Source organism: Micromonospora sp. A202 (genome assembly GCF_006715105.1).
GTDB lineage: Bacteria > Actinomycetota > Actinomycetes > Mycobacteriales > Micromonosporaceae > Micromonospora > Micromonospora zamorensis.
Genome location: NZ_VFMP01000001.1, coordinates 6,648,729 through 6,705,531 on the forward strand (window position 1 = coordinate 6,648,729; position 56,803 = coordinate 6,705,531).

Sequence of the window (56,803 nt, forward strand, 5' to 3'; positions counted from 1 at the left end):
GAACTTGGCGACCGCAGCCCCGGAGGGGGTGAACCGCAACTCGGGGTCATCGGTCAGATTGCCGATGACCGTGATGGTGGTGTCTCCTGCCATGACCATCTCCTCGCGCACTCAGCGTCTCGTCGTACAGGCTCGCAGAGCCGTACGACAGAGTCGCGGAGGCTGATCCGGACGAACCGGGGTTGGATGCTCTAGCGCATTTCCGGTCGGATGACCTTGGTGCGCAGCACGGACTCGTTGAGCCGGAGCTGACGGTCCAGCTCGGCCACCGCAGCAGGCGTGGCCTGCAGGTCGATGACGGCGTAGATGCCTTCGGCCTTTTTGTTGATCTCGTACGCGAGGCGCCGGCGGCCCCACACGTCGGTCTTCTCAACCGAGCCACCCGCGGTCCGAATCACGTTCAGGTACGTGTCGAGCGACGGTGCGACGGTGCGCTCCTCGAGGCTGGAGTCGAGGATGACCATTAGTTCGTAGTGACGCAAGACGTGCTCACCTCCTGTGGGCTAAGCGGCCACGGTCCTTCCGTGGCAGGAGGTCTTGTGTCGCTGCCCGCACGTGCCGAGGGAACCCGACCGGACGCGGACAACCTGACCAGGATACCCGGTCCGAACGATCATGCCCGGGGTGGTCGGGTCAGCGCCCGGACAGGATGACGGGGGCCCCCATTCGACCGTCATCCGGCCGATGGTGGACCCCCGTCTACGAGGCCGCGGGGCGTCTGGTCCGCATTCCTTGGGTGGGACCTGGGGAGGAACGACCACACCGATGAGGTTGGACCGAAGACGCCCCGCGGAGCTTTATCGTGTTGTTACCTGACGATACAACGGCACTCGTACCTTGTCGGAGGAAAAAGCACAAATTGCCGAAATTCTTGATCGGTGGGCGATCGCTGTGCGAGGGGTCCCCTCCGCCACGCCGGGCCGCACGGCGGAGGTGACCTCGCTGTCGGCCGTCGACCTCCGGTCGCCATCTGCGGGCTTGCGTCGCTGGCGGCACCGGGTGCTGGTCGCCGGTTCAATTCCATCAACGATCGTCGGTCCGTCCGGTGACGCGACCGCACGCGACACCGCCCCGGCCGTCACCCCGCCCGTCGGGGTCGCGACGTAGGCTCGCTCGCATGCGTATCGGAGCCCACGTCGATTCGACCGACCCGCTGGCGGAGGCGGCCGCCCGGTCCGCCGACACCGTGCAGTTCTTCCTCGCCGACCCACAGGGATGGAAGGCACCCAAGCCCCGGGAGGACGCCGAGCAGCTGCGCACGGCCGAGGTTGACCTGTACGTGCACGCGCCGTACGTCATCAACGTGGCCACCCTCAACAACCGCATCCGGATTCCCAGCCGAAAGCTGCTGCTCGGGCACGCCAACGCGGCCACCGCCATCGGCGCCAAGGGTCTGATCGTCCATGGTGGACACGTCAGCGCCGGAGACGATCTGGCCGTCGGCTTCGACAACTGGCGCAAGACCTTCGCGTACGCGGCCGACTCCGGGAGCTTCGGCGTGCCGGTCCTGATCGAGAACACGGCCGGCGGCGACAACGCGTGCGCCCGGCGACTCGACGCGCTCGCCCGACTCTGGGACGCCATCGGCGACTACGAGGTCGGCTTCTGCCTGGACACCTGCCACGCGTACGCGGGCGGCGAGGATCTGCTCGGCCTCGTCGACCGGGTCAAGGCGATCACCGGAAGGATCGACCTGGTGCACGCCAACAACTCCAAGGGCGCGTTCAACTCGGGTCAGGACCGCCACGACAACCTGGGCGGGGGCACGATCGACCCGGAGCTGGTCGTCGCGGTGATCCGGGCCGCCGGGGCCCCGGTGGTCGTCGAGACACCGGGCGGCGTGGAGGGCCAGACAGCGGACATCGGTTTCCTCCGTCAGCAGCTCGGGACGGCGAGCCCGGCAGCATGACGACCGGACAGCCCGGGACCGGGAAGGCCCGGCCCACCCCCACCGGCACGGACGCCGAGACCCGATCCGCCTCCGCCTCGGGCACCCCGGCACAGCCGGATCGCACCTCCGACGCCGTCTCCGGCAAGACTTCCGCGCCGACCGCCGAAACCACTGCGCCGATCGCGGGGGCCGTCGCCGACCGGCCACGGTCGAGCGACGGCGGCACGACCGGAGCCACCACGAGCGGCGACCCGCAGCCCTCGAAGGGTGGCGGCGCCAAGGAGGAACCTGCTGGGGACGCCGCCACCGGTGAGGGCGACGGCCGGAAGGGCAGCGCGGCCACGGGCGGCACCGAGGGTGGCAGCGAAACCAGCGACAGCACCGCCAAGGCCGACAGCGCGACCAACGCGGGCAAAGACGGCGCCCCGGCCAAGGACGGCACGGACGGCGGCTCGGAAGACGTCCCGGTCAAGGGCACAGGATCGGGCAAGCGCAGGTGGTGGAGCAGGGGCAGGCGAGCGGGCAGGACCGACGGTCAGGCAAAACCCGACGGTGACACCAAGACCGATGAGGCCAAGCCGGACAACCCCGATCGTTGGGAGGCGTTCGCCTCCGCTCCGGAGCCGCGGCCCTCCATCGTCACCCGGGCGGGCGGAGCCGTCGGCCGGTTCCTGATCCACGAGTGGACCCTGGCCACCCTCGGCGCGTTGGCACTGGCTGTGCTGATGACGTGGCCGACGTTGCGCTATCCCCGCTACACACTCCCGCAGGACTACTGGGACCCGAGCCTGCAGGCCTGGCAGATGGCCTGGTCCGGGCACATCCTGCTGGCTGAACCGGCGCGCCTGTGGCAGTCCAACACGTTCTTCCCCGAGCTGTGGAGCTTCGCGTTCTCCGACACCCTGCTCGGGTACGCCCCCGCCGGGATGCTCGGCAGCGGCCCCGAGGACGCGGTGCTGCGCTACAACATCATGTTCGTGCTGGCGCACGCGCTTGCCACGCTCGGGGCGTACGCGCTGGCCCGGCAGCTCGGGGCTGGCCGAATCGGCGCCGCCGTCGCCGGCGTCAGTTACACGTACGCGCCGTGGCTGCTGGCCCAGGCCGGGCACCTGCACGTGCTCTCCAACGGCGGGATCCCGTTGGCGCTGGCGATGTTGGCGCGCGGGCACGGCTGGTCACTGCGGCACGGTTACCGGCCCGAGCGCCGACACGACGGATGGGTCTACGCCGGTTGGCTGGTGGCGGCCTGGCAGCTCAGCCTCGGATTCGGTATCGGGTTGCCGTTCGCGTACTTCCTGGCCTGCGCGGTGATCGTCACCGCCGTCCTCTACTACGCGCGGCGGCTGCGCACCGGCCAGGCCGTGCCCTTCGGTCGCCGGTTGTTCCTCGCGGACCTGCTCGGCGGGTTGTTCTTCGCCGGTGTGGGTCTGCTGATGGCGTTCCCGTTCTTCAAGGTGACCGAGCTGCACCCGTACGCCGAGCGAACCATCGACGACATCAGCATCTTCTCGCCGCCGGCGTCGGGTTTCGTGACGGCACCGGCCGAGTCGCGGATCTGGGGTGGGTTGCACGAGGGGGCACGCGCAGCGCTGCCGTGGCACCCGGAGATGACCCTGCTGCCCGGGTTCGTGCTCTACGCGCTGGCCGCGGGTGGGCTGTTCTTCTCGGTCTGGCGGCTGCGGCACCGACTGCTGCTGCTCGCCGGAGTGCTGGTGACGATGGCCTTCGCGATGGGCACCCGCTTCTTCGACGGCACCTTCACCTACGTGCCGCTCTTCGAGCACCTGCCGGGCTGGAACGGACTGCGTACCCCCGGTCGGTTGATGTTGTGGACCACGTTGCTGCTGGGTCTGCTCGCGGCGGGCGCGGTCACCGCGCTCACCGACCGGGTCCGTGAGTTGACCGCGCAGCGGATCCCGTCGTGGCCGGGGCCGTGGCTGCGGACGGCCACCCTGCTGCCGCTGCTGCTCGTCGCCGTCGAGGGCCTGAACACCACGCCGCATCCGGTGGTGCCGACCCAACCGGCAGCGATGCGCTCCACCGAGGGGCCGCTGCTGGTGCTGCCGAGCAACCAGAGCCTGGACCAGCACGTGATGCTGTGGTCGACGAGCGGTTTCCCCGACGTGGTCAATGGCGGCAGCGGCTTCACTCCGCGCCAGCTCGATGACGTCCGTCGGGTAAGCCAGTCGTTCCCCGACCAGACCAGCGTCGACTACCTGCGCACGCTCGGCGTCCGCTCCGTGGTGTTGCTGCGCGGGCAGGTGGTGGGCACTCCGTGGGAGATCACCATCGACGCGCCGGTGGAATCGCTGGGCATCAGCCGGCAGGACGTGGGCGACGCGGTCGTTTATCGGCTCTGAGACGTGGCTGATCTCTAAGGCGGATTTGCGGGGAGCCCACCCGGCTCCGGGCGGTCAGGCTTGATCCCTGCGCCGGGCGGGCTCCCCGCAAATCCTGACGTGGTCAGGCTGCGGTCAAGCTTGGGTCAGGTGGTGGTGGTGACGGGTTCGCGAGAGGGTTCGCTGTCGGCGGGCCGGCGCCAGCGGTCTACCCAGGGGGCATCTCGTGCGCCGTCGAGCACGCCACCGTCCGGGTCGTCCGGATAGGTCGCCCGGACCGCGTCTCGCTCGGGATGCAGGATCTCCTTGACGACCAGCACGCAGAGCACCACCACGGTGGTCAGCCGGAACGTCGAGGCCAGCACGAACACCCCCTCCGGGAAGACCGGACGGCTGGTCGCCGCCCCAAGCAGCTCTCCGTAGAAGGCGACGAAGTAGCAGACCTCGGCGATCTGCCAGGCCAGGAAGGCACCCCACTTGGGTCGGGCCAGCACCACCAGCGGCAGCAGCCACAGCACGAACTGCTGAGACCAGACCTTGCTGAAGATGAGGAACGCGGCGACCACCAGGAAGGCGACCTGCGCCAGCCGCGGGCGACGCGGTGCCCGCAGCGTCAGCGCGGCCACACCGAGACAGGCCAACCCGAACAGCGCGTACGAGATGGTGTTGAGGGTGGGGATGTTGGCGTTCAGCCACTCGAACGGCCCGAGTTGGGCGGGGTCGTTGCCGACCTTGCCGTCCAGGTAGCGGCCGATGTACCAGAGCGTGCCCCAGTCGATGGGCCGGGTGGTGTTCAGCTCGAAGAACCGGTCCCAGTTCTCCGGGTATGCCCGGGCGGCCGGCAGGTTCACCAGCACCAACGCGGCGATCGCCGTGCCGGTGGCGATGAGCGCGGCGCGGATCCGGTCGGCCCGCAGCGCCAGGACGAGGAGCGGCCCGAGCAGGAACAGCGGCCACAGCTTCGCCGCACCGGCGAGCCCGAGCAGCACACCGGCGACAGCTGGTCGTTTCCGAGCCCAGGCCAGCAGACCGAAGGCGGCCAGCCCGATGGCGAGCAGGTCCCAGTTGACGGTGGCCGTGAGCAGCAGCGCCGGGGCCAGCGCGAACAACGCGGCGTCCCAGGGTCGTCGGCGGCGCAGGGCCAGGATCACCGCCACGGTGGCCACCGCGAGGGCGCCCAGCACCAACGCGTTGAGGTTGTAGAACCACTGGGCCTGGTTGATGCTCGGGTCGCCCTCGCCGATGGCGTGCACCGGCAGGCCCAGCGCCCCCATGAAGTAGCCGGTCAGCACCGGGTACTCGACCGGGTGATCACGGTAGGGCACCTTGCCCTCGTTGAGCCCCTCGGCGTAGTAGAGGGCGAGGACGTCGGTGTAGCAGAACCGGGTGTACTGGACGTTGTTCTGCCAGGCGCCGTCCTGGCAGGGGGACTTCTGCACCCAGTGCAGCGCGAGCGTGAGACACGCCAGCGCCAGCACGATCCGGACCGCGGTCCAGAAGCGACGTTCCTGGCCTGCCGGCCGGTCCAGTGCGGTCGCGTGGTCGCCCAGCGGGCCGCCGATCGCGCTGGACATGCCGCGGACGAACCCGTCGGAGCGGGACGGGTGGTCGGTGGTACCGGCGTCGTCGATGCCGGGCGTCGACTGGGTGCTCATGAAGAGGCATCCTGCCGTACGACGGGGGTGTCCGTCCCGTCCCGGCGCGGAGATCCGGGTATGAAAACGCCGCCGCCGGCCGGGACAGGTCGTCCGGCCGGCGGCGGCGTCATGAAGCGGTGCGGGTCAGTTTCGCTCGGGTGGTAGGCCGGGCAGTAGTCCGCCACCGCCGCCACCGGGGTTGCCGCCCGGGTTGCCTCCGGGGTTGCCGCCCGGGTTACCCCCGGGGTTGCCGCCCGGGGTGCCGCCGACACGCGGGCAGAACGGGTCGGTCAGCGGATCACAGGTCGGGCCGCCCGGCAGACCCGGGATGGTCGGCAGCGCCACCGGCTCCTTGCCGTTGCCCTTGGTGACGTCACCCTCGCCGGTGACGCTGGGCAGGGGGATCTCCTCCAGGCCCTTGAGTGCGGTGTTCATGAACTTCTCCCAGATCGGGCCGGGGAGCGTCGAACCACCAATGTCCTTGCCGCTGGCGAGCCGGATCTCCGGCTTCCTCGGGTCCCGGCTGCCCACCCACACCGCTGTGGCGTTCTGCGGGGTGTAGCCGACCGTCCAGGCGTGCGAGTTGTCGTCCTTGTCGTACTCCCAGGTGCCGGTCTTGGCGGCAGCCTGGCGGCCGTTTTCCAGCGAGATGTTGTTGGGGCGCGGGATCTGCTTCAGAACAGCGGTCACCTCGTCGGCGACCTTCTTGGGAATCCGCTGCTCCGGCTTGATCCGCTCGCTGCCGACGACCTTCCACTTGCCGCTGTCCTTGTCCTGCTGCTCCACCTTCAGGACGAAGTGGGCCTTGATGTACTTGCCGTCGTTGGCGAAGGTTGCCAGGGCGTTGGCGTGGTCGAACACGGTGATCGGGTACTTGCCGAAACCGGTGTAGTTGTCGAACGGGTTCGGCCCCTTCTTCGACAGGTCGAAGGCCTGCGGCGGGTCGACGCCCCACATGGTGGTCACGCCGGCCTTGCGGGCCATGTCGACGACCTTGGCGGCGCCGAGCTCCTTGGTGACCCAGTAGAAGGGCACGTTGTACGACTGGATCGTCGACTCTTCGAGGGTGCAGTATTTGCCGCACTTGAGGTTGGTACGGCCGGCGTTGCCGATCGCGACATCGGAGCCCTCGGGCTTGTACGGCGTGGGGTCCCAGTGCGACTTGACCGAGATGCCGGCCTCGATCGCGGCGGCCAGGGTGTAGACCTTCATCGACGAGCCCGGCTGGTGTCCACCGGTCAGGTCACCGTTCTTGTCGGTGTTCTTGCCGGCGTAGTCGAAGTCGGCGCCGCTGTCACCGCCGTAGTAGGCGAGCACGCGACCCTTCGACGGGTCGATCGACACCACCGCCGCCATCAGGTTCTTGGGCTGGTCGTTGAGCTCGGAACCCTTCTTGGACTGCATGGCGGTGTTCTCGGCGGCGGTCTGCAGCTTCGGGTCGATGGTGGTGGTGATCCGGTAGCCGCCGTCGCGCAGCGCGTCCACGCAGCTCGTCTTGCCCTCCGCGCCGTTGTCGGAGCAGAGGCCCATCGCGTCCATCTCCTGGCGGACGTAGTTGATGACGTTGCCTTTCGGGCTGTCGACACCGAACCCGTTCCCGCCCTTCTTCGGCGCCGGCACCTTGGGGTACTCGGTGGGCGAAGCGGGCTGCCCGGGGGCGTCCAGCCAGCCCTCCTTCTTCATGCCGGCGATCACGTAGTCCCACCGTGACCTGGCGTCGGTCGCGTTGACCGCGGGGTCGAACCCCTGGTGGGTCTCGCTCGGCACCGGCTGCTTGATGACCGCCGCGAGCACCGCACCCTCGCCCACGGTCAGGTCCTTCGCCGCCTTGTTGAAGTACGTCTGCGCCGCGGCCTCGATGCCGTAGGCACCGCGTCCGAAGTAGATCACGTTGAGGTAGTGCTGCATGATCTCCGGCTTGTCGTACTGCTCGCTCAGCTTGGAGGCGAGGATGGCCTCCTTCACCTTCCGGCCGTACGAGTCGTCCTGGAGGTTCTCGAACGCGTTGCGCGCGTACTGCTGGGTGATGGTCGAGGCGCCCTGCTTGTCACCGCCGGAGACGTTGTTCCACGCGGCTCGGACGATGCCCTTGTAGTCGACGCCGGAGTGCCGGTAGAAGTTGCGGTCCTCGGCTGCCGCCACCGCGTGCTGCACGTGCAACGGGATCTGGTTGATGGTGACGAAGCTGCGGTTCTCGCTGCCCAGCTTGGCCAACTGGGTCCTGCCGTCCTTGGCGTACACAGTGGTGGACAGCGGCAGCGGCAACTCGTTGGGCATGACGACGTTGGTCGAGTAGTAGGTGAACCCGACCACGCCGGCACCGGCGAGCATGATGAAGACCGCGACACCGGCGATCAACAGGTTCATCCGCTTGCGCTTCTTCGCCCGTCGGGCGGCGCCCGGGTCGCCCGCACCACGGCCGCCCCGGCCCGGACCGTTCGGTCCACCGGGACCGCCCGGCCCACCGGAGACCGGCGAGACGCTCGCCCGGGCGACGGCGGCACGGCCACCCACCGACGCGGAGCCGACACTGGCCCGGCCCGCCGGGGCGGCACCGACGGCGGCGGCGCCGACCACGGCTCGGCCTGCCGGTGCGCCCGGCGCCGGAGACACGGGCACCGAGGCCCGGCCCGCACCGGCGCGTCCGGCGGCCACACCCGGTGCCGGCGACACCGGCACCGACGCCCGCCCTGCGCGGCCGGGGGTTGCCGAGCCCACCGAGGCGGAACCGGCCGCAGCAGCGCCGCGCGGCGGCACCGAGGCCGATCCGCCCACCGTGGCCCGCCCACCGGCGGCCCGTGGGGTCACCGAAGCGCGGCCCGGGGTCGCCGTGCCAGCCACCGGGGCCGACCAGCCATTCCCGCGGGAGTCACCGCCGGGGCGGCGGTATGCGTCGTCCGCGACCGGCCCGGGGTCGCCCTCGGGGCCCGAGTGCTGGGCCCGTCCACGCGCAGAACTGGGATCGCCGTACGAGTTCATTCCTCACACCCTGCCGGTCGCGGTGGGGCGCGACTGCGCCGCCACCGGGTTGCCGTGAGTTGCTTCACCCGGGAGACCGGCACGGGGGTGCCGTTTCACCGGGGGACTTGCCGTATTAATAGGGCTAATCGGACCAACGAGCGGTTGACCGTCCCGGGTTTCGTCTACGGCCCCGGGGCCGGTCCAACCAGCTGTGATCACCGTTGCGCCTCTCGCCTCCGCCGACCCGCACCTTCGGCGGCCGCCACGTCCTGCTCGCCGGTGCCGTCGCTGTCGCCGGCCAGACCGTCCCGGCCGAGCAGGTACTGCTCGACCAGATGGTTCCAGTCACAACCGAGGCACACCTCCACCACGAAGACCTGGAACTCACGCAGCGTCATCGCCAGGACAGGCAACTCGGTCAGTGTCCGGGCCTGCCCGGCGGACTGCTTGAGCTCGTCACCGTAAATGTAGTGGACGAGAGTCAAGTTCTCGCTGCGACAGATCGGGCAGCGTCGGTCGGTCGGCTCACCGTGGAACCGGGCGGCGTTCTTCAGGTACGGCGATGCGTCGCACACGTCGTACGTGCCGACCCGGCCGGCCAGGAGCTCACGCAGCACTGCTCGCTTCTGAAGCGAGTAGTCGACGACCTGGCGCTGCGTACGCATGCGAAGAAGGGTACGCGGTCCGGCCCGAGCAGGCGACCACGCTCACAATCCGTGACGGCACCGTCTCGGAGCGGGGGTTTGCCCTGGCACGCGCGACCCGCTAACGTGCGATGTATCGGTCCGATACATCGCGGCGGTTACCGCTCCACGCCGGAGGGTAAAGAGAGGGTGGCCAGTGCTTGAGTTCGCCATCCTCGGCCTCCTGCAGGAGTCTCCGATGCACGGCTATGAGCTGCGCAAGGAGCTGACCGCCAAACTCGGCGCGATCCGGGCGGCGATCAGCTACGGCTCGCTCTATCCCACGCTACGCAGGCTGCAGGCGGCGGGATGGATCACCGAAGCTGATGAGACGCCCGCCACTGCCGAGGAGGTCCCCGCGCTGACCAGCCGACGAGGTCGGGTGGTCTACAAAATCACCGCGGAGGGCAAGGAACGCTTCGCCCAGCTGATCGCACAGGCCGGGCCCGAGACGTACGACGACACGGGCTTCGGGGTGCACTTCGCGTTCTTCGCCCGGACCGACCAGGCGACCCGCCTGCGCATTCTGGAGGGTCGCCGCCGCAAGATCGAGGAGCGTCGCGAAGGGCTTCGCGACGTGCTGGGCCGGGCGGCCGAGCGCCTCGACGCTTACACGCTGGAACTGCAGCGCCACGGCCTTGATGCCTGTGAGCGCGAGGTCCGCTGGCTGGAGGAGCTCATCGCCAACGAGCGCTCCGGCCGAGCCCCGACGGTCCCGAACATCGGGACAGCCGGCGGCCGACGAGAAGACAACAGCCCGCCTCCGCCTGGAGAGACCAGGAATGAGCGGCCGTGACAGAAAAGAAGGAGGCAGACGCTATGGGCTCCGTCCGCGTCGCCATCGTCGGTGTGGGTAACTGCGCCTCGTCCCTGGTTCAGGGCGTCGAGTACTACCGGAACGCCAACCCGAACGACCGCGTCCCGGGTCTCATGCACGTCGCCTTCGGCGACTACCACGTCAACTCCGTGGAGTTCGTCGCGGCGTTCGACGTGGACGCCAAGAAGGTGGGCATGGACCTCGCGGAGGCGATCGTCGCCAGCGAGAACAACACCATCAAGCTCTGCGACGTGCCGCCGACCGGCGTCAGCGTGCAGCGCGGTCCGACCTTCGACGGTCTGGGCGAGTACTACCGCGAGATCGTCGAGGAGTCCGACGCCACCCCCGTCGACGTGGCGCAGGCGCTGCGTGACGCGCAGGTCGACGTCGTCGTCTGCTACCTCCCGGTCGGCTCCGAGCAGGCCGCCAAGTTCTACGCCCAGGCCGCGATCGACGCCGGCTGCGCGTTCGTCAACGCCCTGCCGGTCTTCATCGCCTCCGACCCGGAGTGGGCCCAGAAGTTCACCGACGCTGGCCTGCCGATCGTCGGTGACGACATCAAGAGCCAGGTCGGCGCCACCATCGTGCACCGCGCACTCGCGAAGCTCTTCGAGGACCGCGGCGTCGAGCTGCTGCGCACGTACCAGCTCAACTTCGGCGGCAACATGGACTTCATGAACATGCTGGAGCGCAAGCGGCTGGTCTCGAAGAAGATCTCGAAGACCCAGTCGGTCACCTCGCAGATCCCGCACGAGATGAGCAAGAGCGACGTGCACATCGGCCCGTCGGACCACGTGCCGTGGCTGGACGACCGCAAGTGGGCGTACATCCGCCTGGAGGGTCGCTCGTTCGGTGACACCCCGCTCAACGCCGAGCTCAAGCTCGAGGTGTGGGACTCTCCGAACTCGGCCGGCGTCATCATCGACGCCGTCCGGGCCGCGAAGATCGCGCTGGACCGGAAGATCGGCGGCCCGATCCTGTCGGCCTCGTCGTACTTCATGAAGTCCCCGCCGGTGCAGTACGCCGACCACGACGCCCACCAGGCCGTCGAGGAGTTCATCGCCGGCGAGGTCGCGCGCTGACCCGCTGAAACAGCAAGCACCGGCGAGGGCCGGGTCCGAAACGGACCCGGCCCTCGCCGCGTTCAGCTCGACATCTCCAGGTACGGCGACAGCCGCAGCGCCAGCTCGTCAACCGAGTCGACCTCGCCGCTGACCAGCGCGTCGGTCAACGCCATCCGCTCCTTCGCGGGCATGTCGAGAACGAAGCCGGCCCGGGCCAGGAACACCCGCATCGCCGCCCAGCCAAGTCCGGCGTTCCAGACGTCGAGTGGTCGCCACATCATCAGGCCATGCAGGAGCGCTGCCGACTTGTCGAGCACGGTCGGATAGACGGCCCGCCCCACCAGTCGCGCGTGCGGGCGTGCTGCCGCTGCGACCAGGATTCCCGCATCACGCACCCGACTCTCCGGCCCGGTCCACTCTGCGAGGAGAGTCAGGAGATCCTCCGCGTCCGGCCAAGCCTGAGTCACCGCTCGCCCAGCATCTCGAAGAACGTGGCATCCTCCGCGAAGACCTTCCGAGCTGCCTGGCGGGTCCAGTCATCGCGATCATGGCGATCCAGGTAGGCCTGAATCGCCACCTCCACGGTCTTGTGCATCGACCGCTGCTCAGCCTCGGCAAGCTCCTTGAGGCGCTGTTCGACTTCGGGCTTGAGGGTCAGGGTGAAGGCCATACCGAAGTTGTATAACTCTGGTTGACCGGCGTCAACCTCCCGACCATGCGTGTTGTAGGGCGACACCGGCCTCCAGCTCCAGCAGCTTGACCTTGCGAGGCAGGCCCCCGCCAAAACCGACCAGCTTGCCGCCCGCGCCGACGATCCGGTGACACGGCACGATCACCGGGACCGGGTTGCGGTTGCAGGCCACTCCCACCGCCCGTGCCGCTCCGGGATCGCCGACCAGACGCGCCACATCGCCGTACGTCAGCGTCTCCCCGTACGGGATGCGTGTCATCTCCCGCCACACGGCCCGTTCGAAGTCGGAGCCGCGCGGCATCGACACCGGCACGGTGAACGCGGTCAGCTCGCCGGCGAAGTACGCCCGCAGCTCGGCGACGGCCTGCCCGGCCAGCGCGTGGTCAGGATCGTCCGCCGCCGCCTCGACCCGCCCGAAATGGGCGCCGCAGACGCTCGTGCCGTCGGTGGCGACGGAGAACTCGCCGATCGGTGAGTCGAGCACGGTCCAGCGCATCCACCCATTCTCCCTGTCTCGGACTTCCTGGCCCGCCCGGCTACCAGCGGCGGGCCGAACGCCACTCCTCGGCAGCCCGGATCGCCTCCGCCGCAGCGGCCCGTTCGGCGCGGGTCCGATCGCGGTCCCGGAAGCCCAGGTAGAGCTTGCGACCGGCGAAGAAGGGGAGAAGCAGCGCCGCGTAGAAGACCGTGATGTGTCCGCCGCCGTCGGTGCTCAGCAGGAAGTAGGCGTAGTAGCCAGCAAACACGGCCCCGATACCGGCCAGCACCCGGTCGACCCGCGAGGTGGTGGCGAAGGAGGTTGCCGCGACGCCCAACAGGATGGCGGCGGTCAGCACCAGACCGAAGACGTAGATGATGATCACCACGAGCATGGGCGGTCCTCTCGTTCTGACGTGACCGGAACGATCGGCCGGCGGCAGAAGATAGCTCACCAAGATCCGTCAGCACTGCCCCTTTTTGGTCGGCACCGACGACCCACATCGGTAGATCATCTTGTGTCCCGCAGGGCTGTCAGAGCTTGCGCGGCATCGATACCGTGCAGGTCGTGGCAATGGGGACGCTCATCTTTCTGATCATCGGCGGGGCGGGCATCGGTGTGCTCGCGCTCGCCCTGCTCGGCACCGAGCTGTTCCAGTTCGGGCACGCAGACGTCGACGGGCCGATCTCGGTCGAGACGGTCGCCGGCTTCGCCGGCGCGTTCGGCTTCGGCGCGGCCATCGTCAACGAACTGCTCGGTGCGCGTACCCCTGGCATGGTCGTCGGCGCGGCGGTCGGCGGCGTGCTCGCGGCCGTGCCCACCGCCTGGTTGGCGTCCCGACTCAGCCGGGCGGCGCGGAACATGCGCACCGACCCCACCCCCACCCGCGACGATCTGGTCGGTGCGCTCGGCCTGGTCGTCACCCCGGTGCCGGTTGACGGCTACGGCGAGGTACGGATTCGTCTCGCCGGTCAACCGGTCAAGCTCAGCGCCCGTGCGGACCAGCCGATACCGGTCGGCGCCCAGGTCTTCGTGGTGCAGGCGCTCAGCGAGACCAGCGTGCAGGTCGAAACCTACTGACTTCCCCTCGTAGACAGGACTCCTTTATATGGCCCTGCTAATCGCCATCGGTGGCGCGGTCCTCCTCGTGCTCATCCTGGTGCTCTTCGTGCTCTCCCGGATCAAGGTGGCCGGACCGAACGAGGCGTTCATCGTCACCGGCCGCAAGGGTCGCACCACCCAGACCGCCGACGGCGGGCGCTCGACCGACAACTCCGGGCAGAAGGTCGTGCTCGGTGCCTCGGTCTTCGTGCTGCCGGTGGTGCAGAAGCTCCAGTCGCTCGACCTGTCCAGCCGACGGATCGACGTCGGCATCCGGGGGGCGGTGAGCAAGCAGGGCATCCGCGCCGACCTGCACGGCGTGGCGATCGTCAAGGTCGGCGGCACCGAGGACGCGATCCGGGCCGCTGCCCAGCGGTTCCTGCACCAACAGGACGAGATCGACAACTTCACCCGGGAGGTGCTCGCCGGGGCGCTGCGCTCGATCGTCGGCCGGCTCACCGTCGAGGAGGTCATCCGGGACCGGGCGGCGTTCGCCAGCGCGGTGGCCGAGGAGGCCGAGCACTCGATGACCAACCAGGGTCTCGTGCTGGACACCTTCCAACTTCAGGACATCCTCGCCGAAGGGTCCTACCTGCAGGACCTGGGCCGGCCCGAGGCCGCCCGGGTGCTCAAGGACGCGGCTATCGCCGAGGCACGGGCCCGGCAGCAGGCCGAGCAGGAGCGGCTGCTCGCCGAAGAGGCCATCGCGGAGGCGAACCGGAACCTGTCTCTCAAGCAGGCCGGCATCCAGGCCGAGATCGACGCGGCGAAGGCGAAGTCCGCCGCCGCCGGGCCGCTGGCCCAGGCCGAACGGGACCAGGCGATCCTCTCCGAGCAGCAGAAGGTCGCCGAGCGCAACGCCGAACTCAAGCAGCGCCAACTGGACACCGAGGTGCGCAAGCCCGCCGACGCGGCCCGGTACAAGGTGGAGCAGGAGGCCGAGGCCTCCCGCGCCGCGGCGGTGCTGCACGCGGACGCACAGCGGCAGTCGGTCATCGCGGCCGCGCAGGCCTCCGCCGAACAGGCGCGGCTCACCGGTGAGGGCGAGCGGGCCCGGCGTGCCGCGCTCGCCGAGGCGAACGCGATCGAGGGCGCCAAGGAAGGTGAGGCCGAGCAGCGTCGGCGCTCCGCCATCGCCGAGGCCGTGGAGCGGGAGGGTCAGGCCGAGGCCGCGGCCATCCTGGCCAAGGGTGAGGCCGAGGCGGACGCGATGGCGCGCAAGGCCGAGGCGTTCGCCGCCTACGGCGAGGCGGCGGTGCTGGACCTGCTGGTCAAGGTGCTGCCGCAGGTGGTCGAGGCGGCGAGCGCGCCGATCGGGGCGATCGACAAGATGACCGTCATATCCACCGACGGCGCGTCGTCGCTGACGAAGTCGGTGGCCGGCAACGTGGCCCAGGGGCTTCAGCTCGGCAGCGACCTGACCGGGATCGACCTGGCCGGTCTGCTGTCCCGGCTCGGCTCAGCGTCCACGGCCGGCAACGGCACCCCCGCCGGCAAGAGCGCCCCGGCCGTGGACGGGACCGCCGTCGAGACCCGCTGACGACGTACGCAGACGGGCGCCGCTCCCGGTTCGGGGGCGGCGCCCGTCAGTTCCACTCGGGTTCGGTGCGAGGGCTACTCGACGAGGCCCTCGGCGCGGGCCCAGCGCAGCAGCTCGACCTCCGCGGCGTCACGGTCCAGAGGGCCGTGCTCAAGGCGCTGTTCCTTGAGGTGCTTCCAGGCCCGCCCGACCACCGGCCCCGGCGGTACGCCGAGCAACTCCATGATCGCGTTGCCGTCCAGGTCGGGACGGACCCGGGCCAGGTCCTCCTCGGCCGCGATCCGGGCGATCCGATCCTCCAGCGCGTCGTAGTCGGCGGCGAGCTGGGCCGCCTTGCGACGGTTGCGGGTCGTGCAGTCCGAGCGGGTCAGCTTGTGCAGCCGGGGCAGCAGGTCACCGGCGTCGGCGACATACCGGCGCACCGCCGAGTCCGTCCACTCGCCCCGCCCGTACCCGTAGAAGCGCAGGTGCAGCGCGACCAGCGCGGTCACCTTGGCGATGACCTCCTTCGGGTAGCGCATCGCCTTCATCCGGGCCTTGGTCAGCCGTGCGCCGACCACCTCGTGATGGTGGAAGCTGACCCGACCGTCGGGGGCCGCAGCCTTCGTCGCCGGCTTGCCCACGTCATGCATGAGGGCGGCCATCCGCAGGATGAAGTCGCAGCCCTCCTCCTCGTAGGAGACCGCGTTCTCGACGACCGTCAGGGTGTGCTCGTAGACGTCCTTGTGCTGCGCGTGCTCGTCGATCTCCAGCTTCAACCCGGTCAGCTCCGGCAGGAACCGTTCGGCCAGCCCGGTGTCGACCAGCAGCCGCAGCCCGGTGATCGGGTCGGCACCGCAGAGCAGCTTCGTGAACTCGTCGCGGATCCGCTCGGCGGTGATCCGGTCCAGGTCGGCGGACATCTCGCTCATCGCCCGGTGCACGTCCGGGTGCACGGCGAAACGCAACTGGGCGGCGAACCGGGCGGCCCGCAGCATCCGCAACGGGTCGTCGCCGAACGACTCCCCGGGGGTGCTCGGGGTACGGATCATCCTGGCCGAGATGTCGTCCAACCCGCCGTGCGGGTCGGTGAACCGGTGCTCCGGCAGGCTGACCGCCATCGCGTTGATGGTGAAGTCGCGCCGCTTCAGGTCCTCGTCGAGGCTGGTGCCGTAGACCACCACCGGGTTGCGGCTGACCTGGTCGTACGACTCCGCGCGGAACGTGGTGATCTCCAGCCGCAGGCCGTCGCGCTGGGCGCCGATGGTGCCGAACTCCCGACCGGTCTCCCAGATCGACTCGGCCCAGCCCTTGAGGACCCGCAGCGTCTCGTCGGGGTGCGCATCGGTGCAGAAGTCGAGGTCGTCCCCGAGTCGGCCGAGCAGGGCATCCCGCACCGAACCGCCCACCAGGTGCAACTCGTGACCGGCGCGGACGAAGCGGCGGCCCAACTCGTCGGCGACCGGGGAAACCCGGAGCAGTTCGGCGACGGCGTTGCGCTGCGCGGCGGTGAGTTCGCGGCGGTCGGCGGCGTGAGGAGCGGAAGCTTCGGACATGGGATCGCCAGCTTATCGGGCCAGGGTGTGATCCGATCCGCCGGGCGCGGGTAACGGGTGGGGGTTGACTATGGTCTGTGGCGTGCGGGTCGGTGTCCGGCTCGACGTACCCCTGGGAGGCTGGAGATGAGCGGCGGGCTCTACCGCAGCGCCAACGCCACGCCGGACGGCGGGCCCGGGGCCGGCGGACGTCCCGGCGACGGCGCCACCTTCATCTCCGCCGAGCCCCTGAACCAGCCGGCCCTGGAGTCGACCGCGCCACCGCAGGAGCAGGTGGGCGAGGCGAGCGCGGCGACGAACAGCGCGGTGATGGCCGTCGGCAGCCTGGTCAGCCGCGGCACCGGCTTCCTCCGCACCCTGGTCCTCACCGCTGCACTCGGTTCGGCGGTCGGCAACGCCTACACCACCGCGCAGATCCTGCCCGGGATGGTCTATGAGTTCCTGCTCGGAGGCATCCTCACCAGCGTGCTGATCCCAGTGCTGGTACGCCGGCGGAAGTTCGACGGCGACGGTGGCCAGGCGTACACCCAGCGGCTGTTGACCCTCGCGCTGCTCACCCTCGGCGCGGCCGCGGTGCTGGCGGTGATCCTCGCACCGGTACTCACCTGGCTGTACGCCAGCGACGAGTCGAGCACGGATTATCAAAAGCTGGTAACCGCCCTGGCCCGGCTCATGCTGCCGATGATCTTCTTCACCGGCCTCAGCGCATTGATCAGCGCGGTGCTCAACACCAGGGGGCACTTCGCCGCTCCGATGTGGGCACCGATCCTGAACAACATCGTGGTGATCGCCACCGCCGGCCTCTACATCGCGATCTACGGAACGAAGATCCTCGACCCGGGGCAATTCACCACCGGGCAGATCCTGCTGATCGGCGGCGGCACCCTGCTCGGCGTCGCGGTGCAGGCCTGCGGCCTGCTGCCCGCGCTGCGCAAGGTGGGCTTCCGCTGGCGGCTGCGGTTCGACTTCCGCGCGCTGGGTCTCGGTGAGCTCGGCCGCCTTGGCGCCTGGATGTTCTGCTACGTGGCGGTCAGCCAACTTGGTCTGATCGTGGTCTTCAACCTTCTCAGCCGGGTCGGGAAGAACGCTGCCGGCGCTCTGATCTACAACAACGTTTTCCTACTGCTGATGATGGCGCACGGCATCATCGCCGTCTCGATCATCACGGCGCTGATGCCCCGGATGAGCGCGGCTGCCGCCGACGGCCGGTACGCGGACCTGGCCGCCGACCTGTCCCGGGGCACCCGCACCGTCTCGGCGGTGCTCGCACCCATCGCGGTCTGCTACGCGGTGCTGGCCACGCCGATCGCCTTCACCCTCTTCCGGTACGGAGCGTTCAGCGACGAGGACGCCCGGTCGACGGCTCCGGTGCTGTTCTTCGCCGCCGTAGCCCTGGTGCCGTTCGCGGTCAGTCAGCTCTTCACCTTCGCCTTCTACGCCCTGCCAGACACCCGTACTCCGGCGTTGGTCAACATCCCGGTGGTGGCTCTGCGGGCCGGGGTCCAGATCGTGCTCTTCGCCGCCTTCTCGGCAAGCTTCGCGGCCTCCGGCATGATGATTGGCAACGCGGTCTCCTACCTCGCGGCCGCCGTAGCCTCGGCCTGGCTGCTCCGCCCACGGGTCGGCAGAATCGGCCTTGGTGGGATCATGCGCACCCTGGGACGGATCAGCGTCGCCGCACTCGGATCGGCACTGGTCGGTCTGCTGGTGGTCAAGCTGCTGCCCGGTGACGACACACCGAGCCGACTGGAAGCAATCGTGCAGCTCGTGATCGGTGGCGCGGTGATCGGCGGGACCTACCTGGGTCTGGCCATGCTGCTGCGGATCAGTGAGATCACCGAGGTGGTCGGCATGGTCCGCCGCCGCCTGGGTCGCTGACCGTCAGAACCCGATCACAAAAAGTTTCTGCACGCACGGACCGTGATCGCGGATCACCAGGCTGGGGATGCACCTGTGGATAACTCCGCGATTCGCCGGTCAACCACCGCATCGGCCTGTGGATAACCAACCGTACGGCTGAGCGTGCCGGGCCAATCGGTGGGAACATGCCAGTTGTAGGGAGGGGTCACGCCAGCCCAGCCCCGGCGTCGGTCACTTGCGGTGAAGCCGTAGATTAGCTAGTACATGTGCCAGCAACGTGGCTGACATCGGTCGTAACCGGACGAGCTCTTCGACTGCCGGGAACCCGCCGGGTACGGCGGGAAGATGACATGTCGAGGAGACGGGCAACCCAGGTAAGGTCGCTCTCGACGGGTACGGCAGGGGCCGACGCTGCGCGTCGACACCGGTCGGCCGGTTCCTTCAACGGCAGAGCGGGAAGCCACATGCCCAGCAGTGCGGGTCCATCGATCGACACGATCACCGAGGGAGGACGGGTGACCCAGGTCGGCGAGGGTCAGGAGGCGGACGAAAGCGCTCCTCCGGTCATGACCTTCGGTGCTCCCACGGCCGGTGAAGTCCTCGCCGAGCGGTACGAGCTGGTTGAGCACATCAACAACGACAGCGCGGGTCGGCTGGTCTGGCGCGGGGTCGACGTCATCCTGCGTCGTCCCGTCGCGGTGGTGCTGCGCTACCCGGGCGGCGACTCCGCCACCGAGATGCTTCAGGCGGCCGTCGCGGCCAGCCGGGTCATCCACCCCAACCTGGTCGGCGTCTACGACGCGATCGACGAGGCCGACCGCGCGTACGTGGTGCGCGAGTGGGTCGACGGGCAGTCCCTGCGGGACCTGGCGGCCGACGGTCCACTGGACCCGGCCCGGGCCACCGCGATCGGCAACGCCGTCGCGAGCGCTCTCGCCGCAGTGCACGCCACCGGCATGGTGCACGGCAACGTCCACCCTGGCACCGTCATGATCAGTGACGAGGGCCGCGTGGTCCTGGCGGACGCCCGCACCGATGGCGACGACAGCCAGGAGAACGACATCCGGGCGGTCGGCGGTGTCCTCTACTTTGCCCTGACCGGTTACTGGCCGCACGCCGAGGCACCGCTGCGCGGCGCCACCGCCGGCCACGGCCGGGCCGCCATCCCGGACGCCGTTCGCGACGCCGGGGGCGCCATCGCGGCACCTCGCCAGGTCCGGGCGGGTGTTCCCGCGTACCTGGACGACCTGACCATGGATCTGCTCGACGCCGAGATCGCGCCGCCGTCGTCCGATGTGCTCGCCGCCGAGCTGGCCCGACTGGACGTGCCGGCCGAGGAGGAGCACTACCTCGACAACAGTGGGCCGCTGCGGTTCGCCGCCGACACCGAGGAAGAGCCGTCGCCGCTGGCCGCCGCCGGTGGTCGCAAGGTCGCCGTGGGCATCGCCGGCCTGCTGGCGGTCGCCCTGGTCGGTCTGCTGATCGGGATCAGCACGCTGGGCGACGGCGACAAGGACCCGCAGGCCAACCAGCCTCCCGCTCCCACCTCCAGCGCCCCGGCCGGCGATGCCACCCCGGCCGCCACCGCGGTCCGCAAGCTGGCCGTCAAGGGCGTCCGGATCATCGATCCGGACAGCCAGAAGCGCGACGAGCTGGGCGGCGCCGACAAAATCATCGACGGCGACGCGGACAAGGGCTGGGGCACCGACACGTACACGGCGGCCAAGTTCGGCAACCAGAAGTCCGGCATGGGGGTCTGGCTCGACCTCGGCGAGCCGCACAGCGTCAAGTCGGTGCAGGCGGTGCTCTCCGCGACCGGCGCGTCCGCCGAGCTCCTCACCGGCACCACCTCGCCGCCGTCGTCCTCCAACGGCGACAAGCAGATGGTCCAGGCCTACAAGACCCCGGGCACCACCATCGGGCAGCCGTTCGAGGACCACGACGGCACCACCATGACGTTCAACGGGTTCGACGTCGACCAGAAATACCAGTACCTGCTGTTCTGGATCACCGAGTTGCCGGCCAGCGAGCGGGGCTTCCAGGTCGACGTCCAGGAGATCACGGTCCAGGGATCGTGAGCCCGGCACCTCCTCCGTGGCACTGCTTCCACCGGACGTGGTGATGGACGGGCACGCCACAGCTACCGATCTGGAGCTGTTGCGTGCCCATGTCGATGGCGACCGGCACGCTTTCGCCGAGTTGTTCCGCCGGCACCGCGACCGGCTCTGGGCGGTCGCCCTGCGGACCCTCGGCGACCGCGAGGAGGCAGCCGACGCACTCCAGGACGCCCTGCTATCGGCGCACCGGGCGGCGTCCCGGTTCCGCGGTGACTCCGCCGTCACCACCTGGCTGCACCGCATCGTGGTGAACGCCTGTCTGGACCGGATCCGTCGCCGGCAGGCACACCCGACAGTGCCGCTGCCGGACGGCAACCGTGCCGAGGACGGCTCGGGCACCGGCGGGATTGAGCCGGCCGCCGTGGCACAGGACCACGACACCGTGCTGGTCGTCCGCGAGGCGCTCGCCGCGCTACCCCTCGAACAACGCGCCGCGCTGGTGCTGGTCGACGTGCAGGGCTACCCGGTCGCCGAGGTCGCCCGCATCCTCGGCGTCGCCGAGGGGACGGTGAAGAGCCGGTGTGCCCGGGGCCGGGCCCGTCTGGCGGTGCTGCTCGGGTATCTCCGCCCTGCCGTGGCCGCAACGCCCTCGACACGATCGGACCCGGCCGGGATGGTCGGTGACGTGCCGGGCGTCACGCCGGGGAACCCAGGCCCGGCCGAGGGCGTCGGATCGGGGTCGAGCCGATACCGGCGGGACGCCAACCAGGAGGACACGTGACGACCGAGGGGTTCCGGGAGGTCGACGACGACCTCCTCGCTGACTACCTCGGCGGGGCGTTGGACGGCACCCCGCAGCAGGAGGAGGTCGCCCAGCTGGTGTCCGCGGACCCGGCCTGGGCCGAGGCGTACGCACTGCTGGCTCCCGCGTTGACGGAGGTCAGTGCGAGCCTGACCCGCTTGGCTGAGCCGTCACCGGAGATGCCGCAGGCGATCGTCGACCGCCTCTCCGCCGCGCTGGCCGCCGCGGAGCCGACGTCGGACGATTCCTCCGCCGAGCAGACCGCGCCCGGGGTCGACCCGGCCGCCGACACCGGGTCGCCGCTGGTCGTACCGGTGCAGGGCGGGGCCGGTCGCCGGCCCACCACCCCCGCCTCGTCCAGGTCGGGACGGCGGGCATCCACCGGCCCTGGTCGCCGCTGGCGTGAATGGGCCCGCCGTGGCGCACCGGTGGCCGCCGCCACGGTCGCCGTCGTCGCGGTCGCGCTGGGCCTCAACCAGTTGGCGACGGGCGTCTCGGACGACACCAGTGCCACCAGCGCCCAGGACCGGCCGGCCAGTGCGCCCGACGACGCCGCGGCGGCCGGCGCGGTCCGCACCACAGGGCCCGCCCTTCGCAGCGGTACGGACTACACCCCGCAGATCCTCGGCAACGAGCCGGGTGTCGGCACGCTGAGCACACCGACTCCCAGCCGAGTGAACGGCAACACCCCCGGCACCCAGCCGGAGGTGGACGACGAGGAAGGCCGGCGTCCCGCCGGCGACGGGCTGACCCAGTTGGCCCGGCTGACCGACGAGGCCGCGCTGGCGACCTGCCTGGCCGACGTGGCGGCCGAGCACGGCAACGCCCCACTGACGGTCGAGATGCTCGACTACGCGCGGTTCCAGGGCGAGCAGGCCCTGGTCATCCGCTTCACCGACGCGACCGGAGCTCGCTGGGCCTGGGTGAGCGGCCCGGAGTGCGGGGTGCCCGGGTCCGGCTCGGACAGCCGGTATTCGGCGCGGGTAGGGTGAATCCACGGTCAACGGCACGATGACCGCCCACGTGACCTGACCCACCGGATGCCCGGCTCGGGAATCCCCGGTTCGTACGATGACGTTCTGGAAGTCAGCTGCCGGCCCCACCCAGGCGTCGGCAACTCGGATCGGCATCGGTGCTCGCGCCGACGCCGAACACACACAACTCGGGAGACGGCAGTGGACGAGGTCCGCAACCTGATCATCATCGGCTCCGGGCCGGCCGGCTACACGGCGGCGGTCTACGCCGCACGCGCCAACCTGAAGCCGCTGATCATTGAGGGCGTGCAGTCGGGTGGTGCGCTGATGACCACGACCGAGGTGGAAAACTTCCCCGGCTTCGCTGACGGCATCCTCGGCCCCGAGCTGATGGACAACATGCGCAAGCAGGCCGAGCGGTTCGGCGCCGAGTTCCTCACCGACGACGTGACCCGTGTCGAGCTGGTGGACACCGGCGACGCCGGCTCCGGCGCGGTGAGCACCGTCTGGGTCGGCGAGACCGCCTACCGGGCCCGCTCCATCATCCTCTCCACCGGTTCGGCGTGGCGGCCGCTGGGCGTGCCCGGCGAGCAGGAATACCTGGGCCACGGCGTCTCCTCCTGTGCCACCTGCGACGGCTTCTTCTTCCGCAAGCAGCACATCGTGGTCGTCGGCGGCGGCGACTCGGCGATGGAGGAGGCCAGCTTCCTCACCCGCTTCGCCGAGTCGGTCACCATCATCCACCGGCGTGACTCGTTCCGGGCCAGCAAGATCATGGCCGACCGGGCGCTGAGCAACGAGAAGATCAAGGTCGAGTGGAACAGCACCGTCGAGGAGATCCTCGGCGACGACGGCAAGGTCACCGGCGTACGGGTCCGCAACGTGCACACCGGCGAGACCAAGGTGCTGGACGTGACCGGCGTGTTCGTGGCCATCGGCCACGACCCGCGCAGCGAGCTCTTCCGTGGTCAGGTCGAGATGGACGACGAGGGCTACGTCAAGGTCCAGGCCCCCGGCACCCACACCAACGTGCCGGGTGTCTTCGCCGCCGGCGACGTCGTCGACCACACCTACCGCCAGGCGATCACCGCGGCCGGCACCGGCTGTGCCGCCGCGCTCGACGCCGAGCGGTTCATCGCGACGCTCAGCTGAAGCAACCGAACACATCTGAGGAGGGGCCATAGTGGGAAAGACCAAGGCGGTCACGGACGCGAGTTTCGTCGCCGACGTGCTGCAGGCTGACAAGCCGGTTCTGGTGGACTTCTGGGCCGAGTGGTGCGGCCCCTGCCGCAAGGTTTCGCCGCTGCTCGAGGAGATCGCCGGCGAGATGGGTGACCAGGTCACCATCGTCAAGCTCAACATCGACGAGAACCCGGAGACCGCGCGGGCCTACCGCGTGATGTCGGTGCCGACGCTCACCGTCTTCAAGAACGGCCAGCCGGTGCAGTCGATCGCGGGCGCCAAGCCGAAGGGTGAGCTGGTAAAGCTCATCGAATCGGCCCTCTGACCAGCAGAAACACCAACCGGACCCCGTACCCGCTCGCCGGGTGCGGGGTTTCGTTGTCTCCGGGGCCCCACCGGCGACGTTTTTCCTGGCCCCAGCCACCTCACCGCCCCGGAACGCATAGCCTCAAGCCTGGGCCGCCCGGCCAGCCAGCGTCGTGCAGAGGGGGTCGTGCGTGCGTCCGATCCGACCCGGTGACCGGGGACCCGCGGTCACGGAGATTCGTACCATCCTGATCGGCCTCGACCTGCTCGCCGCAGCCGGGCCGCACGCCGACGAGTTCGACCTGGACACCGAGCGGGCCGTCCGGGCGTTCCAGCAGTCCCGAGGGCTCAGCGTGGACGGCCGGGTCGGGGCGGAGACCTGGCGAGCCCTGGACGCCGCCCGCTGGCGGCTCGGCGCCCGCACCCTCTACCACGCGGTCCCCGAGCCGCTCACCGGCGAGGACGTCCGGTCACTGCAGGAGCGACTGCTGGAGATGGGGTACGACGTGGGCCGCGCGGACGCCATCTACGGCGTCCGGACGTCCCGCGCTGTGGCCCAGTTCCAGCGCGAGGTCGGTCTCACCCCTGACGGCTCCTGCGGCCCACACACCATGAACGCGCTGCGCCGAATCGGCCGTAAGGTGGTCGGTGGCCGCCCGCAGTGGCTACGCGAGTCTGACGCGATCCGGCAGTCCGGGCCGGCGCTGGTCGGCAAGACGGTGGTCATCGACCCGGGGCACGGTGGGACCGACCCCGGGATGGTGGTGCCCGACGGGCCGCTGCGCTGGACGGAGGCCGACCTGGTGCACGACCTCGCCAGCCGGTTGGAGGGGCGGCTCGCCGCGTCCGGGGTGCGGGTGCAGCTCACCCGGGGGCCTTCGCCGGACCGTTGTCTGCCGGACACCGACCGGGCCGAGCTGGCCAATTCGCTCGGCGCCGACGTGTTCATCTCGCTGCACCTGGACGGCCACGCCAACCCGGATGCGGAGGGCGTCGCGACCTACCACTACGGCACCGACAACGGGGTGACCTCGGCGACCGGTGAGCGTCTGGCCGGGCTCGTGCAGCGGGAGATCGTCGCCCGAGCCGGCCTGCGGGACTGCCGTACCCACGCCAAGACGTGGGACCTGCTGCGACTGACCCGGATGCCCGCCGTCCGGGTCGAGGTCGGCTACCTCACCTCGCCCACGGACCGCGCCCAACTGGTCGACCCCCGGTTCCGGGACCGTGTGGTGGAGGCGATCGTGGCTGCCGTGCAGCGGATGTACTACCCGATCGAACGGGACGTTCCGACCGGCTCGCTGGACGTCAGCGAACTGCGGGCCGTCGTGGCCGCCGGCACCGTGGTCGACTGACCCTCCGCCTGAGTGCGGTCGCCGCGCGCGAGCCCGGCGGTCAGCCGTTGGTGGAACGGGTGGCCGGGGCGGGACGGACCGGGCGGAGCAGCGTCTCCGGGCTCATCGAGCCGAGCAACTTCTCCAGCGCGTACTCGACGTCGGACTTCCAGCTCAGCGCCGTACGCAGCTCAAGGCGCAGCCGGGGGAAACGCGGATGCGGACGTACGGTCTTGAACCCCACCGAGAGGAAGAAGTCGACCGGCGCCACGCAGCCACCCGAGGGGTCGTCCGCGTCGCCGAACTTGGCGTCGCCGAACGCCTCGATTGCCTTGATCCCACGCTTGGTCAGGTCCCGGGCGACGCCCTGCACCAACATCCGGCCCAACCCGCCACCGGCGAACGCGGCGACCACGTTGGCCGTCATCAGCAGTGCCGCGTCGGCGGAGACCGGCGAGGTCGGGAACGCCATCGAGCGGGGCACGTAGGCGGGTGGGGCGTACATCACGAAGCCGGCCGGCATGCCGTCGACGTACGCGAGCTTGCCGCAGGAGCCCCACTCCAGCAGCGTCTGGGAGACCCACGCCTCCTTCTCCAGGCCCGGATCGCCAGCGGCGCAGGCGCGCTCCGCGGAGACCGGATCGAGCTCCCAGTAGACGCACTGCCGGCACGGGCGCGGGAGGTCTTCCAAGGTGTCGAGGGTCAGGCTGACCAGACGTCGCGACATATGGAGTATCCCCACAATAGGCTCGGTGGTGAGACCGGCATGGAACGACAGCGCCGCCTTCCTGCCCCCGACGAGCGATCGTACGCCGCCGATCGGAGATGCGGGAGGGGACGCGCAGATGCCCACCACACCGGGGGACGCCGGACACGGTCCGCCATGTGGTCGATCCGTCTCGGCACGGTCGAGGTGCGGCTTCGGCGGACTAGGATCGACAATCGGTGTCCCACCGCCATGGTCAGCGGCTTGTGGGGTACCCGGGGCGGGAGCCACCCGAGCAGCGATCGAGGTGAGGTCATGACCGGCACGACACTCGACGACTACACCGACCGGTACGCCCGGCGGGTACGCGGGATGACCGCCTCGGAGATCCGAGCACTGTTCGCGGTCGCCAGCCGTCCCGAGGTCGTCTCGCTCGCTGGCGGCGCACCGTACATCGCCGCCCTTCCGCTGGACGCTGTCGGTGAGATGCTCGGCCGGCTCGGCTCGGAGCACGGCGTGACCACCCTCCAGTACGGCATCGGTCAGGGCACCCTCGAGCTGCGCGAGCGCATCTGCGAGGTGATGTCGCTCTCCGGGATCGACGCCGCGTGCGGCGCCTCTCCGGAGGACGTCGTCGTCACCGTGGGCGGGCAGCAGGCCCTGGACCTGGTGGCCCGGCTCTTCCTCGACCCCGGTGACGTGGTGCTGGCCGAGGGTCCGACGTACGTCGGTGCGCTCGGCGTCTTCCAGGCCGCCCAGGCGCAGGTCGTGCACGTACCGATGGATGAGGACGGGCTCGTCCCGGAGGCGCTGGAGGCGGCCATCGCCGACCTCGCCCGCGCCGGGCGTCGGGTGAAGTTCCTCTACACGATCCCCACCTACCAGAACCCGACCGGCGTGACGCTCAGCGAGGAACGCCGGGAACGGGTCCTCGACATCTGTGAGCGCGCCGGCCTGCTCGTCGTCGAGGACGACCCGTACGGTCAGTTGGGTTTCGAGGGTGAGGCCCCCGCGCCCCTGCGGGCCCGCCGCCGGGACGGGGTCTTCTACCTCAGCACCTTCTCCAAGACCTTCGCGCCCGGGCTGCGGGTCGGTTGGATCCTGGCGCCGCACGCGGTCCGCGACAAGCTGGTCATCGCCAGCGAGGCCCAGATCCTCTGCCCCAGCGGTTTCGCCCAGGCCGCCGTCTCCACCTACCTGGGCACGATGCCCTGGCGGCAGCAGCTCAAGGTCTACCGCGAGGTCTACCGGGAGCGCCGGGACGCCCTGCTCGACGCGATGACCGACCTGATGCCCGAGGGCACCAGCTGGACCACGCCGGCCGGCGGTCTCTTCGTGTGGGCCACCCTGCCCGAGGGGCTCGACTCCAAGGCCATGATGCCGCGAGCGGTCGCCGCCCGGGTCGCCTACGTGCCCGGCACCGGCTTCTACGCCGATGGCACCGGCACCGGCGCGATGCGGCTCAACTTCAGCTTCCCGCCACCGGAACGGATCCGCGAGGGCGTCCGTCGGCTGTCCGGTGTGATGGAGCAGGAGATCGCGATGCGCCGCGTCTTCGGTGCCGTGGGCGGTGCCGCCGGCCGACGCGGCCAGGCCGGCTCCGACGTGCCAGGGCCCGACTTGGCATGATGCCGGCATGGGTACGACCGCCGTTGAGCGCCTCCTCGTGACCGATTCCGTCGCCTCGCCCGACCTACGCGTCGTGGTGCTCGCGGGTGGGCTCTCCTACGAGCGGGACGTGTCACTGCGCTCCGGTCGCCGGGTGCTCGACGCGCTGCGCGCCGTTGGGGTGGAGGCCGAGCTGCGCGACGCCGACGTGGCGCTGCTCCCCGCGCTGGCCGCCGACCCACCGGACGCGGTGGTGATCGCACTGCACGGCGCCACCGGCGAGGACGGCTCGCTGCGCGGGGTGCTGGACCTGTGCGACATCCCGTACGTCGGCTGCGATGCCCGCGCCTCCCGGGTCGCCTGGGACAAGCCCTCGGCCAAGGCCGTGCTCCGCGAGGCCGGCATTCCCACCCCGGACTGGGTGGCCCTGCCGCACGATCGCTTCTCCGAGCTGGGTGCGGTCGCCGTACTGGACCGGATCGTCGACCGGCTGGGCCTGCCCCTGATGGTCAAGCCCGCCCAGGGCGGGTCGGGGCTGGGTGGCGCGGTGGTCCGCGACGCGGCGGCGCTGCCCGCGGCGATGGTCGGCTGCTTCGCGTACGACTCCACGGCCCTCGTCGAGCGGTACGTGCCCGGCATGGACGTGGCGGTCTCGGTGGTCGACCTCGGCGACGGACCGCAGGCGTTGCCGCCGGTGGAGATCGTGCCGCGTAACGGCGTCTACGACTACGCCGCCCGCTACACGGCCGGGCGAACCACCTGGCACGCGCCGGCCCGGCTGGACCCGGAGGTGGCCGCCACGGTCGCCGACGTGGCCCTCGCCGCGCACACCGCACTCGGCCTGCGGGACCTCTCCCGCGTCGACGTGATCGTGGACGCCTCGGGCCAGCCACACGTGCTGGAGGTCAACGTCTCGCCGGGCATGACCGAGACGTCACTGCTGCCGCTCGCCGTGCAGGCGGCGGGGTTGGACTTCGGCCGACTCCTCGGCACGCTGGTCACCCGGGCAGCGGCTCGTCTCGCCACTTCCTGATCTGCTCACCTCAGACACCCCCTGTCGAGGCGTTCGCGTGGGTCATCGAATCACCTGGCCGACGCGGGGTGCGATGAACCGCCGCAGCGGCAGGGCGATGAGCAGTGCGACCGTAACCAGGAGGCCGCTGACCCACGCCGGGCCAAGGTCGTTGGCGTTGGCCCCGAGCGTCGCTGCGGCAACGGCAGGGCCGCCAGCGGCACCGATGTTGAGCGCCGCGGTCGCATACGAACCTCCCATGGTGGGGGCTCCTGCTGCCTCATAGAGGACCCTGGCGATCAGGGTGCTGCCCAACGCGAAGGAAAGCGTGCCCTGCACGAACACGAGGAACAGAAGCGCCACCGGCTGGGCAGCCAGGGTCGCCAACGCGAACCAGCCGAGCAACAGCAACGGGCCACCGACTGCGATCACGAGGCCGGGACGCTGATCGGAGAGCCGTCCCGCGAGGGTGACGCCGAGGAAGGACCCAACACCAAAGAGCACCAGCACGACCGAGACCCACAGCTCGCCCAGGCCGGCGGTGTCAGTCACGATCGGTGCCAGGAAGGTGAATGTGGCGAAGGTGGCCGCGTTGACGAGGGCACCGAGCAACATGACCAGGGCCAGCCTGGGCATCGCGAGCTGGGCGATCTCGTTCCGAAGAGACGAGCCAGCCGGAGAGTCCCGAGAGGTCTTTCCGTCACGGGCCGGGATGCCCTTCATGACACCGAAGGCAGCGGGAAGGCAGAGCAGTGCGATCGCCCAGAAGGTTGCCCGCCAGCTGAGCACCGTGCCGAGGATTGCGCCGCCGGGAACTCCAGCGATGGTGGCCACCGTCGTACCCGAGAGCAGCACCGCCAGCGCACGCCCTTTCTGGTCAGATGCGACGAGCGTGGCCGCCGCGCTCAGTGCCACAGCAAGGAAGCCCGCGTTGGCCAGGGCGGCGATCACCCGGGTGATCAGCAGAACCGCGAAGCTCGTCGTGAGAGCGCCTACGACATGGGCCACGGCAAAAACCAGCACGAAGCACAGCAGGCTGGCCCGGACAGGCCACCAGCGCGCAAGCGCCGCCATCAGTGGCGCGCCGAAGATCATCCCGAGAGCAAACGCCGAAGTCAGAAGCCCGGCAGCCCCGACCGACACGTCGAGGCTTGCGGCGATGTCCGGCACCAGGCCGGCAAGCATGAACTCCGAGGTGCCCATGGCGAAGACCGCCACGGCAAGCAGGTACAGCGGCAGAGGCATCAAGAACTCCGAGGTGAGAGAGAACGAGGAGACGTCTCGTCACCGCGGCCAGCGCCCAAGGGTGCGCGCAAATCCCCATGCAGCGAAGGCTGCTGGGAAGCGGACTATGAACTCAGTGGTTCAGGGGGCTGACGGCGTGACCGAAAGCCCCCACCTTGGATGCCTCAGGGCTCGACATGGCGCAAACACTACTCAAAACCGCCGGTCACCAAGCAACCGGTTTCCGCCCGGCGCGCGTGTCGTCAACCTTGCGCCCCGGGGCACCGACGCTCTAGGCGTCGCTGTTCGGGGCGGCCCTGCGGGGTGCCTCATCCAGCGCGCCGGCGGTGGCCTTGTCAGCAGCCTCGCCCTCCGGATCGTTCCGGACCGCGGCTCCCCGGAGAATCGCGGGTCCGTTGGCGGGCACCGCGCCGGCGACGCCGGACGTGGGTGTGCCGGACTCCGAGACGCCAGATGGTGTCGTGCCGGACGTTGAGGCGCCGGACGATGTCCTGCCGGCGGTCGCGCTGCTCGCCGCGTTGCCGGCTCGTGCCGGGCTGGCGGTTTCGCTCGTCGGAGCGGTGTCGGCGACCGTGGACCCGGCGTCGGAGTCCCCGTCCACAGGATTCGCTGAGGGTGCCGTGTCGCCGTCGGTCGGATCGACGCCGGAAGTGGAGCCCGCTGGTTCGGGGATCTCCTCCGCCGCCTCGATGACCGAGGCAGCAGCCGCCGCTGCGGCATCGGCAGCAGCGGCATCCGCAGCTTCGGACTGAGCCAGGAGGCTGGACGGTGCCTGCCACTGGATGCGGGGCGGCTCGGCGAGTGGGCGACCGCCAAACTCGGCGAGCCAGGCGGCGACGAGCGCCAGATTCTCCCGCCACTGCGCCTCGGAGATCGGCGGCAGGATCGAGTCCCACAGTGACAGGAAGGTGCCCCGCAGCTGGAGGCGACCGTACGGCCGAGCGAGGAACCACATGTGCAGGTGGGCCGAGCCGTCTCCCCACCGGTTGACGTGGACTCGCGCCACCCCGTCGAGGGACCGGATTGCCCGCTCCAGACGAACGGTCATCACGCCCAGCTCGGCGGCGAGCAGGTTCGGCAGATCGCCGAGGTCGAGGTGTGTCCGCGATTCCAGGATGAGCACCATGGGCAGCCCGGTGGGCCGGTCCATGGCGCGTACCCGCCAGCGCTCTCCCACCCAGATGTAGGCATCGTCGGGTGCGTTGCAGGCGGTGCATTCCCGGAGACCCTCGCCCTTCCGGGGCGGTTCGACCGGGACCGGATCATCGAGTTGCTTCACGTGGAGGTCGCCCTCGAAGGGGAACGACGGCCACTGGGTGAAGTCCGGGACTGAGGGAGGGGTGTCGTGCACGACGCTGACCCTAACCGAGTCTGGCACCGCTGTCCCTACCTGAATGATCGGTCCGGGCCTGCCGAATCAGTGCCCGTCGTCGACCGGGTACACGGTGTCACCGCTGCGCCGTGAAGCGATATCCACAGGCTGCCGAGATCCTCAACACAGGCCGTCATCCACAGGCTCGCACCCGCTCCCACGCGCTGTTTCACGTGAAACAGGGGGTGCCTGTGGACAAAGGGTGTGGATAACTTTTCGGGCCGTCGGTCGTTGTCCGCGAACTGCCTGCGGGGGCGTTGGCGACGGTTCGCAGACGGCATCGGGGCGTTGCCGTTCGACTCGTTTGCGCTGGAGCTTTGGATTCCGCTCCCAGCGGGAGAAGGTCGCCTGCCGGGGCGCCGAAGCGGTCCTGGATCCGAACCGCTGCCTCAGGCGCGTGGAGTTTCCACCGGGCTCAGCCCCTGAGAGGTTTCCCCAGGGGCACTGCCTCCCCACTCCGGGCCGAGCGACGCCGACCACCCCGCTCAAGGCGCAGTCAGCTGTGAGGCGAGAACAGGGCGTCGGACGGCCGCCTGTCGAGGTGCCAGCCGAGCGGGACGGTCGCACCGCAAGGCCCCCAACGGTGCAGGGTCGACGGACAACGCAAGGGCGGGCAGCACGACGAGGGGCGCGGCACAACGACGAGGGCGACAGCGCGACGAGGGGCGCGGTCAGCACGACCAAGGGCGGGGCGTCGCGAGGTGGACAGGGCGGGACAGGCGCAGACCGAGGCCGCGATACGACGGGCGACGGCAGGCGTGAGGTGGGCTTGCCGCTTTTACTGGCGGGCTCCCGCCATCGCTGCCGGCCGGTGCGGTCCAGGTCGTAACGCACCGCCGCCGACCACCGCCTCCTGATGCTCACGTGCCCTGAGAAGAGCGTCCGGCGCTCCGGTCGATCACAACCACCCTCTACGGCACACGACGCGGCAGCGAGGAACTGAGCGGCGCGCAGGACACTCCATGAGCATCTACTAGCGGGCCGGGTGAGGACTGGCGTCCAATTCCGCATCACCCTGCATCTCGGCGGCCGAGCCGCGCTCCCAACGGATCAGGTGCAGCCGGGGCCGTCGACCACCCTCGGCCCCCTCCCGTTTCACGTGAAACAGAGCCTCAAGCCTTCGCCCACCGGCTGACGTCGACCGGCGCAGGGGTTCGGTGGTGCGCCGCCGCGCCGCTCGGGCTGAGCGAGCCGTAGGCGTTCGAGTCGCGCCGGCGGGGCCGCCAATCGGTAGGGCGTGAAACGGCGGCCGTTTCACGTGAAACGTGGCGAGCGGGATACGGAACGGCCGCGCACCCCTGAGGGGTAGCGCGGCCGTTGACGCGGAGGGAGGATTCAGCCCTCGGTCTCCTCCTGCTGCACTCCGATGATCCCGACGATCCGCTCCAGGTCGTCCACGGTCGCGAACTCGATCGTGATCTTGCCCTTGCTCCGCCCGATGTCCACCTTCACCCGGGTGTCGAACCGGTCGGACAGTCGGTCGGCGAGATCGGTCAGGGCCGGCGCGTGCGCCTTCGGCCGGCGCTTCGCGGCCTGCCCCTTCGCCGGCCCGTCGTTCAGCGTGAGGGCCACGATCTCCTCGGTCGCCCTGACCGAAAGGCCCTCGGCCACGATCCGCAACGCCAACTGTTCCTGTGCCTCTGCACCGTCGAGGCTCAGCAGGGCACGGGCGTGACCGGCCGACAGGATCCCTGCGGCCACTCGGCGTTGCACCTGCGCCGGCAGGTTCAACAGTCGGATCGTGTTGGAGATCTGCGGGCGACTCCGGCCGATCCGGCGTGCCAGCTCCTCGTGGGTGGCACCGAACTCCTCCAGCAGTTGCTGGTAGGCGGCGGCCTCTTCCAGAGGGTTCAGGTTGGCCCGGTGGATGTTCTCCAGCAGGGCGTCGCGGAGCATGGCGTCGTCCCGGGTGTCCCGGACGATTGCCGGGATGTTCTCCCGTCCCACCGCCTGAGCGGCGCGCCAGCGTCGCTCGCCCATGACCAGCTCGTACTTTTCGTCGTCGAGCTGCCGGACGACGATCGGCTGGAGGAAGCCGACCTCCAGGATCGAGGTCTTGAGCTCCTCCAGAGCCTCCTCGTCGAAGACCTGGCGGGGCTGCTTCGGGTTGGGCAGGATCGCGTCGACCGGGATCTCGGCGAACCGTGCACCCGGCACCGGACTGAGCACGGGCTCCGGCTCTCGGACCGGCGCCCCGACGGGAGCCGCGGCGACTGCCTCGGTGCCCGTGTCGTCCACGTACTCGTTCTCCGGTTCGGCCGTCGCGGTGCCAGCGGCAGCCGGCGCCGGCCCGGTCGGGATCAGTGCCCCCAGGCCCCTACCCAGACCGCCCCGAGGACGGTTCTTCATGCCACGCCTCCCAGCGACTCATCCGCACTACGCATTCCGGCCCACCGGCTCCTTGACGCCTCGTTCCGCGATCTCCTGGGCGGCTTCGAAGTAGCTCGTCGCTCCCCGCGAACCGGGATCGTAGGTCATCACCGACTGGCCGTAGCTCGGTGCCTCCGAGACGCGGACGTTGCGGGGGATGACCGCCTGGAGGACCTTGTCGCCGAAGTGGTTCCGGACGTCCTGCTCGACGGCGTCGGCCAGCCGGGTACGGCGGTCGTACATGGTCAGCAGGATGGTGGAGACGTCGAGTTTCGGGTTGAGGTGCTGGCGTACCAGGTTGATGTTGTTGATCAGCTGGTTGAGCCCTTCCAGTGCGTAGTACTCGCACTGGATCGGAATCAGCACCTCCTGCGCGGCCACCAGAGCATTGACCGTCAGCAGACCGAGCGAGGGCGGGCAGTCGATGAAGACGTAGTCGAACTCGCCCGGGTAGGCCGCGATCGCACGGTCCAACCGCGACTCCCGAGCGACCACGGAGACCAGCTCGATCTCCGCGCCGGCCAGGTCGATGGTCGCCGGGACGCACCAAAGGTTGGGGATGCCCTCGACCGCCTGCGCCACCTCGGCCAGCGGAACGCTGTTGATCAGGCAGTCGTAGACGTCCGGGATGCCGGTGTGGTGCGGGACGTTGAGCCCGGTCGAGGCATTGCCCTGCGGGTCGAGGTCCACCACGAGCACCCGGTTGCCGTGCAGGGCGAGCGCCACCGCAAGGTTGACGGTGGTGGTGGTCTTACCCACGCCGCCCTTCTGGTTGGCGACGCACATGACCCGGGTCCGGTCCGGTCGAGGCATGGTCACCTCGCCACTGGGATTCAGGATCTGCACGGCGCGCATCGCCTCCATAGCCAACGGTGGGTCATCCTCTTCGCGCGTCGGGGTTTCACGTGAAACGTACGTGGGGTCGGCCGCCACGGCGGCCAACGACTCGGTCGAAGCCACCGGTGCTTCGGCAACCGCAGGTGCGGCATCCCGAACGACTGCGGCGGTGGGCTGGTGCGGAACCGCGGGCTCGAAACGAACCGCCGCGGCGGTGTTGCGGCGACCCGAGGTCGACCGCACCTCGGCGGCGTTGACCGGTCGACTCAACCCCTCCGGCGTACGACGAACACTCGCCGGATCCGGGACGGCCGCGCCCTCCGGTTGCCCCGAGCCCGGGGACTGCTCGGGTGCCGCCGGCGCATCGCCGTCCGCTGGACCGGTCGGTGACCCGGTCGCGCCGGGAGACCAGCTCGGGTAGTCGGTTTCACGTGAAACGGGATCGCTGGTTGACCCGGTCACGCGTGGATCGTCGTACCTGCCGTCGTCATGCACCTGTCATCCCTGCCCGCTTCGGATGGTCGGTCCGCGCCCCGGTCAACTTTGGCCACACCACGCTCGCATCCCGGAGCGTACGGCCCTCGGGAGCGATCGGAGACCCGCGACGTCCACCGCTCGCTCCACACTATCGACGCGCGGTCAGCCTACGGCGGACGGGCGCGGCCGGTCCACGTCGGGTTGTCATCTCCTCGTCCATCCGTACCGGTACAACGAGGCAACCCACCAGCCGGAAGCCCGATGGCGCGAAGTGTCAGCGTCGGCGGGAGCGACCGGCCCGCGAGCGCTTGCTGGCCGCCGGGCGAGCCGGGCCGACCATTCGCTCGCGCACGATCTCCACCACGGTGGTCGGCGGATCGATGACCCCGACGCCGCACAGCTGCACGGTCGGCTCTCCACCACCGAGTCGCGCCACCACCTCGGCGTGCTCTTCGATCTCCGCTGCGGCGGACGACCCCTTGAGCGCCAACAGTCGGCCGCCCCGAACCGCCAGGGGAAGGCTCCAGCCCGCCAGCCGGTCCAGTGGCGCGACCGCGCGGGCGGTCACCACGTCTCCGCTGATCGGGTCCCGCCCACTCGATCCGCTGGCCGCCTCGTCCGCCCGACCTCGGAAGACCCGCACCGACTTCGCCAGGCCGAGTCGCTCGACGACCTCGATCAGGAACGAGGTTCGTCGGGCGAGCGGCTCGATCAGGGTGACAGTGAGGTCGGGACGGGCGATGGCGAGGACCAGACCCGGCAGGCCGGCACCGGAGCCGACGTCGAGCACGGTCGCGCCGGACGGGATCCGCTCGGCGACGGCCGCGCAGTTGAGCATGTGCCGATCCCAGATCCGGGGTGCCTCCCGGGGGCCGATCAGACCGCGGACGACACCGTCGGTGGCCAACAGCTCGGCGTACGCGGCGGCCAGGTCGAGACGGTCCCCGAAGAGGGTCAGTGCGGCCGGTGCCAACTCGGGCGGCAGAGCCGCGTCTGCTGGCGACGGGGCGGTGTCGGGTCGGGTCGATTCAGCGTCGGCGGGCTGGACAGCGGACGGCCCGGGCGGCGTGCCGCCCGGGCCGGTCACGGTGTCGGCCGTGATGTCGTCGTGGGTCACCCGGTCAGTCCGCCGGCCGTACGACGATGCGCCGGTTCGGCTCCACACCCTCGGACTCGCTCGCCACGCCGGACATGGCGTTGACCACGTCGTGCACGCACTTGCGCTCGAACGCGGACATCGCGTCCAACCGGACCGGCTCGCCGTGCTCCTTGACCTTCTCGACGGCGTTCTTGGCGACCGCGGCGAGTTCCTTGCGACGGTTCGCCCGGTAGCCGCCGACGTCGAGCAGCAGGCGGCTCGGCGTCCCGGTCTGCCGGAAGACGGCGAGGCGGGTGAGCTCCTGGAGGGCCTCCAGGGTCGCCCCGCGCTGGCCGACCAGATTTTGCAGCCGCTCGCCGACCACCTCGACCATGGGGCGGCCCGCGGCGACCAACTCGTCGATGTCGCCGTCGTAGTCGAGGATGTCGAGCAGCCCCTCGACGTAGTCGGCGGCGATCTCGCTCTGCCGGAACAGGTCGCCCTCGCCGACGGCCTTCTTCGTCCGACCGCCGGCAGCCGCGGTGTCGGTGTCGTCGTCCGCCTCGGCGTCGTCGTCTGCCTCGGTCTCGTCGTCCTCGGTCTCGTCGTCCTCGGTCTCGTCGTCCTCGGTGTCGTCGCCGTTCACCGCGAGCGTTGCGGTCTCCTCCTCGTCCAGGGACTGCTCGGCGCGGGGGATGCTGGTCTCGGTCACGGTCTCATCTCCGTACTCGCTCGGCCGGACCGTCGGGTCCGACTGGTTTCCCGGGGCCGGCGGGAGGTCGCCGGTGCCCACAGGCACGTCTGTACGGGCAGTGTCGCCCGTGGCCGCGCGGTGCGCGGTCGGTTCCGCCCGGCGCCGGCCTCACGGCGGCTGCACAGTGCGGAACGGGCCGCCACCAGTCACCTGGCGGCGGCCCGCAGAGGTCAGCCCTGCCGCTTGGCGGGGCGGTTCTTCTTCGGGTTGTTCGTCGGCTTGGCACCCGGCTTCGGCCCGGCGACCTTGGGCGCGGTGGCCTTGACCGGCGCCGGCGGAGCCGACTTGCCACGGCCGAACAGGCCGCCGGTCTTGGCGGGCTGCACCGGGTTACGGCTGGCAGCGGGGGCCACGGCCTTCTTGGCGGTCACCGGCGGCGGGAACTTCCGCAGCACCCACTGCTGCTGGCCGAGGGTGAAGAGGTTGTTGGTGACCCAGTAGATGATCACACCGATCGGGAAGATCGCGCCGGAGATCAGCAGTGACGCGGGGATGCCGTAGAGCATCAGGCGCTGGATCATCCGCTGCTGCGGGTCCTCGGCCCAGCCGGTCTTGAGGATCATCTGACGGCTCGTCAGGTAGGTGGTCGCGATCATGACCAGGACCAGGACACCAGCAATGATCTTCACGGTGGTGCCGTTGGCGCCGAGGCTGGCCAGCTCGTCCGCGGTGGAGCCAAACTTGCCGGCGATCGGGGCGGTGAAGAGCTTCGCCTCCGAGGCGCTCTGGAACTGGTCGACGGTCCAGCCGTAGAGGGTCTTGCTCTGCTTGTCCGGGTCGAGGCGGCGCAGCACGTGGAAGAGCCCGAGGAAGACCGGGATCTGAAGGAACATCGGAAGGCAACCCATCAGCGGGTTGGCCTTCTCCTTCTTGTACAGCTCCATCATTTCTTTCTGGAGCGTCTCCCGGTCACCCTTGTGCTTCTCCTGAAGCTCCTTGACCTTGGGCTGGAGCGCCTGCATCGCCCGCTGCGACTTGATCTGCTTGACGAAGACGGGGAACAGGATCACCCGGACGGTGACCACCAGGAAGACGATGGACAGGATCCAGGCGAAGTTGGTGCCGATGACCGCGCCGACCGGCACCCCGATGGCGTCCCAGGCAGAGTGCCAGGTCAGCAGGATCCACGAAATCGCATAGTAGATCCAGTCAAGACTGAACAATTCTCAGGCTCCAGTCACATCGGCGCGGCGGCGACCGCCCGGCTCCGGCACCGGGTCATGTCCACCAGGGTGGAAGGGGTGGCAGCGCAACAGCCGCCGGACCGCGAGCGCGGCTCCCCGGAGGGCACCGTGCCGGGCCACCGCCTCCTGGGCGTACGCACTGCACGACGGGTAGAACCGACAGCGGGCCGGCAGTGCCGGACTTATCCACCGACGGTACGCGATGATGGGTGCGATCAGCACCCTGGCACCGGTTGACGTGGGGCGCGGGGTGGTCGGGTCGGCGCTCATCGGGACCGCCGCTCTCGGGACGACCGGGCAACCGCGAGGGCGGCGTCCAGGTCGGTGGCGAGTCGGGGGTACGACGCCTCGGCCGCGGCGGGCAACGCTCGGACGACCAGGGTGCTGCCCTCGGGCAGAGCGGCGAGCCGCTCTCGGACCAGCTCCCGTAGTCGGCGCCGGACCTTGTTGCGGGTCACCGCGTTGCCGACGGCCTTGGACACGACGAAGCCGGCGCGGGACGGCGCGGAGGACTGCTCCGCACTGTTGTCCCGCACCGGCTGCGACGAGGTCGGTGTGCTCGGGTCGGCGCTCACCGGCATGGTCAGGTGGACCACGACGGCGCCACGTCCGGCGCGCCGGCCACCACGGACCGCTGCGGCGAAGTCAGTGCTGCGCCGCAGTCGCTGCGCGGCGGCCAGCACGACTGCCCACGTTCCCTGGACCGGCCCGGTCGGCTCAGGCCGACAGGGTGGTGCGACCCTTGGCGCGACGGCTCGAGAGGATGGCACGGCCGGCACGGGTGCGCATGCGCAGCCGGAAGCCGTGGGTCTTCGCGCGCCGGCGGTTGTTCGGCTGGTAGGTGCGCTTGCTCACGTCAGGCTCTCCGTTTTCGTACGCGCCCCGTGCGACGGGATCGCCGGGGTCGTGTGGTGGTCCAGGCCACCTCGACGGTGGCCCACGATCGGTGCTGTCCGGCGGAGCGGAACCTCGGCAGTGCGGGGGATGCAACCGCGGACAGCAAGCACCCATCACCCTAGCAGAGGGCGAGAAAGCAACCGTTCCAGCCTACGCAGGGGTGCAATGACCGTCAAACACCCCGAGGAGCGGCCAACGGGACGCGCCCGGGCCGAAGGGCGGTTTTCGCTGATGCCGAGAAGGGTGCCGCCGCGTCGCCGGTTGATGGCGCAGGGACAACGCTGTTACCGTGCCCGATTGCGGTGAGCGTCGGAAGCTCCGGTCGTCGCACAGGCAAGACCGGACAAGGCAGTGAATCGTTCGGCACGGTGAACCCGCTTCAGCGCCCGTTCAGGCAGGGGCAGGTCCCACCCGCGTCCGGCGGGCGGCCACAATCGGTCGGTACACAGGCTGTGGATAACTTGTGGATGACCACCGGTCGACCGTCAGGTGGGTGTTGTTCCACCCGCGAACGCGGCGGGCCCGGGACGGCCGGCTGGCAGACAGCGGCGGCCGGGAGCAGAGGCGAGGGGGTGGCACGACGGTGGCCGGTACGACCGACCTTGCCGCAGTGTGGTTAGCGGCGACCGACGAGCTGGCCGACGAGATCATCTCCGCCCAGCAGCGTGCCTATCTCCGGCTGACCCGGCTGCGGGCGATCGTCGAGGACACCGCGCTGCTCTCCGTCCCGGACGCGTTCACCCGCGACGTGATCGAGTCCCGGCTGCGCCCGGCGATCACCGAGGCGCTGACCCGCCGGCTCGGCCGGCCGATACAGGTGGCGGTCACCGTTCGGGTCGCGGAGGACGCCACGGGCCGACCCGCCGGCACTGTCTACCGCAGCGCTCCGGAAGCCAGCCCGTTCGACGTCGAGGGTCAGGCTGCCGCATCCTTCGACGACGACCAGGGCGCTCGGACGCATGCCGATGCCCTGATCCCTGAGCAGTCACACACGCCGCGTACGCCCGAGCCGGCCGCGCCACCCGCACCCGCGGGTCCGCCGCTCGCGCCGAGCGTCGACGCGCATCGTCCCGGGATGATCCCCGCCAGCAGGGACGGGCAGGAGGCGCTGTTCAGTGCCTCCTTCGCGGAGCCGATGCGGTCGCCCCGCCCTGGAGCGGACCGGCGCGGCTACGACGAGCAGACCGGTCGCCTGGATCAGCCGGGCCCGGACACCCGGCCCTACGAGCCCCGCTACCGGGAAGACTCGGCGTCGCCGCGCGACCAGCACGTGATCCGCGCGCTGCCCCGGGACAGCGGAACGGACAGCGGCCCGGGCCGCAGCGGTGTGGACCATCGCGCGGGTGGCCGCGACGACCGCCGGCTGCCCGGCGCCGACACCGGCGGCAACCGGCTCAACCCGAAGTACATGTTCGAGACGTTCGTCATCGGCTCGTCCAACCGGTTCGCGCACGCGGCGAGCGTGGCGGTGGCGGAGTCGCCTGCGAAGGCGTACAACCCGCTGTTCATCTACGGCCACTCCGGCCTGGGCAAGACCCACCTGCTGCATGCCATCGGGCACTACGCCACGACGCTCGGCAACGCCCGCTCGGTCCGGTACGTCTCGACCGAGGAGTTCACCAACGACTTCATCAACTCGCTCCGGGACGACAAGACCAGTGCGTTCCAGCGGCGCTACCGCGATGTCGACATCCTGCTGATCGACGACATCCAGTTCCTGGAGAACCGCGAGCGCACCCAGGAGGAGTTCTTCCACACCTTCAACACCCTGCACAACGCCAACAAGCAGATCGTGATCACCTCCGACCGGTCGCCGCGGCAGCTCGCCACCCTCGAGGACCGGATGCGAACCCGGTTCGAGTGGGGTCTGCTGGCCGACATCCAGCCGCCGGACCTGGAGACGCGGATCGCGATCCTGCAGAAGAAGGCGGCGCAGGAGCGGATGTACGCCCCGCCGGACGTGTTGGAGTTCATCGCGTCCCGGGTGTCGAACTCGATCCGGGAACTGGAGGGGGCTCTGATCCGGGTGACGGCGTTCGCCAGCCTGACCCGGTCGACCGTCGAGCTGTCCCTGGCCGAGGAGGTGCTTCGGGACTTCATGCCCGACGGCGCCGGGCCGGAGATCAACGCCGACCAGATCATGGCCTCGACCGCTGACTACTTCGGGGTGAGCCTGGAGGACCTGCGCGGTCAGTCCCGGTCGCGGGTGCTCGTCAACGCCCGCCAGGTGGCCATGTACCTGTGTCGGGAGCTGACCGAGCTGTCACTGCCCCGGATCGGGCAGGCCTTCGGAGGCCGGGACCACACCACTGTCATGCACGCCGACCGGAAGATCCGTCAGCAGATGGCGGAGCGCCGCTCGCTCTACAACCAGATCGCCGAGCTGACCAACCGCATCAAGCAGAACAGCTGAGGCGTACGCCAGCCGTCGCGACGGCACTCAGTTCGGGACACGCCCGGCCGGAATCTCCGGCCGGGCGGTCTTTTTTTCGTCCTCGGCTGGACTCTCGACATGGTGGAGACCACAGCATCGAGGCCGTGACCGCCTCGATGCCCACTCGTTGTCCACAGCTCGTCATCCACCGTCGGTGGATAACTACGGTCCGTCTTTCGCCAGTTACCCACAGGCTGTGGAGAAACCCTGTGTACGGAGCTGTGGACGCCTGGGGACAACGGTCACGTTATCCACCGATGACGGTCGACCTGTGCATGAGCTGTTGAAGGTTCTGGGGATGAAGGCAATGGTGATCTTCACCGTGATCCACAGGCTTGGGGAGAAAGTCGGTGGATTACCGGTGGACAACCGGTGGACAACGGTGGACAACCGGCCGGCCGGAGCGGGCTGTGGACACGCGAGCCAGTTGTACCCCCGGTTCTCCACAGCTAAATCACCTGTGGATACCCTCTCTGAGCTGCGCAGACCTGGGTTGTCCACAGTTTGCACAGGTGCGATGAAGACGATGAGTTATCTCTTCTAAGAGAACAAAAACCAATCATCACCGTTGGGCTTTCTGTGGATCGGGCCGAACGCTGCCGGATCAGCCGGTCAGCACCGACACGATCCATGGGGTCGGGCGCACAGCCGATGCCTACGCGCCCTAAGGTGCGATGGGTACCCGCACGGTTGGGCGGGACGGTAGGCAGCGGTCGGCATGAGAGAGTTGTCGCTGACGTCGACGCGGAGGCATTGATGAAGTTCCGAGTAGAGCGCGACGCGCTCGCTGAGGCCGTGGCCTGGACCGCGAAGAGCCTGCCCAACCGGCCATCCGTACCGGTGCTGGCCGGGGTGATGCTCCGCGTCACCGACGGCAACCTGCGGGTCTCCGGGTTCGACTACGAAGTCTCCAGCCAGGTCACCGTCGAGGTGCAGGGTGACGCCGACGGCGCCGCTCTCGTCTCCGGTCGCCTGCTCGCCGAGATCACCAAGGCGCTGCCGGCCAAGCCGGTCGACATCGCCGCGGTCGGCGCCCACCTCGAGCTGGTCTGCGGCAGCGCCCGGTTCACCCTGCCCACCATGCCGGTGGAGGACTACCCCGCGCTGCCCGAGATGCCGCAGAGCGCCGGCACTGTCGACGCCGCCGCGTTCGCCACGGCGGTCTCCCAGGTGGCCATCGCGGCCGGCCGGGACGAGACCCTGCCGATGATGACCGGCGTCCGCGTCGAGCTGTCCGGCAACACGCTGTCGATGCTCGCCACCGACCGTTACCGGCTGGCGCTGCGCGAGATCCAGTGGCGGCCGGACGACCCCGACGTGAGCATCAACGCACTGGTGCCCGCCCGCACCCTGAACGACACCGCCAAGGCTCTCGGCCCGCTGGGCGGCGAGGTCACCCTCGCCCTCGCCCAGGGCGCTGCCGGCGAGGGCATGGTCGGTCTGGCCGGCGGCACCCGACGCACCACCAGCCGCCTGCTCGACGGCGCCAACTACCCGCCGGTGCGTTCGCTCTTCCCGGCCACCCACAACGCCGCGGCCCGGGTGCCGGTCAGCACCCTGATCGAGGTCGTCAAGCGGGTCGCGCTAGTTGCCGAGCGCACGACCCCGGTGCTGCTCAGCTTCAGCGCCGACGGCCTGGTGGTCGAGGCCGGCGGTTCCGAGGAGGCCCGGGCCAGCGAGGCGATGGAGGCCACCTTCACCGGCGACGCGCTGACCATCGGGTTCAACCCGCAATACCTCATCGACGGCCTGGCCAACCTGGGCTCCCAGACCGCCGTTCTCTCGTTCGTCGACGCCTTCAAGCCCGCGGTGATCTCTCCCGCCGACGAGGATGGCGAGGTAATTCCGGGGTACCGGTACCTCATCATGCCGATCCGCGTCTCTCGCTGATCGCGCCCAGCAACACCCAGATCCACGGAGGTAGAAACACATGCAGCTCGGCCTTGTAGGACTCGGCCGTATGGGCGGCAACATGCGGGAGCGGCTGCGCGCCGCTGGTCACGACGTTGTCGGTTTCGACCACAACGCGCAGATCAGCGACGTGACGACCCTCGCGGGCCTGGCGGAGAAGCTTGAGTCGCCCCGCGCGGTCTGGGTCATGGTGCCCGCCGGTGTCACCGACGCGACCATCGACGAACTGGCCGAGGTGCTTGGCGAGGGCGACATCATCATCGACGGCGGCAACTCGCGGTTCAGCGACGACGCGCCCCGGGCAGAGCGGCTCAACGAGCGGGGCATCGGCTACCTCGACGTCGGCGTCTCCGGCGGCGTCTGGGGCCGGCAGAACGGCTACGGGCTGATGGTCGGCGGTGCCCAGGAGCACGTCGACCGGCTGATGCCGATCTTCAGCGCTCTCAAGCCGGAGGGCGAGTTCGGCTTCGTGCACGCGGGCCCCGTCGGTGCCGGGCACTACTCGAAGATGGTGCACAACGGCATCGAGTACGGCCTGATGCACGCCTACGCCGAGGGCTACGAGCTGATGGCCGCCTCCGAGCTGGTGACCAACGTGCCGGGCGTGATCAAGTCGTGGCGGGAGGGCACCGTCGTCCGTTCCTGGCTGCTCGACCTGCTGGACCGGGCACTGGACGAGGACCCGGAGCTGGCCGAGTTGAGCGGCTACACCGAGGACACCGGCGAGGGTCGGTGGACGGTCGACGAGGCGGTCCGGCTGGCCGTGCCGCTGAACGTCATCACCGCTTCGCTCTTCGCCCGGTTCGCGTCGCGGCAGGACGACTCGCCCGCCATGAAGGCCGTCTCCGCGCTGCGTCAGCAGTTCGGTGGCCACGCCGTCCACAAGCGCTGAGCGGTATCCACACCCTGTGTACGTCCAACGGTTGGAACTGGTCGACTTTCGCTCGTACGAGCGGGTGGCCGTCGACCTCCAGCCGGGGGCGAACGTCCTGATCGGCGCCAACGGCGTCGGCAAGACCAATCTCGTCGAGGCGCTGGGCTACGTGGCGACCCTGGATTCGCACCGGGTCGCCACCGACGCGCCGCTGGTCCGGATGGGCGCCTCGTCGGCGGTGATCCGCTGCGCGGTGGTCCACGACGGGCGGGAACTCCTTGTCGAGTTGGAGATTGTGCCCGGCAAGGCCAACCGGGCCCGGCTGGGCCGGTCACCGGCACGGCGGGCCCGGGACGTGCTCGGCGCGCTGCGACTCGTGCTCTTCGCCCCGGAGGACCTTGAGCTGGTCCGGGGTGACCCGTCCGAGCGCCGCCGTTACCTGGACGACCTGCTGGTCAACCGCCAACCCCGGTTCGCGGGGGTGCGGGCCGACTACGAGCGGGTGGTCAAGCAGCGCAACGCCCTGCTGCGCACCGCGTACCTGGCTCGCAAGACCGGCGGGTCCCGGGGCGGTGACCTCGGCACTCTCGCCGTCTGGGACACGCACCTTGCACAGCATGGCGCGGAGCTGCTCGCCGGTCGGCTGGAGCTCGTCGCCGCGCTCACCCCGCACGTCGCCAAGGCATACGACGCGGTGGCCGCCGGTCGGGGCGCGGCGACCATCGCCTACCGGCCCTCGATCGAGCTGGCCGAGCCGACCACCGACCGGGCCGCGTTGGCGAAGGCCCTGACCACCGCCCTGGCCGCGTCCCGCTCCGCCGAGATCGAACGAGGCACCACCCTGGTCGGCCCGCACCGTGACGAACTGGCGCTGACCCTCGGGCCACTGCCCGCCAAGGGGTACGCCAGCCACGGCGAGTCGTGGTCGTTCGCGCTCGCGCTGCGGCTGGCCGGCTACGACCTGTTGCGCGCCGACGGCATCGAGCCGGTGCTGGTGCTCGACGACGTGTTCGCCGAGTTGGACACCGGCCGCCGGGAGCGGCTGGCGGAGCTGGTCGGTGGGGCGAGTCAGCTGCTCGTCACCTGCGCGGTGGACGACGACGTGCCGGCTGCTCTGCGGGGCACCCGCTATCAGGTTGGCGAAGGGACGGTACGCCGTGTCGGATGAGCCACGCACCAACAGTCCCGAGGCCGGAAAGGGCGACGCTGCGCGTACCCCCGGGGGAAAGTCGACGGGCGGTGAGCCGGCGGCGGCCGCCAGCGGGCCGGAGCTGGCCCGGGCGGTGCTCGACGCTGCGCTGTCCCGGCGGCAGCAGGCGGCGCGCGCCCGACGTGCCCCCGGCGGCGGGGGCGGCGACGCTGCCGGCGGCTCGGGGCGGCGGTTGCGGGGCTACTCCGGCCCGGGCCCCGACCCGCGCGATCCCCAGCCGCTCAGCGCGGTGCTGAACCGGTTGGTGAAGGCGCGTGGTTGGCAGCAGCCGGCGGCCGAGGCCACCGTGTTCGGCGCCTGGGAGCGGGTCGTCGGCGCGGAGGTCGCCCAGAACAGTCGCCCGGTCAAGCTGGAGAACGGTGAGCTGACAGTGGAGGCGCGCTCGACGGCCTGGGCCACCCAGCTGCGGCTGCTCGCCGGCTCGTTGCTCAAGCAGATCGCCAGCGAGGTCGGCCACAACGTGGTGCGCAAGCTGCACATCCACGGCCCGGCCGCGCCCTCCTGGGCGAAGGGGCCGCGCCGGGTACGCGGGCGGGGCCCACGCGACACGTACGGCTGAGGGCGCCTCAGCTCCGCCGCTGGGCCCCGCGGTCGGCCCGCTTGCGCTCGCGTTGCTCCCGGGTGAAGCGCTTGCGCTCGGCCAGGTCGCGCTTCCACGCGTCGCGGGCCTCGGCCGAGCCGCCCTGCACCGCGCCCTTCACACCCTCGGCGGGGCCGGCGAGGTGCCGGAAGGCCCAGCTCAGGAGTCGGCCGCCCTCGCCCGGGGCCTTGGTGACCGCGCCGTCCTCGCTCATCTGCCGCACTCTCCCGCGTCGTGTGGTCCCGCAACTGTTGGCCTACCAATGGTTGGTACACCAATGATTGGTACGATAGCTATCGTGCATCAGGAGGGCAACCGATGAGCGAGAGACCGGAAGGCGTCGACCCGCTGGCGCTGGAGCAGCAGGTCTGTTTCGCCCTCTCGGTGGCCGCGCGCAGTGTGGTGGCGGTCTACCGCCCACTCCTGGAGCCGATGGGGTTGACCCACCCGCAATACCTGGTCATGTTGGCGCTCTGGCAGCACGCACCGCTGTCCGGCCGCGACCTCAGCCGCCTGTTGCAGCTCGATCCGGGCACGCTGTCACCCCTGCTCAAGCGGCTCGAAGCAGCCGGCTACCTGCGCCGGGAGCGCGACCCCAGCGACGAGCGCAGCCTCGCCGTCACCCTCACCGACAGCGGCGCCGCACTGCGAAGGCAGGCCGAGCTGATCCCGGCCGCGATCGTGCAGCGACTCGGGCTGCCCGTGGAGGACCTGCAACACCTGCACGCGGTGCTCACGCAGGTGATCGCGGCGGCCAACCGACCGGGCGGCGACCCGACCTCGCCGGGGGCCGGCGCGGCGGCTCAGGCGTCGGCGTAGACGGCGAAACCGCGTTCGGCGCAGCGCCGGTAGAACGCGGCCAGCACGCCCAGCTCCGCGCAGGTGAAGTTCCACTGCGGCGGGTCGCCGCGCTCGTCGCGCAGCGCGTCGAGCCGGGTCTCCAGCCACCGCAGCTGCTGCTCGGCCAGCCTGCCGTCACCGAGCAGAGAGCGCAGCACCGTGCTCACCGACTCGAAGGTGACCGCCTCGCCGTAGGGACGGTGCCCGGCCACGAATCTCTCGATGCCGCTGGCGATCCAGGAGCAGCCGTCCGGATCGATCACCGGGTCCTCGTCCTCGGCGGCGGCGTCTGTGGCGTACAACACACCTTCGAGGCCGAGGAGCAGATCCACCAGCTCGGTGTACGCGGTCGCCCGGATGGTGCCGGTCTTCGCGATCAGCTCGGCCAGGGCAGCCGTCGGCGCGGAGATTCGCGGCAGGTCGACGATCTCGCCGAAGTCGACGAACTCGGCCGGTGCGACCGGGTCGTAGAAGCGGCCGGTCCGGGGCCAGTGCACCGCGACGTTGTCCAGCCCCATCTGTCACCTCTTAAAGAGCACGTGTCGGGTCGATCGGGTCGATCGTCCCGGTTCCGGCCGGTAAAGATCAAGGCTGGTTCCGGGGCGCCGCAAACGTACGGCACGGATGCTTTGGCCGCGACCCCCGACCCGCCCGGGCGCGGGTCAACCCGTTCGGGGACGGCGCGTGCGATCGGACCCTGGCGTGTGGGGGGAGTCGCGGGCAGCGGGGTTCTGCCGGCTACGGACATCTCAGCCGCCTCTCTGAGGGTGCCGAGTGGTGGTTCTGTCCCCCGCGCACAGTAGGATTGACAGCGAGACGAAGACCCGGTGTGGGAGAGGGACGGGGCCGGTGGCCCCAGATTCATTCTCCACGTCGGGTCGAGCCGATCGCGATCCGCGGGCAACCGCGGCGACCGGCGCGTTCGACCCGCTGTCCGGAGGTCTCCGGCACCGGTCCGCGCGCCGACGTCGCGTGCTGTCCGCCGAACCCGCGCCCGACGCGCCCTACCGGCGTGGCTGACGCGAGAAAGTGGCCGAGGGTGGCAGCGCAGGACAAGCAGGAGTACGGCGCAGAGTCGATCACCGTTCTTGAGGGTCTGGAGGCGGTCCGCAAGCGGCCCGGTATGTACATCGGGTCCACCGGCGAGCGCGGTCTGCACCACCTCGTCTGGGAGGTTGTGGACAACGCTGTCGACGAGGCGCTCGCCGGATACTGCGACACCATCGACGTGGTGCTGCTCGCCGACGGCGGCGTGCGGGTCACCGACAACGGCCGTGGTTTCCCGGTCGACCTCCACCCGAAGCTCAAGAAGCCGGGTGTCGAGGTCGCGCTGACGATCCTGCACGCGGGTGGCAAGTTCGACGGTAAGGCGTACGCGGTCTCCGGCGGTCTGCACGGGGTCGGCGTGTCCGTGGTGAACGCGCTCTCCACCAAGATGTTCGTCGAGATCCACAAGTCCGGCGCCGTGTGGCGGCAGCACTACACCCACTCCAAGCCGGGCCCGCTGGAGAAGGGCGAGGCCACCGACCGCACCGGCTCGGCGGTCTCCTTCTGGCCGGACCCCGACGTCTTCGAGACCGTCGACTTCGACTTCCAGACCATCTATCGACGCCTTCAGGAGATGGCCTTCCTCAACCGCGCCCTGCGCATCCACCTGCTCGACGAGCGGGTGGCCGAGGAGGAAGACGGCCGGCAGCGCGAGGTGACCTTCTACTACGAGGGTGGCATCGCCGACTTCGTCCGACACCTCAACGCCTCGAAGAGCCCGATCCACAAGACCGTGGTCGAGTTCATCGCCGAGGAGGAGGGCATGTCGCTCGAGATCGCCATGCAGTGGAACGAGTCGTACGGCGAGTCGGTCTACACCTTCGCCAACACGATCAACACGCACGAGGGCGGCACCCACGAGGAGGGCTTCCGCTCCGCGCTGACGAGCGTGGTCAACCGGTACGGCACCGACAAGAAGCTGCTCAAGGGCGACGAGAAGCTCTCCGGCGAGGACATCCGCGAAGGGCTCGCGGCGATCATCTCGGTCAAGCTGGCCAACCCGCAGTTCGAGGGTCAGACCAAGACCAAGCTGGGCAACACCCCGGTGAAGAGCTTCGTGCAGCGGGTCTGCAACGACCGGCTGGTCGACTGGTTCGACCGCAACCCGGCCGAGGCCAAGATGATCATCACGAAGGCCTCCCAGGCGGCGCGGGCCCGGATCGCCGCGCAGCAGGCGCGCAAGCTGGCCCGGCGCAAGTCGCTGCTGGAGTCCGGCTCGATGCCGGGCAAGCTGGCCGACTGCCAGTCCACCGACCCGCGCGAGTCCGAGGTGTTCATCGTCGAGGGCGACTCGGCCGGTGGCTCCGCCAAGCAGGGCCGCGACCCGCGGACGCAGGCGATCCTGCCGATCCGCGGCAAGATCCTCAACGTGGAGAAGGCCCGGATCGACCGGGTGCTCAAGAACAACGAGGTCCAGGCGCTGATCACCGCGCTGGGCACCGGCATCCACGACGACTTCGACATGGAAAAGCTGCGGTACCACAAGGTGGTGCTGATGGCCGACGCGGACGTCGACGGCCAGCACATCCAGACGCTGCTGCTCACCCTGCTGTTCCGTTTCATGCGTCCGCTGGTGGAGATGGGCAACGTCTACCTGGCCGCCCCGCCGCTCTACAAGATCAAGTGGAACAAGAAGGGCGACGACGCCCAGTACGCGTACTCCGACCGCGAGCGGGACGGTCTGATCGCGCTGCGCCAGCAGAAGAAGCCGAACGCCAAGCCGGACGACATCCAGCGCTTCAAGGGCCTCGGCGAGATGAACTATCCCGAGCTGTGGGAAACCACGATGAACCCGGCGACGCGTACCCTGCGTCAGGTCACTCTCGACGACGCGGCGACCGCCGACGAGTTGTTCAGTGTGCTGATGGGTGAGGACGTCGAGGCGCGCCGGTCGTTCATCCAGCGCAACGCCAAGGACGTGCGGTTCCTGGACATCTGACGGATCGCGGTGGATCGGCCGGGTGCTCCCCGGTCGATCCACCGATCCACAGAGTTATCCACAGCTTGGCCGCTATCCACAGCGGTTATCCACAGCACGAAAACGACTCTGAGTCTGATAAGGGTATACAGTGACCGATTCTCCCGAGTCCACACCGAACGAGCCCGAGGTCCCCGCCGAGGCCATCGCCGCGGTGGTCGCGCACGACCGGATCGAACCGGTCGGGCTCGAGGTGGAGATGCAGCGCTCCTACCTCGACTACGCCATGAGCGTCATCGTCGGTCGCGCGCTGCCGGACGTCCGGGACGGCCTCAAGCCGGTCCACCGCAAGATCCTCTACGCGATGTTCGACTCCGGCTACCGTCCCGACCGCGGCTACGTGAAGTGCTCCCGGGTCGTCGGTGACGTGATGGGTCAGTTCCACCCGCACGGCGACTCGTCGATCTACGACGCGCTGGTCCGGATGGCGCAGCCCTGGTCGCTGCGCTACCCGCTTGTCGACGGCAACGGCAACTTCGGCTCGCCGGGTAACGATCCGGCTGCCGCCATGCGATACACCGAGTGCAAGCTCGACCCCCTCGCCATGGAGATGCTGCGGGACATCGACGAGGACACCGTCGAACTGCAGAACAACTACGACGGTCGGGCCAAGGAGCCCACCATCCTGCCGTCGCGGATCCCCAACCTGCTGCTGAACGGCTCCGAGGGCATCGCGGTCGGCATGGCCACCAAGATCCCGCCGCACAATCTGCGGGAGATCGGCGCGGCGGTGCAGTGGTGCCTGGAGCACCCGGAGGAGGACGAGGAGGCCACCCTCGAGGCCCTGCTCGGCATCGTCAAGGGTCCGGACTTCCCGACCCACGGCCTGATCGTCGGCACGACCGCAATTCAGGACGCGTACCGCACGGGTCGTGGCTCGATCCGGATGCGCGCCGTGGTGGAGGTCGAGGAGGACAAGCGGGGCCGGCCATGCCTGGTCGTCAGTGAGCTGCCCTACCAGGTCAACCCGGACAACCTCGCGGAGCGGATCGCCGAGCTGATCAAGGAGGGCAAGCTCGCCGGGATCGCCGACATCCGCGACGAGTCCTCCGGTCGTACCGGTATGCGGATCGTCCTGGTGCTCAAGCGCGACGCGGTCGCGAAGGTCGTGCTGAACAACCTCTACAAGCACACCCAGCTCCAGGAGACCTTCGGCGCCAACATGCTGGCCCTGGTCGACGGGGTGCCGCGCACGCTCAACCTGGCGCAGTTCATCCGCTACTACGTCGAGCACCAGATCGACGTGATCCGCCGGCGGACCGCGTTCCGGCTGCGGAAGGCCGAGGAGCGGGCGCACATCCTGCGCGGTCTGGGTAAGGCCTTGGACGCGTTGGACGAGGTGATCGCGCTGATCCGGCGCTCGCCGACCGTGGACGACGCCCGGCAGGGCCTGATCCGGCTGCTGGATATCGACGAGATCCAGGCGACCGCGATCCTGGACATGCAGCTGCGCCGGCTCGCCGCACTGGAGCGGCAGCGGATCGTGGACGACCTGGCCAAGCTCGAGATCGAGATCGCCGATCTCAAGGACATCCTCGCCAAACCGGAGCGCCAGCGGAGAATCATCTCGGAGGAGCTTGGCGAGATCGTCGCCAAGTGGGGCGACGAACGGCGGACGAAGATCATCCCGTTCGATGGCGAGGTCTCGATGGAGGACCTCATCGCCCGCGAGGACGTGGTCGTCACGATCACCCGCACCGGGTATGCCAAGCGCACCAAGGTCGATCTCTACCGCTCGCAGCGGCGCGGCGGTAAGGGCGTCAGCGGCGCCACGCTGCGGCAGGACGACATCGTCAGCCACTTCTTCGTCTGCTCGACCCACGACTGGATCCTGTTCCTGACGAACAAGGGACGCGTATACCGGGCCAAGGCATACGAGTTGCCGGAGGCCAGTAGGGTAGCCAAGGGCCAACACGTGGCCAACCTGCTCGCCTTCCTACCCGACGAGCAGATAGCGCAGATCATTGAGATCCCGAACTACCAGGTAGCCCCCTATCTGGTACTGGCCACGAAGAACGGCCTGGTGAAGAAGACGCGGCTCGAGGAGTTCGACTCCAACCGTTCCGGCGGCATCATCGCGATCAACCTGCGCGATGAGGACGAGCTGGTCGGTGCTGCTCTGGTTGCGCCGGAGAACGACCTGCTGCTGGTCTCCAAGAAGGCACAGGCGATCCGGTTCAACGCCTCCGACGAGGCGTTGCGGCCGATGGGCCGGGCCACCTCGGGTGTGATCGGCATGCGCTTCACGGACGACGATGTCCTGCTCGCCATGGAGGTCGTCCGGGACGGCCTGGACGTTCTGGTGGCCACGAACGGGGGATACGCGAAGCGGACCCCGATCGAGGAATACCCGGTGCAGGGCCGGGGAGGTAAGGGCGTGTTGACTGCGAAGATCACCGAGCGGCGCGGTGGTCTGGTCGGCGCGGTGGTGATCGATCCGGACGACGAGCTGTTCGCGATCACCAGCAATGGTGGTGTCATTCGGACTCCGGTGAAGCCTGTACGCCGTACGCGTGACCGGAACACAATGGGGGTCAAGCTGATGGACCTCCCGGACGGCGTGACTATCGTGGCGATTGCTCGCAATGCCGACGAGCCTGACGAACAGGACTAGTTGAATGACGGAGACACAGGCGAAGTCGGGGAACACGGGGACCTCGGCCAACCCGGTCGACGAGGAGGCCGCCAAGGGCGGCACACCAGCGACCGGCCGCGCGGCCGTGGGCCGGGCTACGGTCCCCGCCGATGCGCCTGCCCCGAAATTCACGAGGGCTCCGGGCATGACACCCCCGCCGGAGCCGGCCGGTGAGGACGCTGGGGCCGCCGACAAGACCGAGAAGACGTCCGGTGCCGAGGCACCGACGTCGGCAGCCGCCACACCTTCGGGTGCGGCGGCGCCACCCTCGGCCCGTCCGGCGACAACCCAACCGATCAACGTCCGGCCCGGCCAGGCGGCGTCTGCCGGGTCCACCGGCACCCAGCCGCGGATCACGCCGGGCATGACCCAGCCGCAGTCGGACGCGTCGCGTACGGCCGCTGCCGGCCGCCCGGCCAGCGGCGGTGGCCTGCCGCCCGGCATCGGCAACGCGTCCGCCGTCGGGGCAGCCCGCGTTGGCGATGCGGTACGCGCGGCGCGTACCTCGGTCAGCTCGGCCGCTTCCCGCGGACCGCGCCGGGCCCGGCTGAACCTGAAGCGGATCGACCCGTGGTCGGTGATGAAGTTCGCGTTCGCCGTCTCGGTGGTGCTCTTCATCGTCGTGGTGGTCGCCACCTCGGTGCTGTACCTGGCGTTGGACGCGATGGGTGTGTTCCAGAGCGTCAACGACAGCCTGAGTGACCTGGTCAACGCCGGTGGTGGAGAAAGCACCAGCGGGTTCCAGATCACCGCCAAGGGCGTGATCCTCAGCTCGGCGCTCATCGGCCTGGTCAACGTGGTGCTGTTCACCGCGCTGGCCACGCTGGGAGCGTTCGTCTACAACGTCTGCGCCGACCTGGTCGGCGGGATCGAGCTGACCCTCGCCGAGCGCGACTGAGTGACCGGGACGCCGGGGCACCGCGGAATGCGGTCGCTCCGGCGTCCCGTACTCGGGTAGGTTTTGCAGGCGACGACGGCCCGGCTCGCAGGGTCGGACCCCGATTTGGGGCCGGCAGAGTGGATGGGTTAATCTTGCTCGTCGCAACGCGGGGCTATAGCTCAGTCGGTTAGAGCGCAGAGCTGATAACTCTGAGGTCGATGGTTCGATTCCATCTAGCCCCACCGCATTGTCGTCCGACGCTAGTCGAGCGCGAGGGGTCGCCCCATGTTCAAGAAGCTGCTGATCCTGGCCGGCGTCGTCGGCGTGGCTGCCGTCGTCTTCAACAAGGTCAAGGCCGCCAACGACGAGCGTGCCCTGTGGCACGAGGCGACCACCGCACCCGACCTGCGCTGACGTCCGGCCCGGCGACGAGCGATCGACGCCACGGCCACTCACGGGGCCCTAGCTCAACTGGCAGAGCACTGCCTTTGCAAGGCAGGGGTTAGGGGTTCGAGTCCCCTGGGCTCCACCAGCACTTTCCTCAGCTGATCTCGGTGCCGAGTACAGCCAGGCCGGTCACGCCGTCCCCTCCTGGCCGAGAATCCGGTCAATGGCTGAGGCAGCCTTACGCGCCCGCGCCGGCAGAACGTGGCCGTAGGTGTCGGCCGTCATCCGGATCGTGGAATGCCCGAGCAGCTCCATGATCTGACCACACCTCCCCGCGACGAGCCGTTCCTTGGCCTGGCGCACACGCTGTGCCTCCAACGCCCGGACGGCCAGAGCCGACAGCGGCAGCGGACGGGCCGACCGGTGCGTCTTCGACCACCGCAGCCGACACGCCCGGACGCTGTACACCGAGCCCTCACCGTGAGAACGCCGACGCCGGCCCGTCATGCCGCGAACTCCTCATCCGCTGGCGAAGAACTCATCCAGCGCTGCCCCGAACCCCGGCCCTCCTCAGAGATGCCGCCGCGAATCACCTCGGCGGGCACCACAAGGGGCTACCAGCCTCCCTGGACGGGGAGATTCGCTGAGCCCACGACGCAGACGTGGTCGCAACGAACTACAGCTCCTCGAACAGCTCCCACTGAATGTTGTCCGGATCGCGGAAGACGACCATCGCCGGGCCCTTCGAGTCCGTCTTCACCCCACTGTTCGGGACCTGATTTGCGGTGAGCACCTCGGCGACGCGTGCGACTTCACCCACGGGCACGCCGATGGCAATGTGGTCCAGGCCTATGCGCGCCTCGGTGAAGCGGTCGCCCGAAGGCGTGCCGGGCAAGGCTGGGTGAAGCACCAGGCTGGTTGAGGTGCCTCCCAGCCTGAACCGCAGCTTCTCGGCCGGGAAATCCTGATCGACCCGCAACCCGAGGATTCCCTCGTAGAAGCGGCGAGACTGTCCCAAGTCGCTGACGCGCAGCGTGATGTGATGGAACTGATACGTCATCGAGCGGACGTTAGGCTGAGGCTCGCTGACGGTCAACGGCATTTGGGCTCAGTCCGCAACGAGTCCGCAAGCGGTCAACCGCCAGCGGAGAGCGGTGTGTGTCAACGCCGACTGAAATTTTCACGCGGCGTCGATAATAGGGCACGGGACGAGGGGCGATGAACTATCGGGAGCTGTTCGACAAGCTCCACCGGCGGCCGGGCATGTTCGGGCTAGACGGCTCGTTTGGGCAGTTCACAGCGTTCCTGCAGGGCTACTGGATGGCTGACGCTCCACTGTTAGACGGGTGGCGCGAGTGGCTGGTCATCCAGTTCGACGCCGGTAACAACCTGATGTGGCAGGCACTCGCCAGACGGCTCGCTACTCCCGAGGAGTGTTCACCGCTCCTGCCGCTCGATCACGTTCAGAACCGTGCCGCAAGCGACGCCCTGTTCAGACTGCTGGATCGCTTCCTGACGGAGCGCGAAAGCAGCGGAGGAGCTTCGGCGATCAAGGCCGCTCACCAGGCGTGGATGGAGCGCCAGAGCTGGTACCGGCCCGAAGGGCTGCCCACCTCCACCGTGAGTCCGGGCGGAGCGTTCCACGATGTGCGCACTCACGGCGGAGATGGGCTTTGAGGCAGAGGAGCGGTAAGTGCCAGACGTGCGGCAGGCCGCAGCCATTGTTAACGCGTGGGACCAGGTGATCACAACGTCGCTCGACGAAGAGGACCCCAGCATCGATTGAGTCGATGACTTGGAATGACGGGTAGACCACCGCCCCAGGAACGCGCGGTCCCTAAAGCATCGCGATCTGGCCTGGCAGTTCGGGCGGACCGGACAGCACTGCGCGGAGCTTGTTGATCTGCGGGAACTCACTCGCTCCCGCCTCGCCCCATAGGCTCCGCCACTCCGAGTCGTCGCCGAGGACCCGGTCAAGTGCTTCAACCGCCAGCTGTGGCAGGTCGTCGTCCAAGTCAAGGGACTCACCAGCAAGCAGGAAGTCCGGCGCGTACGGCGAGGTTATCGGGTCTCCGCCGGGCATCTGAGACGCCACGATGGCCGCTGCGGCGATGGCCGAGGTATCGGCCGTCATCCGGATCTTGGAGTGCCAACGTCGCGAGGTCCATCCTCGACGACCATGCCGCCGAGTGGGCGCAATGTGGCATCTGGGAGACGGACGGACCGACGGTGCTTATAGATTCCGTCACCCCCGGAACCGAGCTGAACGTTCCGTACCCCGGTGAAGAGAAGATGCCCGAGCAAGCCCCGGTTCCGACGCCGGCTGGCCGGTGGGCCGTCCGCGCCGTTCACACCTGGGCGAATGAGGAAACCGCAGTAGGCCTGGTTCAACTCCTGCCCCTACCGCAGAGCTGATCCACCACGACGCGCGCCTTGCCGCGGACGGTGAAGGCCTTCGCGACGCGTCTTGAGGATCATGTCAGCATCAGGTGGAACGCGAGTCAAGCATGTCCAGTGACGGGACACTCAGCGAGCCGATTTCACCGCCGAATTGACCTCTTAAGGATCAAGGCGGCCCGCAAGCGGGCCGCGCCGGCCCGGCCCCGGCTTGCTGGGACCTCCGGCCGGCATCGGCCGGGACGGCCGGCCACGCTGACGGTCTCAAGTCCTTTGAAGACCTCGGGGGCTCCGCCCCGAACCCCGACCCTCCTCGGAGATCCGCCTTCGGCGCATTGCAGGTTGGTCAGAGTTAGCTCTGTGTGCGTTGTTACGGGCTGACCTGTTGCATGTCGTACCCGCATGTAGCGGCCGTTATGGAATAGCCAACGCTGACTGCGGCCAGAATGAGGCCGACGGCGAGGCCAACGCCTGCCCCGCCCTTGGCGGACATCCCGGGTCGCCAAACGAGCGCGGCCGTCATCAGAGCGGCCACGGGCAGCGAGAAGGCGAGGGAGAGCCACACAGCATCACGGAAAACCCATACCGACCAAGCCAGATCTTCGGTGATCTTCTCGCAGGGCACTGCATGTGAGGGCATCGGCGCCGCCGCCAAGGGCGCAGTGGCCAGACCCGCCACCGCGTATCCCAACAGTGTCCAGCCCAAAGCAGCACGAATCCTCAGCCAGTCGATCACAACCGCGTACTGTGCCAGAGACTGTCGACGCCGCGTGAAAACTGACCCCGTGGTTCCGGTTGAATCTTGACCCCTTCGGAAGCATCGGGAGGTGCTGAGCGT

The 56,803-nt window shown here is 69.5% G+C and carries 54 protein-coding genes and 2 tRNA genes (1 of these 56 running past the window's edge); 29 read left to right on the forward strand and 27 right to left on the reverse strand.

Going from position 1 to position 56,803, the window contains the following annotated elements; translation table 11 throughout:
• Positions 1-111, reverse strand: partial view of a single-stranded DNA-binding protein gene (locus tag FBZ33_RS30870; protein WP_172862133.1) — the beginning only. The gene continues 432 nt to the left of window position 1, outside the view; 111 of the gene's 543 nt are visible here — the first part of the coding sequence; it begins with the start codon at positions 109-111; its stop codon lies beyond the left edge, outside the window.
• An 80-nt stretch (positions 112-191) separates the two neighbouring features.
• Complete coding sequence (gene rpsF, locus FBZ33_RS30875; RefSeq protein WP_036391391.1) at positions 192-482, reverse strand: 30S ribosomal protein S6; 291 nt, start codon at positions 480-482, stop codon at positions 192-194.
• A 635-nt stretch (positions 483-1,117) separates the two neighbouring features.
• Here rpsF and FBZ33_RS30880 point away from each other — a divergent pair.
• Positions 1,118-1,909, forward strand: a complete 792-nt coding sequence (locus tag FBZ33_RS30880; RefSeq protein ID WP_141911926.1) for a deoxyribonuclease IV — start codon at positions 1,118-1,120, stop codon at positions 1,907-1,909.
• Positions 1,906-4,251, forward strand: a complete 2,346-nt coding sequence (locus FBZ33_RS30885) for a hypothetical protein (RefSeq protein WP_141911927.1) — start codon at positions 1,906-1,908, stop codon at positions 4,249-4,251. The genes FBZ33_RS30880 and FBZ33_RS30885 overlap by 4 nt, the downstream gene beginning before the upstream one ends.
• A 125-nt stretch (positions 4,252-4,376) precedes the next feature.
• On the opposite strand, the gene FBZ33_RS30890 is transcribed toward FBZ33_RS30885, so the two are convergent.
• The 3 genes from FBZ33_RS30890 to FBZ33_RS30900 form a co-directional block, all read right to left on the reverse strand.
• Positions 4,377-5,885, reverse strand: a complete 1,509-nt coding sequence (locus tag FBZ33_RS30890) for a glycosyltransferase family 87 protein (RefSeq protein WP_088950775.1) — start codon at positions 5,883-5,885, stop codon at positions 4,377-4,379.
• Positions 5,886-6,011: 126 nt separating this feature from the next.
• Entirely contained in the window at positions 6,012-8,846 is a 2,835-nt protein-coding gene (locus FBZ33_RS30895) for a transglycosylase domain-containing protein (RefSeq protein ID WP_141911929.1), read from the reverse strand.
• A 197-nt stretch (positions 8,847-9,043) separates the two neighbouring features.
• Positions 9,044-9,493, reverse strand: coding sequence for a DUF5318 domain-containing protein (locus FBZ33_RS30900; RefSeq protein ID WP_088950777.1), 450 nt, complete (start codon positions 9,491-9,493; stop codon positions 9,044-9,046).
• 175 nt (positions 9,494-9,668) lie between these two features.
• Between FBZ33_RS30900 and FBZ33_RS30905 the strand changes: the two genes are divergently transcribed.
• Positions 9,669-10,307: a PadR family transcriptional regulator gene (locus FBZ33_RS30905; protein ID WP_088950778.1), complete on the forward strand. Its 639-nt coding sequence runs from the start codon at positions 9,669-9,671 to the stop codon at positions 10,305-10,307.
• Between the two features lie 23 nt (positions 10,308-10,330).
• Entirely contained in the window at positions 10,331-11,410 is a 1,080-nt protein-coding gene (locus FBZ33_RS30910) for an inositol-3-phosphate synthase (RefSeq protein WP_141911933.1), read from the forward strand.
• 62 nt (positions 11,411-11,472) lie between these two features.
• On the opposite strand, the gene FBZ33_RS30915 is transcribed toward FBZ33_RS30910, so the two are convergent.
• From FBZ33_RS30915 to FBZ33_RS30930, 4 genes are all read right to left on the reverse strand, one after another.
• Positions 11,473-11,787, reverse strand: coding sequence for a type II toxin-antitoxin system death-on-curing family toxin (locus tag FBZ33_RS30915; RefSeq protein ID WP_141911935.1), 315 nt, complete (start codon positions 11,785-11,787; stop codon positions 11,473-11,475).
• Between the two features lie 68 nt (positions 11,788-11,855).
• Positions 11,856-12,062, reverse strand: a complete 207-nt coding sequence (locus tag FBZ33_RS30920; RefSeq protein WP_141911936.1) for a ribbon-helix-helix protein, CopG family — start codon at positions 12,060-12,062, stop codon at positions 11,856-11,858.
• A gap of 31 nt (positions 12,063-12,093) precedes the next feature.
• Positions 12,094-12,579, reverse strand: a complete 486-nt coding sequence (locus tag FBZ33_RS30925; RefSeq protein WP_141911938.1) for a methylated-DNA--[protein]-cysteine S-methyltransferase — start codon at positions 12,577-12,579, stop codon at positions 12,094-12,096.
• Positions 12,580-12,619: 40 nt separating this feature from the next.
• On the reverse strand, positions 12,620-12,955 hold the full coding sequence (locus FBZ33_RS30930; protein ID WP_141911940.1) for a hypothetical protein: 336 nt from the start codon (positions 12,953-12,955) through the stop codon (positions 12,620-12,622).
• 179 nt (positions 12,956-13,134) lie between these two features.
• Between FBZ33_RS30930 and FBZ33_RS30935 the strand changes: the two genes are divergently transcribed.
• Together FBZ33_RS30935 and FBZ33_RS30940 are read left to right on the forward strand one after the other, a co-directional pair.
• Positions 13,135-13,641, forward strand: coding sequence for an NfeD family protein (locus tag FBZ33_RS30935; RefSeq protein WP_141913045.1), 507 nt, complete (start codon positions 13,135-13,137; stop codon positions 13,639-13,641).
• Between the two features lie 28 nt (positions 13,642-13,669).
• Positions 13,670-15,202 (forward strand): flotillin family protein, encoded by a 1,533-nt coding sequence (locus tag FBZ33_RS30940; RefSeq protein ID WP_141911941.1) that lies wholly within the window; start codon positions 13,670-13,672, stop codon positions 15,200-15,202.
• A 74-nt stretch (positions 15,203-15,276) separates the two neighbouring features.
• Here the strand turns inward: FBZ33_RS30940 and FBZ33_RS30945 are convergent, their stop codons facing one another.
• A complete protein-coding gene (locus FBZ33_RS30945; protein WP_088950785.1) occupies positions 15,277-16,737 on the reverse strand; it encodes a CCA tRNA nucleotidyltransferase in 1,461 nt (486 codons plus the stop codon).
• A gap of 126 nt (positions 16,738-16,863) precedes the next feature.
• Between FBZ33_RS30945 and murJ the strand changes: the two genes are divergently transcribed.
• The 7 genes from murJ to FBZ33_RS30980 all read left to right on the forward strand — a co-directional run bounded on the left by murJ (position 16,864) and on the right by FBZ33_RS30980 (position 25,273).
• Positions 16,864-18,615 carry a murein biosynthesis integral membrane protein MurJ gene (gene murJ, locus FBZ33_RS30950; protein WP_141911943.1) on the forward strand — a complete coding sequence of 584 codons (1,752 nt, stop codon included), beginning with the start codon at positions 16,864-16,866 and terminating at the stop codon, positions 18,613-18,615.
• 446 nt (positions 18,616-19,061) lie between these two features.
• Complete coding sequence (locus tag FBZ33_RS30955) at positions 19,062-20,675, forward strand: protein kinase family protein (RefSeq protein WP_141911945.1); 1,614 nt, start codon at positions 19,062-19,064, stop codon at positions 20,673-20,675.
• Positions 20,676-20,718: 43 nt separating this feature from the next.
• Positions 20,719-21,435, forward strand: a complete 717-nt coding sequence (sigM, locus tag FBZ33_RS30960; RefSeq protein ID WP_141913047.1) for an RNA polymerase sigma factor SigM — start codon at positions 20,719-20,721, stop codon at positions 21,433-21,435.
• A complete protein-coding gene (locus FBZ33_RS30965; protein ID WP_141911946.1) occupies positions 21,432-22,448 on the forward strand; it encodes a hypothetical protein in 1,017 nt (338 codons plus the stop codon). The genes sigM and FBZ33_RS30965 overlap by 4 nt, the downstream gene beginning before the upstream one ends.
• Positions 22,449-22,631: 183 nt before the next feature.
• Positions 22,632-23,582 (forward strand): thioredoxin-disulfide reductase, encoded by a 951-nt coding sequence (trxB, locus tag FBZ33_RS30970; RefSeq protein WP_141911948.1) that lies wholly within the window; start codon positions 22,632-22,634, stop codon positions 23,580-23,582.
• Positions 23,583-23,613: 31 nt separating this feature from the next.
• Positions 23,614-23,937, forward strand: a complete 324-nt coding sequence (gene trxA, locus FBZ33_RS30975; RefSeq protein ID WP_088950790.1) for a thioredoxin — start codon at positions 23,614-23,616, stop codon at positions 23,935-23,937.
• A 172-nt stretch (positions 23,938-24,109) separates the two neighbouring features.
• Entirely contained in the window at positions 24,110-25,273 is a 1,164-nt protein-coding gene (locus FBZ33_RS30980; RefSeq protein WP_088950791.1) for an N-acetylmuramoyl-L-alanine amidase, read from the forward strand.
• Between the two features lie 40 nt (positions 25,274-25,313).
• On the opposite strand, the gene FBZ33_RS30985 is transcribed toward FBZ33_RS30980, so the two are convergent.
• A complete protein-coding gene (locus FBZ33_RS30985) occupies positions 25,314-25,979 on the reverse strand; it encodes a GNAT family N-acetyltransferase (RefSeq protein WP_088950792.1) in 666 nt (221 codons plus the stop codon).
• Positions 25,980-26,273: 294 nt separating this feature from the next.
• On the opposite strand from FBZ33_RS30985, the gene FBZ33_RS30990 reads away from it, so the two are divergent.
• Complete coding sequence (locus FBZ33_RS30990; protein WP_088950793.1) at positions 26,274-27,587, forward strand: PLP-dependent aminotransferase family protein; 1,314 nt, start codon at positions 26,274-26,276, stop codon at positions 27,585-27,587.
• 7 nt (positions 27,588-27,594) lie between these two features.
• A complete protein-coding gene (locus tag FBZ33_RS30995) occupies positions 27,595-28,599 on the forward strand; it encodes a D-alanine--D-alanine ligase (protein WP_141911949.1) in 1,005 nt (334 codons plus the stop codon).
• Between the two features lie 42 nt (positions 28,600-28,641).
• Here FBZ33_RS30995 and FBZ33_RS31000 read toward each other — a convergent pair whose 3' ends face one another.
• The 10 genes from FBZ33_RS31000 to rpmH form a co-directional block, all read right to left on the reverse strand.
• Positions 28,642-29,823 (reverse strand): Cmx/CmrA family chloramphenicol efflux MFS transporter, encoded by a 1,182-nt coding sequence (locus FBZ33_RS31000; RefSeq protein ID WP_141911951.1) that lies wholly within the window; start codon positions 29,821-29,823, stop codon positions 28,642-28,644.
• 271 nt (positions 29,824-30,094) lie between these two features.
• Positions 30,095-31,174: a hypothetical protein gene (locus FBZ33_RS31005; RefSeq protein ID WP_141911952.1), complete on the reverse strand. Its 1,080-nt coding sequence runs from the start codon at positions 31,172-31,174 to the stop codon at positions 30,095-30,097.
• 1,356 nt (positions 31,175-32,530) lie between these two features.
• Positions 32,531-33,544 (reverse strand): ParB/RepB/Spo0J family partition protein, encoded by a 1,014-nt coding sequence (locus tag FBZ33_RS31010; protein ID WP_141911954.1) that lies wholly within the window; start codon positions 33,542-33,544, stop codon positions 32,531-32,533.
• Positions 33,545-33,571: 27 nt separating this feature from the next.
• Positions 33,572-34,672 carry a ParA family protein gene (locus FBZ33_RS33000; RefSeq protein ID WP_282102691.1) on the reverse strand — a complete coding sequence of 367 codons (1,101 nt, stop codon included), beginning with the start codon at positions 34,670-34,672 and terminating at the stop codon, positions 33,572-33,574.
• Between the two features lie 481 nt (positions 34,673-35,153).
• Positions 35,154-35,996 (reverse strand): 16S rRNA (guanine(527)-N(7))-methyltransferase RsmG, encoded by an 843-nt coding sequence (gene rsmG, locus FBZ33_RS31020; protein ID WP_099849485.1) that lies wholly within the window; start codon positions 35,994-35,996, stop codon positions 35,154-35,156.
• 4 nt (positions 35,997-36,000) lie between these two features.
• Positions 36,001-36,669: a R3H domain-containing nucleic acid-binding protein gene (locus FBZ33_RS31025; RefSeq protein ID WP_141911957.1), complete on the reverse strand. Its 669-nt coding sequence runs from the start codon at positions 36,667-36,669 to the stop codon at positions 36,001-36,003.
• Positions 36,670-36,881: 212 nt separating this feature from the next.
• A complete protein-coding gene (yidC, locus tag FBZ33_RS31030; protein WP_088950800.1) occupies positions 36,882-37,874 on the reverse strand; it encodes a membrane protein insertase YidC in 993 nt (330 codons plus the stop codon).
• A 3-nt stretch (positions 37,875-37,877) separates the two neighbouring features.
• Entirely contained in the window at positions 37,878-38,165 is a 288-nt protein-coding gene (gene yidD / locus FBZ33_RS31035; RefSeq protein WP_088950801.1) for a membrane protein insertion efficiency factor YidD, read from the reverse strand.
• Positions 38,162-38,578 (reverse strand): ribonuclease P protein component, encoded by a 417-nt coding sequence (gene rnpA, locus FBZ33_RS31040; protein WP_141911958.1) that lies wholly within the window; start codon positions 38,576-38,578, stop codon positions 38,162-38,164. Before rnpA ends, yidD begins: the two co-directional genes overlap by 4 nt.
• Before the next feature lie 34 nt (positions 38,579-38,612).
• The gene (gene rpmH / locus FBZ33_RS31045; protein ID WP_007453904.1) at positions 38,613-38,750 is read right to left on the reverse strand and encodes a 50S ribosomal protein L34; all 138 of its coding nucleotides are present in this window, start codon (positions 38,748-38,750) and stop codon (positions 38,613-38,615) included.
• 652 nt (positions 38,751-39,402) lie between these two features.
• Between rpmH and dnaA the strand changes: the two genes are divergently transcribed.
• The 5 genes from dnaA to FBZ33_RS31070 all read left to right on the forward strand — a co-directional run bounded on the left by dnaA (position 39,403) and on the right by FBZ33_RS31070 (position 45,780).
• Complete coding sequence (gene dnaA / locus FBZ33_RS31050; RefSeq protein ID WP_370453116.1) at positions 39,403-41,205, forward strand: chromosomal replication initiator protein DnaA; 1,803 nt, start codon at positions 39,403-39,405, stop codon at positions 41,203-41,205.
• Between the two features lie 777 nt (positions 41,206-41,982).
• Positions 41,983-43,116, forward strand: a complete 1,134-nt coding sequence (gene dnaN, locus FBZ33_RS31055) for a DNA polymerase III subunit beta (protein WP_088950803.1) — start codon at positions 41,983-41,985, stop codon at positions 43,114-43,116.
• Between the two features lie 40 nt (positions 43,117-43,156).
• The gene (gene gnd / locus FBZ33_RS31060; protein ID WP_088950804.1) at positions 43,157-44,029 is read left to right on the forward strand and encodes a phosphogluconate dehydrogenase (NAD(+)-dependent, decarboxylating); all 873 of its coding nucleotides are present in this window, start codon (positions 43,157-43,159) and stop codon (positions 44,027-44,029) included.
• Between the two features lie 16 nt (positions 44,030-44,045).
• Positions 44,046-45,179 carry a DNA replication/repair protein RecF gene (gene recF / locus FBZ33_RS31065; RefSeq protein WP_141911962.1) on the forward strand — a complete coding sequence of 378 codons (1,134 nt, stop codon included), beginning with the start codon at positions 44,046-44,048 and terminating at the stop codon, positions 45,177-45,179.
• Entirely contained in the window at positions 45,169-45,780 is a 612-nt protein-coding gene (locus FBZ33_RS31070) for a DUF721 domain-containing protein (RefSeq protein WP_088950806.1), read from the forward strand. The genes recF and FBZ33_RS31070 overlap by 11 nt, the downstream gene beginning before the upstream one ends.
• A 7-nt stretch (positions 45,781-45,787) precedes the next feature.
• Here FBZ33_RS31070 and FBZ33_RS31075 read toward each other — a convergent pair whose 3' ends face one another.
• On the reverse strand, positions 45,788-46,015 hold the full coding sequence (locus FBZ33_RS31075; protein ID WP_141911963.1) for a hypothetical protein: 228 nt from the start codon (positions 46,013-46,015) through the stop codon (positions 45,788-45,790).
• A 104-nt stretch (positions 46,016-46,119) separates the two neighbouring features.
• Here FBZ33_RS31075 and FBZ33_RS31080 point away from each other — a divergent pair, with 104 nt between their 5' ends.
• On the forward strand, positions 46,120-46,620 hold the full coding sequence (locus tag FBZ33_RS31080; protein WP_141911965.1) for a MarR family winged helix-turn-helix transcriptional regulator: 501 nt from the start codon (positions 46,120-46,122) through the stop codon (positions 46,618-46,620).
• Here FBZ33_RS31080 and FBZ33_RS31085 read toward each other — a convergent pair.
• Positions 46,605-47,159, reverse strand: a complete 555-nt coding sequence (locus FBZ33_RS31085) for a hypothetical protein (protein WP_088950808.1) — start codon at positions 47,157-47,159, stop codon at positions 46,605-46,607. The genes FBZ33_RS31080 and FBZ33_RS31085 overlap by 16 nt on opposite strands.
• A 521-nt stretch (positions 47,160-47,680) precedes the next feature.
• Here FBZ33_RS31085 and gyrB point away from each other — a divergent pair.
• The 6 genes from gyrB to FBZ33_RS31110 all read left to right on the forward strand — a co-directional run bounded on the left by gyrB (position 47,681) and on the right by FBZ33_RS31110 (position 53,713).
• Positions 47,681-49,627, forward strand: coding sequence for a DNA topoisomerase (ATP-hydrolyzing) subunit B (gene gyrB, locus FBZ33_RS31090; RefSeq protein WP_141911966.1), 1,947 nt, complete (start codon positions 47,681-47,683; stop codon positions 49,625-49,627).
• 130 nt (positions 49,628-49,757) lie between these two features.
• Positions 49,758-52,280: a DNA gyrase subunit A gene (gyrA, locus tag FBZ33_RS31095; protein WP_141911967.1), complete on the forward strand. Its 2,523-nt coding sequence runs from the start codon at positions 49,758-49,760 to the stop codon at positions 52,278-52,280.
• Between the two features lie 4 nt (positions 52,281-52,284).
• Positions 52,285-53,199 (forward strand): DUF3566 domain-containing protein, encoded by a 915-nt coding sequence (locus FBZ33_RS31100; RefSeq protein ID WP_088950811.1) that lies wholly within the window; start codon positions 52,285-52,287, stop codon positions 53,197-53,199.
• 150 nt (positions 53,200-53,349) lie between these two features.
• Positions 53,350-53,423: transfer RNA gene (locus tag FBZ33_RS31105), tRNA-Ile, on the forward strand.
• Positions 53,424-53,466: 43 nt separating this feature from the next.
• Complete coding sequence (locus FBZ33_RS33145; protein ID WP_007453934.1) at positions 53,467-53,595, forward strand: DLW-39 family protein; 129 nt, start codon at positions 53,467-53,469, stop codon at positions 53,593-53,595.
• A gap of 42 nt (positions 53,596-53,637) precedes the next feature.
• Positions 53,638-53,713: transfer RNA gene (locus FBZ33_RS31110), tRNA-Ala, on the forward strand.
• A gap of 44 nt (positions 53,714-53,757) precedes the next feature.
• On the opposite strand, the gene FBZ33_RS31115 is transcribed toward FBZ33_RS31110, so the two are convergent.
• Positions 53,758-54,036: a hypothetical protein gene (locus tag FBZ33_RS31115; protein WP_255509081.1), complete on the reverse strand. Its 279-nt coding sequence runs from the start codon at positions 54,034-54,036 to the stop codon at positions 53,758-53,760.
• 208 nt (positions 54,037-54,244) lie between these two features.
• On the reverse strand, positions 54,245-54,628 hold the full coding sequence (locus FBZ33_RS31120; RefSeq protein ID WP_185755446.1) for a VOC family protein: 384 nt from the start codon (positions 54,626-54,628) through the stop codon (positions 54,245-54,247).
• Between the two features lie 158 nt (positions 54,629-54,786).
• Between FBZ33_RS31120 and FBZ33_RS31125 the strand changes: the two genes are divergently transcribed.
• A complete protein-coding gene (locus FBZ33_RS31125) occupies positions 54,787-55,245 on the forward strand; it encodes a hypothetical protein (protein WP_141911969.1) in 459 nt (152 codons plus the stop codon).
• A gap of 160 nt (positions 55,246-55,405) precedes the next feature.
• On the opposite strand, the gene FBZ33_RS31130 is transcribed toward FBZ33_RS31125, so the two are convergent.
• Positions 55,406-55,702, reverse strand: coding sequence for a DUF4259 domain-containing protein (locus tag FBZ33_RS31130; protein WP_141911970.1), 297 nt, complete (start codon positions 55,700-55,702; stop codon positions 55,406-55,408).
• On the opposite strand from FBZ33_RS31130, the gene FBZ33_RS33875 reads away from it, so the two are divergent.
• On the forward strand, positions 55,672-55,983 hold the full coding sequence (locus FBZ33_RS33875) for an Imm21 family immunity protein (protein ID WP_141913048.1): 312 nt from the start codon (positions 55,672-55,674) through the stop codon (positions 55,981-55,983). The two genes, FBZ33_RS31130 and FBZ33_RS33875, sit on opposite strands and share 31 nt — an antisense overlap.
• Positions 55,984-56,335: 352 nt before the next feature.
• On the opposite strand, the gene FBZ33_RS31140 is transcribed toward FBZ33_RS33875, so the two are convergent.
• Positions 56,336-56,701, reverse strand: a complete 366-nt coding sequence (locus FBZ33_RS31140) for a hypothetical protein (RefSeq protein WP_141911971.1) — start codon at positions 56,699-56,701, stop codon at positions 56,336-56,338.
• Positions 56,702-56,803: the final 102 nt, after the last annotated feature.

Excerpts from the sequence above, each read along its gene's own strand:
- FBZ33_RS30880 (WP_141911926.1), top strand. The coding sequence starts at position 1,118 with ATGCGTATCGGAGCCCACGTCGATTCGACCGACCCGCTGGCGGAGGCG.
- FBZ33_RS30885 (WP_141911927.1), top strand. The coding sequence starts at position 1,906 with ATGACGACCGGACAGCCCGGGACCGGGAAGGCCCGGCCCACCCCCACC.
- FBZ33_RS30890 (WP_088950775.1), bottom strand. The coding sequence starts at position 5,885 with ATGAGCACCCAGTCGACGCCCGGCATCGACGACGCCGGTACCACCGAC.
- FBZ33_RS30895 (WP_141911929.1), bottom strand. The coding sequence starts at position 8,846 with ATGAACTCGTACGGCGATCCCAGTTCTGCGCGTGGACGGGCCCAGCAC.
- FBZ33_RS30900 (WP_088950777.1), bottom strand. The coding sequence starts at position 9,493 with ATGCGTACGCAGCGCCAGGTCGTCGACTACTCGCTTCAGAAGCGAGCA.
- FBZ33_RS30910 (WP_141911933.1), top strand. The coding sequence starts at position 10,331 with ATGGGCTCCGTCCGCGTCGCCATCGTCGGTGTGGGTAACTGCGCCTCG.
- FBZ33_RS30920 (WP_141911936.1), bottom strand. The coding sequence starts at position 12,062 with ATGGCCTTCACCCTGACCCTCAAGCCCGAAGTCGAACAGCGCCTCAAG.
- FBZ33_RS30925 (WP_141911938.1), bottom strand. The coding sequence starts at position 12,579 with ATGCGCTGGACCGTGCTCGACTCACCGATCGGCGAGTTCTCCGTCGCC.
- FBZ33_RS30930 (WP_141911940.1), bottom strand. The coding sequence starts at position 12,955 with ATGCTCGTGGTGATCATCATCTACGTCTTCGGTCTGGTGCTGACCGCC.
- FBZ33_RS30935 (WP_141913045.1), top strand. The coding sequence starts at position 13,135 with ATGGGGACGCTCATCTTTCTGATCATCGGCGGGGCGGGCATCGGTGTG.
- FBZ33_RS30940 (WP_141911941.1), top strand. The coding sequence starts at position 13,670 with ATGGCCCTGCTAATCGCCATCGGTGGCGCGGTCCTCCTCGTGCTCATC.
- FBZ33_RS30945 (WP_088950785.1), bottom strand. The coding sequence starts at position 16,737 with ATGTCCGAAGCTTCCGCTCCTCACGCCGCCGACCGCCGCGAACTCACC.
- murJ (WP_141911943.1), top strand. The coding sequence starts at position 16,864 with ATGAGCGGCGGGCTCTACCGCAGCGCCAACGCCACGCCGGACGGCGGG.
- FBZ33_RS30955 (WP_141911945.1), top strand. The coding sequence starts at position 19,062 with ATGCCCAGCAGTGCGGGTCCATCGATCGACACGATCACCGAGGGAGGA.
- sigM (WP_141913047.1), top strand. The coding sequence starts at position 20,719 with ATGGACGGGCACGCCACAGCTACCGATCTGGAGCTGTTGCGTGCCCAT.
- FBZ33_RS30985 (WP_088950792.1), bottom strand. The coding sequence starts at position 25,979 with ATGTCGCGACGTCTGGTCAGCCTGACCCTCGACACCTTGGAAGACCTC.
- FBZ33_RS30990 (WP_088950793.1), top strand. The coding sequence starts at position 26,274 with ATGACCGGCACGACACTCGACGACTACACCGACCGGTACGCCCGGCGG.
- FBZ33_RS30995 (WP_141911949.1), top strand. The coding sequence starts at position 27,595 with ATGGGTACGACCGCCGTTGAGCGCCTCCTCGTGACCGATTCCGTCGCC.
- FBZ33_RS31000 (WP_141911951.1), bottom strand. The coding sequence starts at position 29,823 with ATGCCTCTGCCGCTGTACCTGCTTGCCGTGGCGGTCTTCGCCATGGGC.
- FBZ33_RS31010 (WP_141911954.1), bottom strand. The coding sequence starts at position 33,544 with ATGAAGAACCGTCCTCGGGGCGGTCTGGGTAGGGGCCTGGGGGCACTG.
- yidD (WP_088950801.1), bottom strand. The coding sequence starts at position 38,165 with ATGAGCGCCGACCCGACCACCCCGCGCCCCACGTCAACCGGTGCCAGG.
- dnaN (WP_088950803.1), top strand. The coding sequence starts at position 41,983 with ATGAAGTTCCGAGTAGAGCGCGACGCGCTCGCTGAGGCCGTGGCCTGG.
- gnd (WP_088950804.1), top strand. The coding sequence starts at position 43,157 with ATGCAGCTCGGCCTTGTAGGACTCGGCCGTATGGGCGGCAACATGCGG.
- FBZ33_RS31075 (WP_141911963.1), bottom strand. The coding sequence starts at position 46,015 with ATGAGCGAGGACGGCGCGGTCACCAAGGCCCCGGGCGAGGGCGGCCGA.
- FBZ33_RS31080 (WP_141911965.1), top strand. The coding sequence starts at position 46,120 with ATGAGCGAGAGACCGGAAGGCGTCGACCCGCTGGCGCTGGAGCAGCAG.
- FBZ33_RS31085 (WP_088950808.1), bottom strand. The coding sequence starts at position 47,159 with ATGGGGCTGGACAACGTCGCGGTGCACTGGCCCCGGACCGGCCGCTTC.
- FBZ33_RS31100 (WP_088950811.1), top strand. The coding sequence starts at position 52,285 with ATGACGGAGACACAGGCGAAGTCGGGGAACACGGGGACCTCGGCCAAC.
- FBZ33_RS33145 (WP_007453934.1), top strand. The coding sequence starts at position 53,467 with ATGTTCAAGAAGCTGCTGATCCTGGCCGGCGTCGTCGGCGTGGCTGCC.
- FBZ33_RS31120 (WP_185755446.1), bottom strand. The coding sequence starts at position 54,628 with ATGACGTATCAGTTCCATCACATCACGCTGCGCGTCAGCGACTTGGGA.
- FBZ33_RS31125 (WP_141911969.1), top strand. The coding sequence starts at position 54,787 with ATGAACTATCGGGAGCTGTTCGACAAGCTCCACCGGCGGCCGGGCATG.
- FBZ33_RS31130 (WP_141911970.1), bottom strand. The coding sequence starts at position 55,702 with ATGACGGCCGATACCTCGGCCATCGCCGCAGCGGCCATCGTGGCGTCT.